This is a genomic window from Cryobacterium glaciale, assembly GCF_004402535.1.
In the GTDB taxonomy this organism is placed as follows: Bacteria; Actinomycetota; Actinomycetes; order Actinomycetales; family Microbacteriaceae; genus Cryobacterium; species Cryobacterium glaciale.
Genome location: NZ_SOEY01000026.1, coordinates 1 through 57,671, shown reverse-complemented (window position 1 = coordinate 57,671; position 57,671 = coordinate 1). Strand labels below are relative to the sequence as shown.

Below are 57,671 nucleotides of genomic sequence, written 5' to 3'. Positions count from 1 at the left end.
GCCACACCAGCAGCGGCACGTCCAGCAGAGTCGAGGGGACTTCGAGGGCCGGCGCGAAGACGGGTACGTCCGAGAGGGTGACCGGCCAGCAGAGAGTATACGTGTCTCGGATGCTTGCGAGCACAGCAAGGGCGAGCGCTTCACCATTCCAAGAAATGAGCCACAAGTCGCCCACCTCCGGCGTCCCTGCGGTCTCCCCGTGCCAGCGTTCGCGTGAGACACCGTTGGGCGGTGTTTCAAGCTCGTACATGCGGCGGTGCCTTCATTCTTGTATTGGGAGAGTCGTTCAACGTATCAGGCTTTCGGCTATTTCCGCGACATGTAGTGGGCCATGACAGTGGAGAGCAATGGGTTGGTGAGCGTACTTTTGTAGGCACACAAGCTTGGATCTCCTGTCCACCGCTTCTTCACCGACCGGAGATATCGGTACGACCACCAACCGTCCTTCGTCAGTCCGAGCGAAGCATCTGCGGCACTGAAAAGGTCCACGCTGGTACCGGCCGTCGTTGTTCGGGACATTGCGCGCCAGGCGAGCTGGTCGTTCGGTTGTTCAGCGACGCACAGCATCGGCCGCGGCGTCTGGTGGGCGTCGCCCGGGCTGGCTGCGGACGGATGAACGTTGTAGATGTCGCCACGTTTTGCATTGGCGCCAGGCATTCCCACAGCCTATCGAGTGGCTGGCGTGTCCGGCCCATTTTCCCTGCCGACCGATGCTCGATCCACTGCATAGGTGAATCGTACTCACGAAGCTAGCCGCGCGCTGAAGGGTGTCCCGACGCCTTCGACCTGGTTTCTGCAATTGCCGAGACGCCCGTCCGTGGAGTCGTTGGTTCTCAACATTGGGTAGCATTCAGGAGTCGGTGGCGATTCACTAAACGTGCGGCGAGTAACGGAAGTCCAGGTGGCTCTGCCCCCGGAGTTGGATCTCCGTGGTGCACTTTCCTCGCAGAAGCGATCGCCGATGATCGAGGCGCGGCGTCTTGGCAACAGGGTTCTCAGTAGCGATTGAGTTGGAGCGCCGTTCTCCCGTGGAATCCCGCAACGGGCCCACGGGAGAACCTCCCGGTCAGCGGTAAAGCGGGGAGTCTTCCACCGGCTGCCGCACGCTGCGGCTCACCCGCAGACCGTTGGCCCGCAGGTCGGCGGCGAACGACCTGAGCTGTACTCGCGACGAGACAGATTCGCCTATCGAGAACGTAAACTTGCGACCCGAGCGATCCTGAAGACGCAGAGTCGTGCCCGAATTCGTCCTCACCCGCCACCCCTGTGCAAGAGCTGCGGAGCAGATGCGCTCGATCTCAGCGTCCAACGGCCGCCGCACACCACTCTGATCCCGGGGCCTCGCGCCGACACTGGACACGCGCTTGCCGAGCGCCCTGATCTGACTTGTCGCGCCAACGACGGCCTCGTTCACGGCCGCGCCAACATTGCCGTCCGGGCGATTTGTGTACGGCAGCCACGTTAGGCCGGCCAGATCGGATGGCAGTTGCAGATCCTCGGTGCGGTCGGCCACGATGAAAGTTCTCTCAAGCCCTAGAGCGCCGATGAATAGGCCGAGCTCGAAAACGACATTGTCCCGCGCCACGTTCTGCGACTCGCCTCGGGTCGTGACCGTATCGTCGGCAGTGGCGATGAGGATCGCGAAATCTGCCTTTCGCGCGGCCTCTTCGAGACGGTGGATCGTGTACGTCGACGCTTGAAACACACCCTGGTCCCAGCGGGTAACCATGCAGGTGCCAGTGCGTTCGAGATCGAGCTGGAGATGGCGTCCGATCTCTAGGCCCTCGGTTGACGAGCCAATGAAGACATGTGGCAGGCCGGCCTGATTTGTCGATCGCGCTGCGCTCATTCCCCCATCGTACGGCGGCGACGACGTGCCGACTCTAACCACCGTGCGGTCGGCGATGACTGGTTGGACGACGACTTAGAGACCAGTGGATGCCGTTTTCAACGCGGTGGCGGTGCGGACTAAAGATGATGGCGGGACAGTGACGGTCTCAACGACCGGCCAGGGCTTCTGCGGAGAACCTTGGGGGCCGGAGTGCCCCGTAATTCATGGGTTATGAGGCACTTAGGTTACGAGACACTGCGCGCACGATTTGTGCCGGTCAGGGTTGGCTACGAAGAGCCCGGAGCTTCTGGATATGTCGTGCTTTGGCGTGGAATTCGCCTATTGGAGACTAGAGCCGACACCGAGCAAGAAGTTGACCCAGGCCACACCGGCGCCCGCGAGGGCCGCTGCGCCGCAGGCGACCCAGAGTCCGACCCGGGCTCGCGAGGCAGTCTGGAAATTGCCATTCGCCGACGCGAGTGCCCAGGTGACGCCGCTGATGATCATCATGAGCACCGACATGATCAACACGAAGGTCAGCATCGCGCCGACGACGTTGTGCAATTCCGCTGCGCCACCGACGGCTCCGAAGTCGGGGAATACGTCCATCTCAGTTCGCCTTTCCGCAGCCGGCCGCGGCGACCCCGGCACCGGCCAAGCCGGCGGCGCCGTGCTGGGTGAGCCAGTCCACGGCGTTGACGGCAGGTTGGCTCGCGCCGCCGGGGTGGATCTCGAGGTGGAGGTGCGGGCCGGTTGATTTGCCGGCGGAACCGACGTCGCCGATGTGTTGGCCGGCGGCCACAGTGTCGCCGGCCGCGACGTGGATGCCGTAGTCGTACAGGTGGGCGTAGTACGAGGTGACCCGCACGCCGCCGACCGTGTGCTCGATCGTGATCAGCCCGCCATAGCTGCCCCGTCGACCCGCGAAGCTGACGACCCCGTCGGCGACGGCGAGGATCGGAGTGCCCAGGGGCGCCGCGAGGTCGCTGCCCGCGTGGAACTTTCGGGCTCCACTGTAGGGGTCGGTGCGCCATCCGAAGCTGTCGGTGTTTGTGTACGTGCCTGTGGGAAGCGGAAACACCACACGCGAGGTCTCGGCGATGGTCAACCCGGAGCCAACTGCGCTCGCCAAGGGCGCCCGCGTCAGCGCGGCGAGGATCGACTCGGCGACGGGCTGGAAGTTCTGGTACCGATCGGGATAGGCGCTGACCTCGACTGCCTGTGCAACGGCACCCGGGTCGAGGGCTTGCCAGCCTGCGATGTCGAGCAGCCCGCGTGGCGAGCCGGCGTTGGGGCCCGAGGGTCCGCCGAAGAAGGCTTGTGCCTGGTACTCCGGGCGCATGAGTTCGGCGACTGTTCCCCAGCCCGAGACCGGCCGCATTTGGAAGAGGCCCAGGGAATCATGATCGGCGCTGACCCCGTCGTTCGGGTACGCCGCGGACTCCGGATATGCGCTGGGGTTGGCGAGCATGCGCAGCGTCGATTCGGTGAGCGCGGCCATCAACGCGATGAGCACTCCCGGTCGCCCGACGTCGGGGTATCGGTAGCCGACCGTCATGATCGTTGCGGCATGGGTCAGCTGGGCCCTATTCAGGGTGATCGATCCGCCGTCTCGCGTTCGAGCGGACAGCGAATCGGGGATGCTGCCGACGACGAGCGACCCCGATCCGCAAGAGCGCGCGGCCGGATTGGTGAGAGCGGCCACGCCCACCAGGCCGATGAGTGGGCCGGCGAGCATGAGCGCCGCGACGAGGCCAATGAGCTTCTGCATCGCTCGGCCTTACTCCAAAGGTTGGTCGGGCTGAGACAGCCGGAGCAGTGTGCACGTCTCCTTGGCCGGGCACACGACGAAAACCGTGAACGCCACCTGTCGCTCCGTGTTCAGTGCTTGCGTCTTCCAGGTGCCGGTGCGATGACGAGTTCCCGTTACGGTGAGTGCCGTGGCACCCTGCGGTATCTGCCCCGGCGCTGCCTGTTCGAGCGCGGTCGCCCAGGCCTCGGGCACAGCTACCGACTCGATTTCGATCCATTGCCGAGTGCCGTACGTGCTGAGTTGCTGCCACATCTGAGCGGCGGGGAGATAGTCCCGAACATCGGAGGCCACGGCGGGTGCTTCATCCGTGTCGGCGACGTCGACGATCACCTGCGCCCAGTCGGAGAGGCCAACGCGGTCACGCGTGTCCCAATTGAAGAGCGCACCCGCGACGCTGCGTGTGAAATTCTCGGGGTCTTTCGTCGTAAGAATTGGCGGCGGCTGATCGGGGCGGGCCGTGGGCACCGGTGAAGCGGATGCTGCGGGTGCCGGCCGTGCGTCCTCGCTCGGTTTTTCGGGCCCACGGAGAAGTCCGAACAAGCCGACCACGATGAGAACGATCAGGGCGATGCCGCTGCTGACGATTGCGATGACCCGACGGCGCCGGTGGGCGAAATGCATTGTGATCTCCTCAGGGTTAGGGCGGGCTGCCTCATCGAGAAAGCGATCGTGTCGATACCCGAGCAACTGCAGGGGAGTCGTCACGAAGGGAGCGCATCCGCTCGGCGAACGCGATGGTGCCGGCAAGTGTCGCTTCGAACTGCTCCCATTGGTCCTCGGTGAGCTCGGAAACGATCTCGGCGTCGTCGTAGCGGAGCCACCAGTCGTGGAGGTCGTTCCAGAGGAACACGAACGAACGCACGGGCAGATTGGAATCGTTGGAGGTGGCTGGGCGGGCGTTTTTGGCCTTCGTCGCTGTCTTGGCTCGGGAGAGCGCTTCTCGGGCCAGCTGTTCGAGCTCGATGTCGGTTTGGGTGGTCTCGGCGGCGTGCACGCGTGAAGTTCCTGCCGACGCGGCGTGGCGGATGAGCGCGGGTTGCGCGGCATCCGCTGCCAGCTGCTCGAGTTCGGCGAAAGCCAACTGAGTCTTCATGCGGCGGTGCGCGGCGGTGACCGAGCCGCCGTTGCTAATCAGGTCGAGCTCAGTGGTCGCGAGGCGGCGGAGTGCCTCGTCGAGATTCTCATCGGCGACGATGCGCTGCAGGTAGCCGATGCGTTCGAGCGTCGTGTATGAGCGTGTCCCGGTCACGAGTAGCGCGGCCCGTGCCCGGGCGTAGCCATCAAGGGAGGTCACCGGTGCTGCCACGGTGGCAGCACCGTCAGATACGGGGTTCCCCTGCTTCGCGCCGAATCGTGACGCGATTTGACGCCGACGTGCGTCCTCCGCCAGGAGCATCTTCACCTCGCGATACAGGGTGGCCGCTTCAGTCGGGCTGAGGGTCTTGTGGAGGGCGTTGTCGTCTTGTTCCGCGAGCAGTTGGGCCAGTCCGTCTGAGATGCCGGAGCGAACCCACACGTTGAGTTTGCGTACTCCGAGTTGTCGGAGAGCGGCCAGGCGGCGGGCGCCGCAGACGAGGGTGCCGTCGGGCGTGACGGTGATCGGCTGCAGGAGTCCCTGCTTCTCGATCGAGGCGGCGAGGGCGTCGATGTCGCCGAGGTCGGTGCGATGCCGCGATCCGATCCGGATGGAGTCGATCGACCGCTCGAGTTCGATGTGCCCCGGCGTGCTGGTCATACCCGCGCCCCGGGAGCGTTGTTGACGATGTCGGCGACCAGGTCGTCGTCGTGGAACAAGGCGCGAAGTGGTTCGCCGAGGAGCAAACGAAGCAGGATGCCGTGGCCGGCTTTGGTGTGCGCCTGCAGGGGGTTGCCGCTGCCCAGGAGTGCTCGGAGCATTGCCATCCACGCTCGCTGCGGAACGTCGAGGAGCGCACGGGCGGGGTAGTCGCGGCGCAGAGACTCGTACGCGGAGGCACGCGATGGTGCGTCTGCGAGTCGGCCGCAGACGTACTCGACGCCGTTTCGGGCGCGGTCGGCTGGCCAATCGAGCAGGGTGAACATCATGATGGCGTCTTCGACCGCTGCCGCGACCTCGACCCGTGGTGGTTCGTCGGGCTGCGCGTCGGCCGGACTGGTTCTGAACGCGGGGTGGTAGTCCGTGAGGGCGTGCTCGCGATCGCTGAAGCGTTCGGCGTCGTGGAAGGCCGAGACCTTGGGCCGGCGCGCCTGGTGCACGGAGCACAGGAGGCCTTGGGCGCGTTCCTCCGCGATGCAGGTCACCTGCACTGCTCGGGTGACCATTGCCCAGGGGTCGTCGGCGCGGAGTGTCGACGATGCACGCATTGCGTCGTATGCAGCCGCGGCGGCCTCCCAGGGATCCAGACCGTGCTTTCGTGCCAACCCGGCGTAGCGCCGGGCGGCGAACCGCATGAGTTCGGATGCTTCGGGGTCCGTCCGCCACGTGACGCCGCCATTCGCTTGAAGTCGGGCGAGCAAGATTCGGAGGCCTTCTGACTCGCGAAATGACTTCGATTCTTTGTCCCGCTGCGTCTGCCAGTCCATTCCGGTACCTCCTGTCAAATTGGTGTGTGTTGCCGTCCTCAACAGGATGCTCATGGTCAGCGCCGCCCGAGACCGTGCCGGGACATTGGTGGACGCTCGCCCGACTGTCCGAACTCGGAGAGGGGAGGGAGCCGGTCGGCTCGTTCGCGCATCGCCCGACGGACGGTGGAGGGTGCCCGCCGCAGTCGCCGAGCGAGCTCGGCCTGGAAATCAATCCCGCGACCGGCTACACGGGCGCCGCCGGTGCTGAGTAAATCCGAGGGTCGAACCCATTCGAGGCCGGGGCGGGCGGCGCGGTTCTCGGGCGTCGTTGCGCGGGTGCGCCGTGGATCGGCGATGCCGCCGTGAGTCAACGCGACGTGAGGCGAGGCCTCTCCGTCGATGGCGAGGCTCGGTGCGCGGTGTGACGCCTCGAAGTCGTCTTCGTCCATGGCTTGTGCTCTCCCTCACATCGTTGTTCTGTACAGCAGGAGTGTTGACGCTTCCCTACGCGGGTTCGACGGATGCTCCGTCACGCCAGGCATGGTCCGTCGCCTTGTCTGCTCCCTGGGGATGTTCGGTCGCGCCATTGGCTTTCTGGCCGACCGTGCGGGCCTTCGGCAGCCCGTCGGTTGGCGGACCTGATCGTGGCGGTGATCTCCGTCTCCGGGAGGCCGGCACTCTGGGCAGCCGGGGCGAGTGCTGCTTCGACAGCGGCGGGTGTGAAGCCGGCCTCGGTGAGGCGGCAGGCGGCCCAGAACAATCCGCTGTTCCGCTCGCCTTCCTGCAGTCTGCCCACCCACTGCGCGAGCCGGGTCGGCTCGGGCACGCCTGCTGTCTCCGGGCGTGATTTTGCTTGGGGCGCGTGTGGGTCGACGAGATTGCGCAGTGCCGCGGCATCCACTGGCTTGGAGCCTGAGGCGGACAGTGTCACGAGGCGGTAGCCGACTCGGCCGTTCTCCAGAAGTAGGGTCGAGGGCGGCACGACCACATACCCGCCGTTGCCACGAAAATCGATGTGCGCGGCCGCAGACTGCCAGCAGCGCTGCGGGTGGGCAGCGGATGCGGGGAAGTAGATGTGCATGCCTCCGGATGGAGTGCGCACCCGGGCCAGATCTCCGTCCACGAGCCCGGCGGCGCTGGCACGCGCGAAAGCGTCGAAGCCCGAAATGGTGTGTGCCACGTCAATATCGACGACGTCGACACCCGATACGCTGCCGGTGGGCATCCCGATGTTCGCGCCGGGCCAGCGAGCCCACCAGGCACCCACCTGATCGATGTCGCAGCTCGCGTCGTTGAATCCCGCCGGAGTGAGAGGGCGCTTACCGTCGCGTACACAGGGGAAGATTGGGATGCCCGCCCGGGCGAACACGAGCGCGGTGTCCCGTGTGGTGAGTCGGTTCGTGCTCATGAGCACCTCGGCGATATCCATCAGAGACTCCGGGCGCCGAGCCGCACACCCGAGGGCTCGCTGGAGGCCCTCGCGACGGCGAGATTCTGCGTGGGCTTCTCACGATCAAACACCAGGGGATCGCCGGCACCGATCTGATCGGTCTGGAGCTGGTCGAGGATCGCCACGGCCACGCGACGCACGCGCTCGCCCGTCTCTTGGGCGACCTCGGTAGCAGTCTTGCCTGGCACCGAACTCGCCCACGCGGACACGTACGGGATCGTGTAGTCGCTCGTATCCATGCCGTGGACCGCGCCGATCATCAGGGCGACCGACTCGGCTTCGACCTCACCGATTCCGCGGTGAGCTTGCGCATCGGCGTCGGGCTGGTGCATCCGGATGTGAGCCAGCTCGTGGGCGAGTGTCTTCACCTGAGCGGCGGCATCCATGTCGGCGCGCACCGAGACCGTTCGGCCGTGAAACTCGGTGCGCCCGTTCGCTCCGCCGAGCGACGCGGCATCCGCTGACCACAGCAGGGTGAACCCGGCGTCCCGGACCAACGCGGAGAGGCCATCCCAGAGACCGTTGGGCGCCTCGCCGCTGAGGAGTCTCGGCGCGGGACGTTCATGGATCGGCGCACCCGCGGTCTGCGAGACGTCCCAGACGCATGCCGGTCGGGTGCCGACCATCTGCTGGCGCACGAGCTCACCGGCTCGAGGTCGCTCGTTTTGCTTGAGCCTCCGCCATGAACGCACGTCGGCGGGGGAGGAAGATGCAAAGCGCGCGGTGACGGGCGCGAGGATCATGTAGCCCTTCTGGCCGGCGACCACGTGACGCCCGAGCGCATTCCACTGTCGGAAGCCGGCGACGTAGCCGGGGAGCTCCGCCGACACGAGTCCGCGTTCGTGCGCTGCGGAATGCTGCGCCCAGATCAGGAGAGTGTTGTTGAACGAGCGTGTGCGGAATCGGGCGGCGAACACGAGCGCCTGTTTCCACTCGTTGCCGGTGACTAGGGCCTCGACGGAGGCGACCAGACGTTCGTGAAGGTCGGTGAGCTTCTGCTCTCGCTCCTGTTGCGAGTGCGATTCCAAAGACACAATGACCACCTTCCCGAGTGGATGCCACGCCCACGTGGATGACAGAGAGGTGCACCTCGCCGTGCCAGTGCGTTCAGCGAGGGGCATCGTGTTTGAGCATGCTCAATTTTCGATTCAGGGAATGGTTTACCACCAGATTTGAGCATGCGCAACCCTTGCGTTGATCATGCTCAACGGGTATATTGGGCACTCTCAACGACCCGAGCATCCGTTCATCGCCAGAGGAGCCATGGTTCCGCACATGATCGAAGACGACAGCACGACAGCCGCGGATGATCTCGCAAAGCGCCTCCGGCTGCTGCTCGACGTCGCTGAAGCCGAGACGGGCACCGAGCCCACGTTTACGCAGATTGCCGCGTTCCTCGAAGAGCGCGGAACGAACCTCTCGCGGTCGAGGTGGACCTACGTGGTGAACGGCCACCGATACGTGCGAGACCGCTCTCTCTTCGAAGGGCTGGCGGCGTTCTTCGACGTTGATCCGGCGTTCCTCGCCGGCTCGGACGGCGCCGAGATCCCTGCCAAGGTGAGCGCTCAACTCGATCTCGTGCGGGCAATGCGCTCCGCGCGCGTCAAAACGTATGCGGCCCGTACCCTTGGCGACATTTCCCCGAACGCGCTTCAGGCGATCAGCAAATTCTTAGATGCGGAGATCTCGCAAGACTTGGCAGAAGCAAGCGAGCGCGCCAAGGCAGATTGAGCCATACACAGGTCCGGAGGGAAGTGACAAGGCAGTGAACAACGAAGTGAGCGTGCCGGCGCTGGCCGAACTCGCCCTAAGAGACACATTCACCTTCGACGAACTGGTCCGCGCGGTGCAGCGCAGTCGGCAGCGTGGCCTGCGCATCGTCGAACTCGCGGAACTGGGCGTTCACGACGGCCTATGCGCCGTTTCGCTCATGAGGGATGGCGAAGATTTGATTCTTCATGCGCACAGTGATTCGGCGCTGCATCGGCAGCAGTTCGTGCTGCACGAATTGGCGCACTTGATCCTGGGTCACGATGTCGACGACGATCATGACACGCGCGACTATCTGCTGCCGGACATCCCGCCGCAGACCCTGCGCCGACTGCTCAAGCGCCAAGATCTCAACACCGACAAAGAAGTCCAAGCTGAGACCCTCGCTGACCACCTTGCCGCGGCAATTAGGGGATCGACACTGCATTCCTCCCGGTACCTGGAGATCTTCGGATGATTGCCGTCCTGGTCTCCGCCCTCATGTGGCTGCTCGTCGCGAGCTTGCTTATCCTTCGGCGGGGTCGCGCAGAGCGCAACATCAGCTACGCCGCGCTGACGATCGCGATCGCGATGACGCTGAATACCGATCAGGCCTATTGGGCGCTCGACCCGCTCGCCGGCGGGTCCAACTTGGTAACCCTCGTGGCGGACGCTACGTTGATGGTCGGCGTCTTCTTCCTGGGTCGTGGAGTGATGAGGGCATCCGAGCATCACACGTGGGCCGTCCGGCTCGCCCTCGGCCGGTTCACACTCGTTGCCGCGCTCATTGGTGCGGTCGGCACGTTCCTGCTCATCAATCGTGGCGGTACCACCACCAGCTTCATGCTTGAGCTTGGCGAACAACCCGCTGCCGCCGCCTACTCGATGATCCAATTCATCTACTACGGGATCGTCCTCGCCGCGATGGCCGCGCTCGCTGCACGGCAGCTCCGAAGCAGCGAGGGTGCCCAGCGGCTACCGCCGGTGTCTCTGATTCTCGGAAGCAGCTTCGGCATCGCGCTGAGCGTCGTCGTCATCTTTATGGATCTCGCCCACGTGGTCGGGGATCTCTACCTGATGGCAGCAGTGGCCGTCGCGTATGAACCGCTTCACATCCTGACCTTCCTCCTCCTCTGCCTCGGGTTCGCCAGTCAGCCCGCAGCCCGCACCTTCCAGGCCAGATCTCGCGAACGGACGACCCGGAGGCTGGTCGGCGAACTCGAACCGATCTGGGCCAAAGCGACAACTGTACGGCCGGGAATCAGCCAGGACGAGCATGTTGCGTTCGATGCCGGCGGGCCCGAGACTCTGCTCCATCGCCAGGTCGTTGAGATCCGTGATGCGATGATCGATACGCGGGTGTCATTCGAGGTGAGCGACTATGACAAGGCGCTCGTCGAGCGCGCCGAACGCCACCTGCTCGGAGCCGGGCCGACCGGCTCGGTGCCGGTCGTGTCTCAGGCGACTACCGGGCAGCAGCGATGAGAGTTGGTTGGGCGTTCACTGGGGCGGTTGCCGCCACGGGTCTGGCGCTCGGAGGGCTCGGTCTCGTGATCGCAAGGCGCCTGACCGCCCCGGCAAGCGGGCGAAAATACGACCTGACAATTAGAGGGGTGGATCACACGCGGGAGCGACCCATCGTCGTCCTTGATCGTTCGCAGCGCACCGCCACGCCCGGCGACTACTGCCTCATAGTCGAGAACGGCGGCTGGGTTCGGCTTTCCCCGGAAGTCGAAGATCGCGGGCCGCAACTCGTCGGTCGCGAGGTCGTGGGGGAGTTGTGGCCTGGCGTGGCCGCCGGCCAACGAGCATCCTGGAGTGGCATCTACTTTCAGACTCCAGCAGATGCCGGCCTGCAGTCCACGGATGTCGAAATACAAACGGATGTGGGCCCCGCGCCCGCATGGCTCGTCACGTCCCGAGACGCTCCGTCGCCCACCTGGGCCATTCATATTCACGGGCTCGGAAGCACGCGTGCCGGAACGTTGCGTGGTGTGCAGGTCGCCTCGGAAGCTGGGTTGACGTCGCTCGTCGTGACATATCGAAACGACGGTGAAGGCCCCAGCGTGGGGACAGGTAGGTCCGATCTCGGCGCCGCGGAGGTCGATGACGTGCGTGCGGCCGTGCGTTTCGCCCGCGAAAACGGCGCACGCAGCGTCATCCTGTTCGGGTGGTCAATGGGTGGTGCCATTGCGCTTCAGCTCGCCGCCGATCCCAAGCTTCGCGGCATCGTCGCCGGCGTCGTGCTCGAGTCGCCCGTGCTCGACTGGGTCTCGACAATCAAGGCGAACTGCGCGAGGTCGGGCCTGCCTGCACAGACCGGCGTGCTCGCCATGCCGTGGCTCAACTTCCGGCCTTTGGCTCGAATGACCGGTCTCATCAACCCCGTCGTTCTCCGCCGCTTCGACTGGATCGCGCGAGTCGACGAGTTGACTGTGCCGACGCTCATCCTTCACGGCACGCTCGACACGTCTTCACCCTTCGAGTCCTCGACTCGCCTCAGGGAGCTACGTCCCGACATCGTCGACTTGGAGGCATTCGACGCAGATCACACGATGAGCTGGAACTCGGATTGCGAGCGCTGGCGGGCAGGCCTCTCGGCGTGGCTGGCCTCGCTGGCTGCTGCACGTTAATCACAATCCGGACGAGCGTAGGAGTTTGCCCAGGCTGTCTCGGCGTGGCAGGGCGCGACATTCTGGCCGCCCAGGGCAGCAGCACAGATACTTCACGTCTCCGTCTCACCTAGACCAGCGAAATACACCTGGCGGCGCCCCTACATCCCCTGCCAAACCGGGTTCTCTCCGGTATCATCGGGAGTGTTGGCCCAGTCGAGGTCTGCAAAAATGGGGGGCGTTGTGATCGAGCCGTGGCTGTCCGCAGACGACATCGCCGCCCACCTTGGTGTCACCAAAGACACCGTCTACACGTGGATCGCCGAGAAAAACATGCCCGCCCACAAAATCAGCCGTCTGTGGAAGTTCCAGGCCAGCGAGGTAGATAGATGGGTCCGCCGCGGCGGGGCAGCAGCGTTAGGAAGCACTGAACCTGACTGAACCGCTTCGCTGAAAACTGCCACCGACTTGGATGTCGGTGGTCCGCCATAGCCTGATCGACTGACCTTAAAACCGAAGGAGGTACCCGTTGGCGAAAACTACCGACGCGCAGGACCGATACGCGCTGTCCTTCACCAGCGGGGGCCTCCTACTTCGCGAGGCGGATGTGGTCGCGTCAGTGTACTTGCGTGAGCGCAACTGGGGGACGGTCCGGCAGATCGCCATCGAGGGGAATCTCCTCCAGGCGCGCACGACCTCATCGAGCTTGCGCGTGATTCGTGAGACGATCCAGCGGCTCAGCGTCTTGGACGACCCTGAGCTGGAGCTCCTCGTTGATTCGAGTCTCACGGAGCGTTGCCACCTGATGTGGGTGGCAGCGTGCCGCCGGTACGAATTGATCGGCGAGTTCGCCGAGGAGGTTCTTCGGGAGCGATTCCTCTTGCTTACGCCAACACTCGACACCGGAGACTTTGAGCGGTTCTTTGCGGGCAAGAGCCTCTGGCATTCCGAACTCGACGAAATCAGGCCTTCTACCCGACGTGAACTACGCAGAAGCCTCTTCCGTATGCTCCACGAGGCCGGACTGTGCAGTGAAGGCGGCGACATCCTTCCGGCCGTACTGTCTGAGCGTGTTCACGACGCGTTGGCTGCTCGTACACCGAGTGATGTTCGTTTTCTCCCGACCAACCTGCCGACCGAGGTGAGTCCGCGATGAAGACCACAGCTGAGCGAAATCTCAACACCGAGGAGAACCATGTTTATGAGGTGCTGCGAAGCAAGCGGTTCCTCAACATGGAGGGCCTATCAAAAGAAGTGCCCTTCTTTATCTACCACTTTCCGCCCGTATGGGCGCTGGACGTGGAGGCTGCTCGCGACCGCGTGATGACCAAGCTCCGCAGCGATGACGGTCTCACGGTCATCGATATCAACCTGTACGACCTCGCCATCAAACTATTAACTGACCGCGGAGTATGGGAACGAATCTTGGAGCTTGAGCCGACGCAGGACAAGTACGAGTTTCGCGAGACGCTCCAGGGGATGCTCGATCCGCATGACCACCTCGCGCCCGCGATCCGCCAGCAGTTGGCGGAGAACCCGAGCGACATGGTCTTCCTTACCGGCATCGGCGAGGTCTTTCCCTTCATTCGCACCCACACCGTGCTGGAGAACTTACAAAGCGTCGTGGTCGGCAAACCGATGCTCGCCTGGTTCCCGGGAACGTACGAATTCACGCAGGCAAGCGGTCACCAGCTCCGCGCCCTCAATTTCAGCGCCCGCGACAGCTACTACCGCGCCAAGGACATTCTGGAACAGGAAGCATGACGATGACCCAAATCAACGAGATCTTCGCCAAGAACATCCAGCGCCCAATCGAAGGTGTCATCAAGGCCGATGACACTTCTCAGCTCAGCGTTGAGGTTGAGGAGTATGTCCTCACCAATGAGGCCGCTAAAGGTGTTGTGGAGACGCTGGAGGCTTACACGAACTACACCAACGCAAACGGCGTGTGGATCTCGGGCTTCTTCGGCTCCGGTAAGTCCCACCTCCTCAAGATGCTCGCCCACCTGCTGGGGGACATCGACGGACATGACTACCCGCGCGGCAAGGTGTCCGAGCATTTCCGCGCAAAGGCCGACGACGCGTTCCTCCCGGCGCTGATCGCTAAGTCCGACAGCATTGCGGCCAAGAGCCTGCTGTTCAATATCGATCAGAAGGCCACCCTGATCAGCAAAGATCAGAACGACGCGCTGTTGAAGGTCTTCGTCAAGATCTTCGACGAGTCCCGCGGATACTACGGAAACCAGGGCCACATCGCTCGCTTCGAGCGAGACCTCGATGGTCGCGGGCAGTACGAAGCGTTCAAGGACGCATTCGAACGCATCTCAGGCATCGCGTGGTCGCAGGGCCGTGAGCAGAGCGCTCTGGAAGCGGGAAACATCGACAAAGCGTTTGCTGAAGTCAACGGAAGCGCAAGCCCCGGGATCATCCGTCAGTACAGCATGTCGTACTCAGTGTCGATCGAGGATTTCGCTGATGAGGTTGCGGGCTGGCTCGCGCAGCAGCCCGACGGGTTCCGCCTCAATTTCTTCGTCGACGAGGTCGGCCAGTTCATCGGCACCAACACACAGCTGATGCTGAATCTCCAGACCATCGCTGAGTCACTGGCCACCAAGTGCAAGGGCCGTTCCTGGATCTTCGTGACCTCTCAGGAAGACATGGAAAAGGTCGGCGGCGACCGCACCAAGAGCCAGGCGAATGACTTCTCCAAGATTCAGGCCCGCTTCGCGAACCGTCTCAAGCTCACGAGCCAGGACGTTGAGGAAGTCATCCGCAAGCGTCTCCTCGCCAAGAACGATGCAGGTGGGGCGCAGGTCGCCGAGATTTACGCGGCGGAGCACGCAAACTTCAAGACTCTGTTTGACTTCGTCGATGGCGGGCGCTACCCGAACTACCGCGACGAAGAGCACTTTGTCGGCGCGTACCCATTCGTGAGCTACCAGTTTCCTCTGTTTCAGGCCGCGATCGAGGGAATTTCGGATCACAACATCTTCGAGGGCCGCAATAGCTCAGTGGGTGAGCGGTCTATGCTCGGCGTCGTGCAGGAGGTCGCGAGTGCGCTTGCCGACAAGCCGTTGGGGCAGCTTGCCTCGTTTGACCAGATGTTCGCAGGCATCCGGGCATCGCTGAAGTCAGCAAACCAACGCGCGATCTTGAATGCCGAAAGCAGCGGCAAACTTAGCGAGCTGGCGATCCGGCTGCTCAAGGCGCTCTTCCTCGTCAAGTACGTTGACGGTTTTAAGGCGTCGCCTCGCAACCTCACCGTGCTGGTCTACGACCACTTCGGCACCGATTTGACGTCGCTGTCGAAGGACGTGATCGAGGCGCTCGCGGCGCTGGAGGTTCAGACCTACATTCAGCGCAACGGTGATGTTTACGACTACCTCACCAATGAAGAGCAGAAGATCGAGCAGGAGATCAAGAACGTCGACATCGACTCTTCTGAGGTGTCAAAGAAGCTCTCGGATCTACTCACTCAGTCCGTCGTGAAAATGACGAAGGTTGTCTATTCGAAGAACGGTCAGAACTTCCCGATCGGTTACAAGCTCGATGGTCAGTCGATGAGTAAGCAGTACGAGCTGGCATTGCACTTCACGAGTCCCGATACGGAGTTCAGCTTGGAGCAGATTAAGGCGCACAGCGCCGGGCTCGACGAGCTGCGGGTCGTGCTTCCGGGCGACAGCGAGCGGATCCTCGCAGACCTGCGCCTGCAGCTGAAGACCGAGAAGTACATTAAGCGCGCGCACGGGAGCAGCCGCACGGCTATCGAGCAGACCATTCTGCAGGCGAAGGGCACCCAGAACGCTGAGCGCGAGAAGGAAATCGTCGAACGCCTCCGCGCCGCCGTCGGACGCACAACCCTTGTCCACAACGCAGGGGTTCTCGACGTGTCAGCAACCGAGCCGGTGGGTCGGATCAGCGACGGGTTCCAGCGGGTGATCGCCGCCACGTACACGAACCTTGCCCTGCTGGGCGGCAAGACGTTTAGCGAGCAACAACTCTCAACACTGGTCAATCCGCCCGACGGCGGGCTCATCGACGATGTGGCGAGCCTGCTCACAGTGCCCGGCGAAGATGTGCTCGGCCACTTGGAGATGCGCGGTAAGCGCCATGAGCAGGTCACGATGAAGCACCTGCTTGAGAAGTACACGATCAAGCCCTACGGCTGGGATCAGTGGTCGGTCGCAGCGGCCGTCGCCTACCTCGCGGGCGGGTCCAAAATTGAGATCACGCTCAACGGCAAGCTACTCAAGCGCACCGAGATCACGGGCGCGCTGCGCAATACGCAGAGCTACCCGAACATGGTCATCGCGCCACAGCGGGTGTTTGACCAGAAGATTGTCACCACGTTCCGCAAGTTCGTCGTCGACTTCACCGATGAGGGGGCGATTCCGAAGGACCCGCTGGAGCTTGCTCGCACCGGCAAGGAACTCCTCGACAAAAAGCTCGTCGAACTCCAGGCGCTCACCACGCGGTCGCGCTATCCCTTCATCGACCAACTCGACGAACCGGTCAGGGTGCTCACCGATCTGTGCGACCACGCGGTCGAATGGTTCATCACCGAGTTCCCTGGGGCGGACGAGCTACTCGATGCCAAGGACAGCGTGATTGATCCGATCAAGCAATTCCTCAACGGTGCCCAGCGAGGAATCTACGACAACGCCACAGAGTTCATGCAGGCTAACCAGTCGAATATCGGCTACCTGACCGTAGGGACGACGGATCCTGTCGCGCTGCTGCTCGAAGATCCCAAGGTCTTCCGTGGCGCCAGGATCAGCGAACTCGGCACCGCCGTCTCCGCGCTCGAAGGTCAGATCGCCGCCATCGTTGACGACCAGCGAGCAGAAGCGACAGGGGAGATCAACGCACGCTGGGAACAGGTGCCCGCTAGCAAGGCGTTCTTGGACGCATCCGACGCCGCGCAGCGATCGGTCACAAGTAAGGCGCTCGCCGTACTTGCCCGGGTGCAACGTGAGACACAGATCCCGGTCATTCGGAATGTTGCAGCAACGTTCGCGGACACGACCTATCCGGAGATCCTGGACGAACTCGTCGCCGCAGCACCGGCGCAGGAACTGCCAGAAACACCCGGCGCGGGCGCGGGTACCCACCCCGCACCGGCGCCAGCCCCATCGAAGCAAACCATCGCAATCAAGCGCCTTGCACTGCCGGGAGCCGGCCGGGTGTTGGAGAACGCGGACGACGTCGATCGCTATCTCGACCAGCTCCGCGAGACATTGCTCTCCACGATCAACGACAACAAGCGCATCGCGCTCTAGGAGAGATACATGGACACCAAACCCTTAGAGCGCTTCGCCACCTGGGCCCGTCGCGAACTCATCAACGCGGTCGACGCACAAACAACCGCCGTGCTCGCCGTCGGATCGATCGCGCGTAGCGAGCGAGCCGAAATCGTCAAGAAGCTCGAAGCCGAGATCGGACGCCACGGCCGCCAGAATATTGTCGACAAGGTCGCCTACACCTGGTTCAACCGCATCATTGCGCTGCGCTTCATGGATGCCCGCGGCTATACCGACGCTGGGGTCGTCTCACCCGCTCAGGGGCAAGCGCACGGGCAGCCTGAGATCCTCTCCGATGCCAAGCGCGGCAACCTTGACACTGATGTTGTGACGACCAGCCGCACGGCCAACGCGATCATCGGCCTCCTCGACGGCACACGTCGCAGTACCGACGCTGAGGGTGAGGCCTACGCGCTGCTCCTCACCGAGTACTGCCGCCACTGGCACAAGCCGATGCCGTTCATGTTCGAGCGCGAGGGCGACTACACCGAGCTGCTCGTGCCCGCGAACTTGCTCGCCGACGGCGCGATACTTGCGCGCGCACGCGAGGTCCTCACCGAAGATGTATGCAACGACGTCGAGGTGATCGGTTGGCTTTACCAGTTCTATGTTTCCGAGCGGAAACACGAAGTCTTTGACGGCTTCAAGGCAAAGGGCAAGGCGCGCAAGCTCGCAGGGTCAGAGGAGATCCCCGCGGCCACCCAACTTTTCACCCCGCACTGGATCGTCCGCTATCTCGTCGAAAATTCCGTCGGTCGCTTGTGGATGTTGAACCGACCGTCCTCACGTCTCGTCGACCAGATGGAGTACTACATCGCTCCAGCCGACGACGATCCCGAATTTCTCAAGATCAGCAAGCCCGAAGAACTAACGGTGATCGACCCGGCCTGTGGCTCGGGCCACATGCTTACTTACGCCTTCGACCTGCTCTACGCAATATATGAGGAAGAGGGTTATGCGCCCTCCGAAATTCCCGGCCTAATTCTCACTCACAATCTCCACGGCACCGAGATCGACCCGCGCGCGGGTTCGCTCGCCGCGTTCGCGCTCACAATGAAGGCGCGCGCCAAACAACGGGCTTTCTTCAACAAGCAAGTTGAGCCGAGAATCTGCGTGATCGAGCCCATGTCGTTCGGCCCTGAGGCGCTGGAATTCCTCGCAAGACGGGGAGGTAACCGTCAAGAGGAAGAAGCCTTCTGGAATCAGTTCGATGAGGCTGACACGTTCGGGTCGCTCCTGCAGCCTGACCCTGCTTTGACCTTCAGCCTCGCGACGCATCTGAAGTCACTCAACGATAACGGTGACATTCTCAAGTCCGATGCAATCCAATGGGCGAATCGAGTCCTTGCTCAAGCTGAGTACCTCACGGCGAGGTATTCCGTCGCCGTTGCTAACCCTCCGTACATGGGCTCTAAGAATATGGCTGCGATGCTCGTAGCGTTCGCGCAGGATCGCTACCCCGATTCGAAGGCTGACCTCTTCGCCATGTTCATCGAGCGGTGCCAGAACTTGGTGAGCTCCCATGGGGGGCTGGTCGCAATGATCACCATGCACTCATGGATGTTCCTGGCGTCTTTCGAGAAGCTCCGAGCGAAGCTTCTCCGGGACGCGCCCCCGACCACGATGGCACATCTTGGTGAGCGCGCGTTCGACTCGATTGGCGGTTCGGTAGTCTCGACAACGGCCTTCGTGCTCCAGATGGGGCGAGGGCAGGCGAATGAAGGTGTATATCTCCGCCTGATCGATGGCAGGAACGAAGCAGAGAAGGCGGCTTCCGCTCGCATTGCGATCAAGGGTCTAGCGGACCAGGAACTCTACCGGGTTCAACCGCGGTCGTTCATCGCGTTGCCCGGGGCGCCACTGGCCTACTGGTTTCCTGCCACTCTGCTGGAAGCCTTCAGAACCGCACCTTCGCTAGACACAACCGCTCGCGCGGCAAAGGGTCTCGTCACCGCAGACAATGCGACGTTCGTTCGGCAGTGGTGGGAGACGTCCCGTTCAAGGATTGGCTTCGGGTATGCCGACAGAGCAAGTGCCAAGACGTCGGGAATGCGCTGGTTCCCATACGCGAAAGGTGGCGATTTTCGGAGGTGGGCAGGAAATCTGGAGGCAGTAGTCAATTGGGAAAAGGACGGGCATCTCATCCAGACAACTTTGACGGACGACGGTTCCCGTGTGCGCGCGACCAACTTCAATCTCGACCGGATCTTCAAGCCAAGCATCGCCTGGACAGTCGTGACGACGAATGATCCGTCATTTCGGAAAGTCGAGGCTGGATACCTTTTCGACGCTGCCGCAGGACTTTGTCAGTCGACGGACGACGACTACACGCTCGCGCTCTTGAACTCGTCGTCTGTGAAGCAGGTTCTCGCGGGCCTCAACCCGACGATGAACCTTCATCCTGGTTACCTCAGTGCGGTTCCCGCGCCAGCGGACAATGCGCGCAACACTGTGCGGACAGCCGCTACTCGTGCGGTTGAACTTTCCCAAAAGGACTGGACCGCTCAGGAGCGCTCATGGGACTTCGAATCGAGTCCGCTTGTCGGACGAGGGCCTTCGCTTCCTGCGGCTATCGATGATGCGCAGAACACGTGGTCAGCATGGGTCACAGAGTTGCATTTGATCGAACAGCAGAATGACCTCCACTTCGCAAAGCTGTTTGGTTTCGATGGTGAGGTTGAGGCGGCGCCGATGAATCGTGTCTCGCTGGCCGTGAACCCGAGCTTTACCTACCTTGGACTTCCCTCTGAGCAGGCGCGCAACGTGCAGCGTGACGACGCAGTCCGTGACCTCGTTTCTTTCGCAGTTGGCTGCATGTTCGGGCGTTACAGCCTTGACGCGCCGGGTTTGATCCTCGCTGACCAGGGTACGACGTTGAAGGACTACCTCACTAAGGTTCCCGCCCCGTCATTCATGCCAGACGCGGACAACGTGATCCCCTTCGTTGACGATGGATGGTTCGAGGACGACATTGTGGAGCGGTTCCGCCAGTTCCTCCGAGCAGCGTTTGGTTCCGAGCGTTTCGAGGAGAACCTGCGTTTCGTTGAGGAGTCACTGGGGGTGAAGACCCTGCGTGAATATTTCATCACGAAGGCGGGCAAATCCAAGTTCTACGACGATCACGTACAGCGGTACAAGAAGCGTCCTATCTACTGGATGTTTTCAAGCCCGAAGGGTTCTTTCAATGCGCTGATTTATATGCACCGTTACACCCCGTCTACGGTGTCGACGGTTCTCAATGAGTACCTGCGTGAGTATCGCGCCAAGCTAGAGGTTGCGCTTGCCAACGCTGAACACGGCGCGGCTCGCGATGGTGCTCCGAAGGATCAGAAGGACGCCGACCAGCTCCGCAAAGTACTCGCGGAGCTGCGTGACTACGAGCACGACGTGCTCTATCCGTTGGCCACCCAGCAGCCCGCGATCGACCTCGACGATGGTGTGAAGGCGAACTACCCGAAGTTCTACCCGGCGTTGAAGAAGATCACTGGGCTGGAGGCTGCAGAGTGAGCAAAGTGGCTTCAATCAAAGAGCACCTTGCCGCACGGTTCGACCGGCACAGGCTGGTGATCTGGCGCGACCCTGATGGCAGCTACGCCGACGATCTCGACGCGCAGACTCCGCCCGACGTGACAGCGCTGCGCGTCGCGAACGATGAGTTTGCGATCAAGTACCGGGTGCTGCGGGAAGAGCCATCAGCGAAGTTCTTGCTGTATCGCCCTGGTTTCGTGGCCGAGGGGGCAGACAACTGGTTGCTCGACTTGGAGTTGGCATACGGCGCCTTTAGTGCCGACCGAGGTGCGCTGATGCGGACAGATCTCGGTATCGCCGCACCCGGTGCCGACGAGCTGATCGCTGCGCACAAAACGTTCTTCGGCAATGCCAAGTCGGTAGCCAAGCTCAAAGCCCTGCTCCGCGACGGAGAAGACCTTGTTACGGTGCAGGCCAAGATGTGCGCCGTCGTGCTTGGGCAGAAGGAACACAGCTTCTCGGAACTCACTCGCACACTCTTGATCCAGCACGCAAGCGATGAGGCTTCCGGCTACGACGCACTCGTCGAGCAGGATCTGGCCAACTTTCATTGGGGTGGAGCGGAGAAGATCTACGGCTACGAATCTGATTCGCCGAGCATGGCCGGTTGTGTCCTCTGGATGTTCAAGCAAGCCCAGGGTGGTTTCGCCGCGTCGACGTCGAACGCGGCACGCAACCTCGAGATCGACTTCCGCAGTTTCCGCGACAACCGACAGAGCACCAGCGCGTTGAAGACGCTTGCCAAGCAGGCTGAGAAGGACCTTGACTACGCCGACGAAGCATCCTCGGCGTCGCTGATTGATCTTGTCGCCACGGACACTTTCGATGCGGGCGAGAAGGAGATCATCCGTCGATTGATCGGCGGAATCTCTGCCCAGACGATGTCAGCTCGCGACCTCGCCGAGACGATCCGAACTCGACGCCGTGACAGCGTGTGGTTCGAAGATTACGCAACACTGTATGCCGCGCTCAGCGCTGCTGCGGAGCTGATCCCGGCGATCAGGTCCACCCGGCTCGACGTGTCCAGCTTCGATGAGGGAATCACTCGATACCGCGATGACCTCTATCGGATTGACCAGCTGTACCGCCAGTACACGTACGCGGTGCAGACGGCGGAGTTCAAGCAGCCGCTCGAGATGCTGACCGAGCAGGTCGAGAACGCCTACGTCACCGACTTCCTGTTCAAGCTAGGCACGAGTTGGCAGAGCCAGGTAGATGTGGTGGAGCGGTGGAGGACGCCCTCGGTAATCTCGCAGAGTTCGTTCTACAGCCAGTACGTCGCGCCGATTGTGCGCGGCGGACGGAAGAAGGCCGTCGTGGTGATCTCGGATGCCATGCGGTACGAGGTCGCCCACGAGCTGCACTCACGCATTCGTGGTGAGAACAAGTTCGAAGCCGAGATCGAGGCGATGATCGGGGTGCTCCCGAGCTATACCCAGCTTGGGATGGCATCGCTGCTACCGCACAAGACGCTCGCGCACTCAGAAAACGGTGACCCGGTACTGGTCGATGGCCAGCGCTCGGACGGCACGAACAACCGGAGCAAGATCCTCGCTGCCGTTGGTGGAACCGCCATCCAGGCCAAGGACTTCTTGAAGATGAAGCCCGCTGAACGGCGTGACCTCTACGGGGCGAACCAGGTGCTCTACGTTTACCACGACACCATCGATGCGACTGGTGACAAGGCGGTCTCCGAGCACCGTACGTTCAAGGCCGCCGCCGATGCGATTGAGGAACTCGTCGGGATCGTGAAAGCGCTCGCCAGCGCGAACGCGACGAACATCTTCGTCACGGCCGACCATGGGTTCCTCTACCAAGAGAGCAAACTGCCACCGCAGTTCAACCTCACCGTCAAGCCGCAGGGCGACGCAATCATGGTCGAGAACCGTCGCTACGTGCTTGGGCGTGGCCTCAAGGATGACCCGGCGTTCCGAAAGTTCCTACCCGAGCAGCTTGGACTCATTAGCGATCTTGAAGTCCAGATCCCAAACTCGATCTGTCGCATCGTTAAGCCTGGCGCCGGGTTCCAATTCGTGCATGGTGGTGCGTCCTTGCAGGAAATCGTGATTCCGGTGATCACGATCAACAAGGGACGCTCTGATACGGTCGAGCCGGTCAACGTGGACATCCACCCAGAGACTAACAAGGTAACCACCGGCCAGGTCGTGATCAAGTTGTACCAGTCGATGCCAGTGACAGACCAGCGCACGGCTCGGAATCTGCGGGCGGGCCTGTACTTCGGCGACATGTTGATCTCGAACCAACCCGAGCTGCTGTTCGATACCGAGAGCAAGGAAGGGCGCGACCGGTTCCAGACTGTGCGACTGCTGCTCAGTAAGGACGCGGAAGAGGCCAACAACCAGGCAATCGAGTTCCGTCTCGAACAGCCAATCCCGGGTACTGGCTCCTGGAAGAAGTACAAGAGCGCGCCGTACACGATCAAGCGTTCCTTCACCTCGGACTTCGACTTCTAAGGACTGCTGATGAGCGACGACATTGAACTTTCTCCGGCAGCGCCTGCAGAGGAGCCTTTCGCACCGGCGGTCCCTGGGGGTGGCGCGCAGCCGAGCGAGCTGGACCGCAAGATCAACGAGCACTTCGCAGGGGCGGTGGTTCGCAAGGACCTCGTCAAGGCGGTCAAGGGCAACGCGATCGTTCCGTCATACGTTTTGGAGTACCTTCTCGGCCAATACGCGGCATCCGACGACGAGGCGACGATTCAAGCGGGCATCGACCGCGTCCGCGACATCCTCGCCCAGCACTATGTGCATCGCAACGAGTCAGAGTTGGTCAAGTCAAAGATCAAGGAGCGCGGGCGCTACCGAATCATCGACAAGGTCAGCGTCACGCTGAACGAGAAGGATGACGTCTATCAGGCCTCGTTCGCGAACCTCGGGATCAGCAGTGTCGTCGTCGATTCAGCTACCGTCAACGCGCACCAGAAGATGCTCGTCGGCGGGGTCTGGTGCCTGTGCGATGTTGAGTATTTCCACTCCGATGATGCGCGGGTCTCGCCATGGATCCTCGGATCGCTCAAGCCGATTCAGATGTCGAACTTCGACTACGCTGGCTACCTCGCGTCACGGGCCGAGTTCACCACTGACGAGTGGATCGACCTGCTAATCCAGTCGATCGGGTTCAACCCCGAAATGTTTGGTCGACGCGCGAAGCTGCTGCAACTGGTGCGTTTGATTCCATTCGTCGAACGCAACTACAATCTCGTCGAGCTAGGTCCCAAGGGCACGGGCAAGTCGCACATTTACTCGGAGTTCTCGCCGCACGGGATGTTGATCTCAGGCGGTGAGGTGAGCGTCCCAAAGTTGTTCGTGAACAACGCGAACGGTCGCCTCGGCCTCGTCGGGTACTGGGACGTTGTCGCGTTTGACGAGTTCGCGGGCAAAAAGAAGCGCACCGACAAAGCGCTGGTAGACATCATGAAGAACTACATGGCGAACAAGTCATTCTCCCGCGGTGTGGAGACCCTTGGGGCGGAGGCGTCGATGGTGTTCGTCGGTAACACGTCGCACACTGTGCCGTACATGCTCAAGCACTCCGATCTCTTCGACGAACTGCCCGAGAGCTACCACGACCCGGCATACCTCGACCGTCTTCACTTCTATATCCCCGGGTGGGAGATCGACACGATCCGCAGTGAGATGTTCTCGGACGGGTATGGGTTTGTCGTTGACTACATTGCAGAAGTGCTGAAGTCCATGCGCAACCTCGACTATTCGGACCGCTACCAGCACCACTTCACGCTGGGGTCGGACATCTCGACTCGCGACCGTGACGCCATCCACAAGACTTTCTCTGGACTCATGAAGCTCATATACCCTCACGGTGATGCCACCGCTGAGCAGATCGAGGAGCTGCTGCGCTTCGCGATTGAAGGCCGCAAGCGTGTCAAGGATCAGATCCTGCGGATGGACTCGACCATGGCGCCGGTCAACTTCGGCTACAACAGCATGGCCGGGGAATGGTCCAACGTCACCACGCTCGAGGAGGAAGAGTATCCGGGAAATTACCACCGGCGCGCATCCGGGGAACTGGCAACGGACGCGGCTCACGAAGGTGTTCCATTCGTAGCGGGTGTCGGTCCCTCCACTGTCGCTACTGTGGCGCAAGTGGAACCTGGGAAGGAGGAGCTTTTCCAAGGTCAGCGAGACTTCCAAGAGAATCAGCGCGGTGTTTCCTACGACACGCTGCTCATGCCGTACCTGGCCGGCGCCATCGAGATTGAGCTTCATGACCCTTACATCCGCATGGCGCACCAGGGACGTAACCTCGTCGAGCTGCTCGCCGCGATCGCGGCGGCGAAGGACCCGGCCGATGAGGTGACCTTCCGACTCTTTACGGTTCTTGACGCTGACCCCGAAAACCAGCCGAAACAGCTTCGGATGCTCAGCGACATCGTGCAGGGCGCGGCGCAGCAGGGCATCAAGGTTGATATGGCGAAGGATCCTGGCGGCCACGACCGCTGGATCCGTACGGACAGAGGCTGGCGGATCAACCTTGGGCGTGGTCTCGACATCTTCCAGAAGGCCGATGGCGGCTGGTTCGACTTCGGCACGAGTCGCCAAGAGTTCCGTCAGGTGCGCGCGTTCGGCGTTACTTACATTCTGGACGCACTGACTCCCGCTGCAGAAGGGAACTGAGGTCAAGCGTGGCTCGATTCGGGAATGACCAGACTGACAACGGTCGCCTCGACGTCCGGACCGCAGCGACGACTGGCCGGGTCGAGGCATACTTCATCCCGGCGGTGACGCCTGATGAAGAGTCAGCAGCGAGTCAACGCCTGTCTGAGGGAGTGAAGCTGGTGGACTTCGATCCCAAGTCGGGAGTCGTGAAGATTCATCCCATCAATACGCTCGCGACTCACAGTGGGTACCTCGGGCCGAAGTATGAGCAGGTTTGCACGCTCACCTTGGAGACATCGCTCCTCGAGGACTACTACGAAGACTCCGAATTGGAGTCGATCCTTGAGACGCTGGCCCCGGGGTTTGTAAAGGACTTCGCTTACGGCTTGGGCTTGCTCCAGGACTGCAATCGACTCATCCGATTGATCGAAGCCAACACTCCGTGCGACGAGATCGTCTTTGCCGACGGGAACAGCGCCACGATCGACGGCACGAAGTTCATCCTCGGCCTGTCGCGGTTCGCCGCCATCTGGTCCGAGATAGGCCGGATCAATGACCGCGGCAATCGAGCCGCAGGCCGAGTGAAGGATGTCCTCGTTCACAACGACCTCGCTGCGACGCTTGGTCTCTCGGCAATGGAGTTCTCTCTCGGGCGACATCCAGACTCGCGTGTAATTGCTCTGGCAGCTGACGGAATCGAGGAGCTGAGTGAAGTCGAGCGTGACGCTCTGATTGGTGCAGTTGCTTCCGAGTCGGCAGCGATCGCAGCGAGTTCACCTCAGAAGTTCCAGCAGCTCAAGCGTGACATCGAGCTTGTCAGTCTTGATCGTCTTATCGAGGCGTACGCGGATTCATTGGGAGAACGCAAGACCGAGCGCTACTGGCAAACTTTCTTCGACGACAACGCGTTTGCGCTGCAGCAGGTCTTTGGCGTGCCGATGGTCAGCGTTCGCTCCGGGGCAAGCGTCGGTGGTCGTGGGCTGTCGGGAAGCGGCGACAAGATCGCCGACTACTTGTTCAAGAACTCGCTCACGAACAACGTCGCTTTGGTGGAGATCAAGAAGCCAACTACGCAACTGCTTGATGCTCGCGAGTATCGACAGGGCGTGTACGGCCCATCGAAGGAGTTGAACGGTGCGGTCACTCAGGTGCTCGACCAGGCGTACAACCTGACCAAGAGCCTTCTTGGGTTGAAGGAAAGCTCCCGGCAGTGGGACCTGGAGTCCTACGCAGTTTCCTGCTTCGTCGTTGCTGGACGCACCCCCTCGGCCGACGATCCGGCAAGGCAGAAGTCGTTCGAACTCTACCGTGCGAACTCTCGCAGCGTGACCATCGTCACTTATGACGAGATTCTCGAGCGGCTCAGGCTTCTGCGCAACTTCCTCTCACCGGTCAAACCTTTGACCGAGGAAGACTGACCGAGATGGCGCGTCCGCCCGCATGGAGGCACACACTGGATGAGGCTCGACGACAGGCTCTCGTCGCGATCGACTTCTACAACAGGCCAGGAGACCGGCGGAGTTTTTCCGACTTCATCGTCCACATCCACCTTGCCTGGCAGAACCTCATGCATGCCGACCGTATGCGGCGTAAGGCCGAGATCTATTACCGCGAGAACGACAATCGCCGTACCTTCAAGCGCAACCCTGACGGCTCAAAGAAGTCTTGGGACCTTGCGCAGTGCTTGAAGTTCGAGGTCAAGGAGAGTGATCCAATCCGAGCTAACATCGAGTTCTTCATTGGGCTCCGCAACCATGTCGAGCACCGGTTCCAAGACTCCGTCCTCGTCGCAACCGCAGCGGAAGCGCATGCTTGCATCATCAATTTCGAGGCCGAGCTTGTTCGTCGCTTTGGTGAAGCCGAGACGCTCGGCAGCGAATTGAAGTTCCCGGTCTTCGTGCAATCGCTCAGCCCCGCACGTTACGACGAGCAGCGCAACTTGCGCAGAGGGCTACCTCAATCGGTCTTAACCTTCATCTCGGAGTTCCAGGGCAGGCTGACAGAAGATGTCCGCAGTGACGAGCGATACGCCTACCGTCTGCTCCTCCTGCCCATGAAGGGGCCGAAGACCGAAGCGGACATGGCACTGAACTTTGTCAGGCAGGACGACCTCACAGAGGACGAGCTTCACGATCTCCTTGGCCAACAAGGCAGCGTGATCGTCGCGGAGAAGTACCGCGACGCTGCGCATGGGGATGAAGTCCTCCCGAGTGCTGCCGCTGCTGCTGTGAAAGCGGGCATCCCCTTCGAATTTGGAGTGAATGACTTCACCGCGGTGCGTAAGCGATGGGAGATTGGGCCAGTGAGGAGCGGCTCGATGGAGCAGCTGCCGAAGTCGGATGGGTTCTGTTTGTACTCGCCCGCGTTCGGCCAGTTCGTCTATCGTCCGAAGCTGGTTGATCGGATGGTCGCGGCTCTCGACACGGCCGAGGCGTACCGCGAATTGCTGCGCAAGGCGCCAGTCCTCAAGGCTCAGACTGAGCAGTTCTCGTAGAACTCCCCAGGCCACCACGCCTCTTGCAGATCGAGGCGGCGCACCTCCGTGATGAAAGCGGAGGTGGGCACGGTGACGGTGTCGATGCGGGTTATGAGTGCCGGCGACGGGTACAAATATCTGCTGCGCACCGTGGCCGCCGGCGACGGAAATCGCTCGCTATCGACGCCGCTGACCCGCTACTACACCGCACAGGGCACGCCGCCGGGCCGGTGGATGGGCAGCGGACTTCCGGGCCTCGGTGGTCTCGTTGTCGAGGGCGACGTGGTTACGGAGGAACAGTTGCAGTTGCTCATCGGGTTGGGTCGCGACCCAGTCACTGGCGAGGCCCTCGGGCGGGCGTACCCGGTCTATCGGACCGCCACAGCCCGAGCCGCCGCCGCTCGGGGTGAGGACGGTGTCGAGCACGACCACAGCGAGGGCGCATCCGCTGCGTCGCCATCCGCTAAGGAGGAGCCCGCCGAAAAGCGACGTCGCGCCGTCGCCGGCTACGACTTCACGTTCTCCATTCCGAAGTCGGCCAGTGTGCTCTGGGGTATTGCCGACGCACCCATGCAGGCGCGCATCGCGGAGGCACACCACGCGGCGGTTGCCGAAGTGATCGCGTTCATGGAGCGCGAGGTCGCGGCGACGCGGACCGGCACGACGGCGCAGGGCGGTGCCGTTGCGCAAGTGGATGTGACCGGCCTGATCGCGACGGCCTTCGATCACTTCGACAGTCGGGCCGGCGACCCTCATCTGCACACGCACGTCGTGATCAGCAACAAGGTGCAGACCGTGCTCGACGGCAAGTGGCGTTCGCTCGATGGCCGGCCGATGCACGAGGCCGTGGTGGCGCTCTCCGAACTGCACGAGACCCTGTTCGCTGACGCGCTCACGCGATCGCTTGGCGTGCAGTGGGAGAAGCGGGAGCGGGGCCGGGATCGTCATCCCACATGGGCGATCAGCGTCGTTCCAGAAGCGCTCGTTGCAGAATTCTCGTCGAGGTCCCGACACATCGATGTGGAGACCGACCGGTTGATCGAGGCATACGTGGCGAGCCGCGGGCGTCGTCCGAACCCTGTGACCATCATGAAGCTGCGCGCGCAGGCCACGCTTTCCACCCGGCCGGTCAAACAAGTGCACTCACTCGCGGAGCTTACGGCGGCGTGGCGAGAACGCGCCAGGCTCGTGCTTGGGCGCGACGCGGCGGCGTTGGCGAGTGCGGCATCCGCTCACCCGCCTGCGCGCATGCTGCGCGCAGAAGACGTGCCGCGCGAGGGGATTGATGCGTTGGCGTTGAGCGTGATGACGGCCGTCAGCGAGAAGCGCGCAACCTGGCGGCACTGGAACCTCACGGCCGAGGCTGCACGCCAAACGATGCCGGACCGATTCGCGTCGACATCCGATCGAGAAGCGGTCGTCGGGCTCATAACGGATGCCGCCGAGCGCGCGTCCTTGCGCATCACGCCTCCCGAGCTTGCCTTGAGCCCTGCCGCCTTCCGACGTGACGACGGCACGTCGATCTTCCGCCCGAAGCACTCCACGGTGTTTACCTCGACCGAGTTGCTCGACGCGGAGACGCGGCTGCTCGAGCGCGGAAACGATGCGACCGGGCCACGAGTCGCGGCGGCAATGCTGCGGTCGGCTGCCCGCACGAAGCTGCCGGGCGGGGGAGTGCTCGCAGACGACCAGCTCGCGGCGCTGTTGTCGATCGTCGGCTCGGGTCGAGTGATTGATGTGCTCGTGGGGCCGGCTGGCGCAGGCAAGACGACGGCCATGTGTGTGCTTCGGTTGGCATGGGAGGAGGCGCACGGTGCGGGGTCTGTGGTCGGCCTTGCACCCTCGGCGGCCGCCGCGACGGTGCTGGCGACGGACCTCGGAATCACGACTGAGAACCTGGCGAAATGGTGGCAGACCCATCTCGACCACGGAGAGTCGTTCCGGGCCGGGCAGCTCGTGATCATCGACGAGGCCTCGCTGGCGGGCACGCTGCCCTTGGATCGGATTACCGCGCTGGCCGCGAATGCCGGCGCGAAAGTTCTGCTGGTGGGCGACTACGCCCAGCTTCAGTCGGTCGATGCTGGCGGCGCGTTTTCGATGCTGGTGCACGATCGAGCGGACGCGCCCGAACTCATCGACGTGCACCGCTTCGTGCAGGAGTGGGAGAAGGCGGCATCCCTCGGGCTTCGCCAGGGCAGCCCCGAGGTGATTGACCTGTACGGCGCGCACGACCGACTGCGCGACGGCACCACCGAGGCGATGGCGGATGCCGCCTACGAGGCCTGGCGCGCAGATACCCGAGCGGGCAAGGAGACCGTGCTGATCAGCGACTCCAACGAGGCGGTTGCATCGCTGAACGTGCGTGCTCGAACGGAACTTATTTTGGAGGGTCAGGTCGATGCGCTGCGCGAAGTCGCGCTACATGACGGAACCCGGGCCGCTGTGGGTGACACGGTCATCACGCGCCGGAATGATCGGCGGCTCTATGCGTCGCGAACGTGGGTACGCAACGGCGACCGGTGGGCCGTGATCGAAGTGCATCGGAACGGGTCGGTTGAAGTGCGGCGGCACGGTCGGCGGTGGGGGAGCACGGTGCTGCTTCCCGCCGAGTATGTGCGCGATCACGTCGAGCTGGGCTACGCGGTCACCTCGCACCGGGCGCAGGGAATCACGACTGATACCGCGCACGTCGTCGTCGCGCCGACCATGCCGCGAGAAAACCTTTACGTCTCGATGACGCGGGGACGCGAAGCGAACACCGCCTACGTCGCTGTCGACCGGCCCGATGTCGCCCACGTGGGGCCGCGCCCCGGTGACGATGGCGACGTGACGGCGCGCAGCATCCTCTTCGGCATTCTGCAGCACGTCGGTGCCGAACTGTCCGCGCACGAGACCATCGCGGCGGAACAGGACGCGTGGGGATCGGTGGCGCAACTCGCGGCGGAGTACGAGACCATCGCGGCGGCCGCGCAGCACACCCGGTGGGTGTCGGTGGTGCGGGCGAGCGGGCTCTCGCCGGGCCAGGCCGACGCGGTCGTCCACTCGGATGCCTTCGGGCCATTCACCGCGGAGCTGCGGCGAGCCGAGGCGCACTTTGTTGACATTGTGACCCTGCTGTCGCGCGTGGTTGCGGCGCGCGGATTCGAGGATGCCCAGGACATCGCGGCGGTACTGCGATCCAGAGTGGCAGCGGTTGTGTCTCGGGACGGCAGTGCGGGGCGAGCGCGCCGCGCGCCGCGCCTTGTCGTCGGGCTGATCCCTCGTGCGATCGGGCCAATGGATGCCGCCATGCACCAGGCATTGGTTGAGCGCAGCGACCTGATCGAGTCGCGAGCGAGCGCAGTGCTCGACGAGGCGCTGCTCGCGGAGGAGCCATGGACGCGAGCGCTCGGCACCGCGCCGCGCGGGTCGGCAGCCGTTGCATGGCACCAAAACGGATGCACCGTCGCGGCCTACCGGGACCGCTACGGCATCGTTGGCGCCAGGCCGCTTGGTGCGGTACCGGAATCGACGGCACAGAAGCTCGATGCCGCTCGCGCTCATTCCGCGCTCGCCGCAGCGCAACAGCGCGCCGCAGCGCAACGGCTCGCCGCAGAAGGCCGAGTCTACGGGGCACCCAGGCCGACTCTCACGACCCAGTCGACGGGGTGGGTAACCAGATCGTGAGTTTGGTTGAATATACGGTGTCGAGAATTTCCACCACGACGGGGGACGTGACAGCTGCAACGAGCCCCTCATCACCACTCGGCGTCAGTTTCCTCATCGGATGTGTGCAAGGTCGTGGCTTATAACGGGAAGGGTGAATACTGTGAATGTGACCGATCGCTTTTACGTCTACGTGTACATTGATCCGCGCAACTTCGAAGAGTTCTACTACGGCAAAGGAACAGGGTCTCGGAGCCACGCGCACCTTCAAGATGTCGGTGATTCTGTAAAGGTTGCCCGTATCAAGGCGATCCAGAAAGAAGGGCTGGAGCCCATTATTCGGATTATCGCCAAAGGGCTCACTTCTGAGGAAGCGCTGATGGTTGAGACCACGCTTATTTGGAAGTTGGGCCGGACACTTACCAATGTTGCGTCTGGTCGATATGTCGGCCGATTTCGACCACCGGATACGTTCCACAAGAGACTCGCACGTTTCGACTTCGAAAACGGTATTTACTACATCAATGTTGGCGAGGGTGAGACCCGCAACTGGGATGATTGCCGACAGTTCGGATTTCTTGCCGCCGGTGGCGATCCAAAGTGGAGTGATCCAATTCGCGGGCTCGAAGTAGGTGACGTGGTCGTCGCCTATCTCAAAGGTGCGGGTTACGTGGGTGTGGGCGTCGTGCGGTCACCGGCAGTTCCATACGTCGATTATCGGAGCAAAGGCATCCTGCTTGCCGAATGTGAACTCGCTGAGCCGAATATTGCACACGACGCCAGTGACTTCGCGATTTGTGAGTACCTAGTTGCAGTGGATTGGGTAGCAACAGTCGACAGGCAGGGCGCCAAATGGCTACCACGAAGCGGGCTTTTCACATCGCAGCTCGTACGGGCATCACTTGATGCCCAGCCCAAGTCCATCGCGTTTGTCGAGGAGACACTTGGCGTCAATCTGGGTGCGCTGGCTGATGGTCGGTCCGGTTGAGAGGCTGAGTCCCCGCATCCCCTCCGTCAGGGTTGGGTGAGGTCAGTAGCTAACAGCAAGTCCGCCGCATGACGAAGGGCGTGAACCAGGAAATCACCCACGATGTCCAGCCCGTCTTTGATCGCCGCGGGCGACGATAGCCATATGAGTAGTCCCGGACCCCGAGCCGGCGGTCTGACCTCGAGACGGTCATTCACCCCGGCACAGAAACTTGATCATCTGGCGGCCTACGAGGCCGCCATTCAGAACAGCGCGGGCGGCGCGTATCTGCGGGAACAGGGGATCTAGTCCTCGCAGATCACCGAATGGCGCAAGCTCCGCGACGCGGGTGTGCTGGCAGGGAGGAAGCCCGGTGACAACAGTGGTTGAGGCGCACGGGTTTGAGGATGCCCAGGACATCGCGGCGGTCCTGCGAGCCCGAGTAGCAGCGGTCGTGTCCCGGGACGGTGGCGTCGCGCGCCGTGCCTGGTCGCCGGGCTGATCCCGCGTGCGTTCGGGCCAATGGATGCCGCCATGCACCAGGCGTTGGTTGAGCGTAGCGACCTGATCGAGTCGCGAGCGAGCGCCGTGCTTGACGAGGCGCTGCTCGCGGGGGAGCCGTGGACTCGAGCCCTCGGCGTTGCGCCGCGGGGGTCGGCATCCGCGGTGTGGCGGCAGCACGCGTGCACGATCGCTGCCTACCGGGACCGGTACGGGATTATCGGCGCTCGGCCGTTCGGCGCTGCACCGGACTCGACGGCACAGAAGCTCGATGCCGCTCGCGTTCGCGCCGCGATCGAGGTAGCGCAGCGGCTGGCCGCTGAAGGCCGCGCCTATGGGGTACCCAGACCCAATCTCCCGACCCCGACGACGGAATGGGTAACCAGACGGTGAATTTAGTTGACTATCCGGTCTCGAGAAATTCCACAACTCGAAGGGACGCAACCCGCTGACCGCAGCGTGCCTGCACGATCTCGCAGAAGTTGCGCAATTGAACTTCGCGTCCTGCCATATTTCGGTGAGCTACCCGGTTGTGTCTATGCCGCGATGAGCCGAGAGCGGATGAGCCCAATCTCAAGAGCCAATCCGTCGCACAGACTCAAAATCACTCGACAGTTCACAGTCATGGTGGCCGGGTTCTTACGCTGGCCGGTGTGCTGATACCAATTAGGGGGCTCGATCATTTCGCTTGCATGCGTGGAAACAAGCCGCTCTGGAGCCGACGACGGATTGGGTGGAGATCTGCAAGGGGTCGCGGCAGATCACGCTTCTACTGCCTGATTCACGCGGCTGGTTGAGTCGAGAACCGGGCTATGTCCTGGATGCTGCCGCAAAACGGGGTTGCGACGTACGAATTATTACCACCGACAGAAACGAGCTCATGATGGAGTTCGGAGTATTGATGTTCGATACGTCCACGGCCGATTACGGTCCACTCTCTCCTCGACAGATAAGAAGATCAGTAGTTCGTGGACCGTCGGCGCGCGCTGAACTTGGCAGTCCCGACGTTTAGGGTTCCGAGCGGATCGCCGATCTACGCTCCCGAATTCGTGCCAGAAGCTGCTTCAATCCTCTTCTAGGTTTAGGTTCGGCTTCCTCGACACGTAGGAGGATTACGTGGCGAAGCGCAATATCTTTTGCCTCTCGAGCTGCGAACCGTTTGTACGCCGAGGAGGCAGCTAAGCCGTTAACTGTGATGTTGAGAAACCATTGATTCTGGCGCTCGCGGGGAAAGAGCAGGACTAAGACACAGCCTGCCCCGATAACAATGCTTCCCCAAGCGCCCCACTTGTCCAGCTCAGAAGACATTATGAAGGCGAACACCGCGCTCCAGAGCGCGTAGAGAAGTAGCGGAGGAGCCCACGTCATGTACCGGGTCTTAGACGCGTCGAGGTGCGTATTAGTGAGAACCAACCAAGCGAAGAGGAGAGAAGGAAAGCAAACGATGAAGCCCACAATCAGAATGGTGAGGAAAACGCTCCAGGTTGGTCCGGGAATCAGGATTACTGAAGAGATGGACGCCGCAAGAGCGATCGCGACCGAATTGGTGAGAATGGGCACCAGCCAGGACTGCAGGGGTTGTAAGAACCGCAAGTACCGCAATAGCCTTGAGGAGCGCAAAGACCGCGCTCTCAAGGTGTTCATCCGCTGTTTTCGGATGAGCATCCAATGATCCAAATCTTTGAGCTGCTCATGGTCGCTAAGGGCGACGTAACGCCCCATGAAGAGAGCAAGAAAACTAGTCAGAGCCAGCGTCGGTATCAGCACAATAAACAAGGCCCAATCTGCGGACTGTGCCGCGTAGACCCCCACATAAATCGAGACGAGAACACCCGCAGTGGCCAGCAGGAGGCCAATAGCTCCGAGGCTTCTCCGCATTTTGTCCGCCTCTACAGCGTCAAGGTTGCCGTTCCCGGCCAGCGACACAGCGATAAAACCGAGCAGCGCAGCGACAATGAGTGGAAGTATCCAACCGACGTGCCGAGACAGAGTCTCCCCGCCCTGAACAAGCGTGGCCCAGGCGTTTTGCTCATCAATAGCGAACTTAAAGAACATAGGCGCAACAAGCCCCATGACCATCAGTACGGCAGCCGGTGCGATGGCAAAGCGAGCGGCTTGTTGGTAGCTAAGAGGCTCAACGAGGAACCGTTTCGCTGGGGCAGCATATTTTTTAGGCATTTGACAATCAAATCACCCGCAGGCCTTGCCCGAACTGAGCGAGTGTTCACAGAGGGTTCTCCTCCACTATGCCCAAAGCATGGCATTCCGATGAAATCGGCGTCATAGGGCAGTTTGCTCGATCGGGGTCTTAGCCGCAGACTGGTCTTCGGGGCGATGCAACTGACCGCTCAAGCGACGACCTCGTGTCGAAGGTAGATCCTAAAATTGGGCTTGGATAGACTCCTTGGCCGACAAGGTGGAGTCTGTGCACGACTGCTGCGGATTCAAGTTCTCTCTACTGAACTCGCCGCGCAGCGTCAGGTCGTGATGTCCTCGGCGAACTCGAAGGGTGCTCCTATCTCGTTGTCAAGCGCCGAGGGCGTAATTCGCTCTCCTAGAGCGTGCCGTCGCGGAGCATGGCGAAGAGGACGTCACACCGGCACCCGGCGAGGGCGATGAGGGCTTGGCCGTGGCGTTTTCCTTTGAGCGATTTTCCGGTCGTAGTACCCGGTGAGACGGGGTCGCGGAGCGCGGCGAAGGCGGAGAGGAGCAGGGTGCATGTGAGGATCTTGGTACACCGCCGGGACGGGAGTTCGCCGCGGATCGAGGACCCGGATCATCTGGTGACGGGTTCGAGCCCGGAATACGCGGCGACGAGGCCGACGATATCGAAGTGGCGGCTGGACACTTCGGTGAGGAGTCTGGCGCAGATCCCGATCCCGAATCCGGGCATGCTGGGTCAGGACCGGATGAAGGGAGTGTGCGTTCACGAGGTTCTCGACCTCAACGTTGATGTCGGCACCTTGCCGCCGCAACGTAGCGAGTTGCTCCGCGAGGCGCGGGATAGGCATCCGCGCGGCACTGGTGCCTACGACGGCAACGGTCTCTTCCTTCATGGCCGCAGCCGTAGCACGTTCTAGGTCGCAAGGGTTATTAGATCAACTGCGGCGGCCGACCCGGCGCGTCGTCAAACACGTTGTTTCGACGCAGATCGGTCAGCGAGAAGAACGAGTTCTCGGGTCGGCCCAGCCTCTGTTGCGCGGACCGGGCGAGTGTTGAGAACCCGCGTTCTCCGACTACGGCGTCGGCGTAGCCGCTGGCTTGCACCATGTAGAAGATGTCGGTGAGGTCGTTCGGCTTCCACTTGGCTTGCGAGTTGGAGATTTTGAGGTAGGTCACTTCGCGCGCAAGACCAAAAGCGGGCATTCGGCGGATGTCCCTGCGTGCTGGACCGTTCAGCCATTTGCCGAACGTCTCCGGATCCATTGCGATGTCAACTGCCGCTTGCGCCAGTTCGTGCCGCGCGTCGGCGATGATGGCGCCGTGGACTGCCAGCTCGGTGAGATGGCGTGGCTTGTTGGTGGTGCCAACGTGACTTGCCAGTTGCGCCCAATGCTCCGCCCACCCCTTCGGATCTTGGCGTGGAATCGGGTCACCGTCGAGGATCGTCGCTACTGTTCCGGAGATCGCGATGATCGCTTGAAGATTCGTGATCGAGTCGGGATCAAGGCCTTCGTCCGGTCCGACGTCGTAGGGTCGGAGTCGTTGGCCATAAACGGCGTTGGCCGCGAGCGTCCATACCGAGGGGAGAGGGTGGCCCGTCGCGCCATTGTGTTGACTGAGGATCCAGCGCATCTCTGCCGCGCGGAGTTCGAGAGGATCGAGCATCTGCCATCCGTGGCTGAGCTCGCAGATCGTTACTGCTAGCTTGTAACGACGATCATCGTCGGACCAATGGCTCGTTTCGCTGAGGGTGCCGGCGGAGAAGGGCAAGATCACCTTCCAGCCACGAGCCAGATCGGCCAACCATATTGCTGCAGCGGCTTCATCCGGATTCAACTTCTCCGGTTCGTGGAGAGCGGTCGCGATCTTGGACCACGCGTTCTGATCGAGATAGATGACTGGGCGCGCCCGCAGCGGTGAGGGGTCCTTCACTGTAGGAAGTTCGAAGAGAAGATCCTCGCCCCGTATGGTGGTCATCGACAAAAAGGACTCACCGGGTACGAAGCGAGACTTCGCTATCGGAGTCTCAGAGATGACGTCGCCGTCGAAGGTGGCTACCTTGCCGTCCGTGCGCCAAAACGTGGACACTCCTGCTTGATGATCCATCTCTACGAGGACGATCTTCACGCGGCCTCCACTGCGGGACGACCGAGGCCTAGCTGATTTACGGTCTCCATCAGGGAAGCCATGAGCATCACCGCTATCAGACAGTTGTGCTCGTCCAAATGTGTATCGGTCACACGATGCGACACCATGTTGCGGGCTAGACCACGCGGTTGCGGCTTGCCTGACTTCGGGTGCCACTCCACGTAGAACGACACGAACGGTGCTCGTGTGGCGCGTTCGATCAATTCCTCCAATGTCGAGGGAGCCGCGAACCCGTGATTCTTCATCAGGCCTTGTGGGTTCGTTGACCATTCGAGGTTCTCGACGACTGAGTGGACGATCACGACGGCGGAGACCGCCGCGACGCGCCAATGACCTGCCTTGCAAGCCGAAACAGCCTCGCGTGCAAGCGGGATTTGCGGTGCCATAAAGTCATCTTCGAGATTCTCTATGATCTTCCCACAGTCCTCGAGTACCTCGTCACGATGCTCTCGCAGAATCTCCAGTCGTTCTTCTGCCGTGGTCGCAGTGACAAGCCGGAGGAAGACTTCGCGCCGCGGCACCCACGCCAGGGGAAGACCTTCGGCGTTTAGAGCCTCCTCGATCATCGGAAGATAATCCTCGAACTCTGTCGGCCAGTTCTCTGGCACCAACATTCGGCGACGCAGTTGATCCCAGTCAACTCCCGAGAGAACCCCGCTGATCTGCGCGTTGACAATCTCGCGCAAACCGTCAAACCACCAAGGTGCGACGAACGGGGCGAGAGAGGGTATCTCGATCTTCGGGAGTGCTGGCTGGATGGTTGCTAGCCATCGCATGTTCTGATCCGCAAGGCTTCGCGAGATCTCCGCCATACCGCTGAGAGCCGTGACGTCAATCTTCCGCATCAAAGCATGAATTGATGAGATCCACTTGGTATTCTCGGTCGCGAGGGCCGCCGAAATACTTGCCGCATTTGCAATCTCAGCCAAATTGAACTTCGGCATCATTGCCGCGATTGAGTCCGCGAGACCAGTCTGTGCGACAAAAATTGAGGTGAGAGACTCGCTCGGCAGCGCGGCTGGGAACCCGATACTGCGGGACGCCGGTCTGCGAAACCCCACCTCCTCTTGCTTGTCCGCCACTCTGACTCCTCTCTGTCCAGATGCCCGAGCAAAGACTGGCCGTCTCAAGCTAACAGGTCACATCTCCATAAGAGCATTGGCCTGTGACATCATCTGTGGTCGCCGATCCTTTCAGGGGAGTCGGCCTCTCTCAAAAAGCGGTCCAAATGCCCATCGTTTACCCATCAAATTCATTAATGAATGAACCCAAATTGACCGAGTAGAATTGGAGTCAGTTATCGGCACGGTTCCCTCTAAACACATGGGAATTCGCGAGTTTTCGGGCACATTCGGTAGCGACTAAATTAAGGCCAGGTTTGATTCCGCGCGCAATCGGGCCGATAGATGCCGCAATGCAGCAGGCGTTGGTCGAGCGCGACCATGTGATCGAATCGCGGACCAGTGCCGTGCTCGACCACGCGTTGCTCGTGGGAAAGCCGTGGACTCGAGGGCTTGGCACCGCACCCCTGGGTCGACTGCCGCCGCGTGGCACGAAAGCGGATGCACCGTTGCGGCCTACCTTGACCTGCGGCATCGTCGGCGTGAAGCCCCTCGGCGCGGTCCCGACCTCGCCCGCCGAAGAGCTCGACGCGGCACGCTCTCACATCGCGCTCGACGTGGCGCAGTGTCTGCCGGGCGGCGACGCCTACGATGCACGCCAGCTAGCTATGGGACTCCCGCCCGTAGGAATCCGCTTCTGGAATGTTCTTGGGTGACTCTGGCCGCACGACACACCGCGTGCAAATTACGCTCCGGTTCAAGTGCGGTGGGACGGTAATGCGAGAATCCGATGAGTATGGACTGCTTGGTCGCACCTCGACGGACCGACACTTGTCGCGCTTATGAAGTGCTGATCGTTCCCTGACGTTGATGCAGAAGGCGAGAGACTACCGGAAAGGGATCGAGCTGGCACTAATCTCTGTCGAACCGTAGCCCTGGCTGTCCAAAAACACCCGGAGGGCTCGAAGCGCTGATTCCGGATCTGGTGACGGACCTATCTTGACGTGGCCGATGGGGAGGAGCGTGGGCGCGTCTTTCGAAATGTAGTGGGTGTCAGCCGCACCGGCAGTCATTTCAATGTAGGGGATGAGCCCGAACCGTCCCTCCCGAAATTTTACAAATTTCCAGTCGGGGCTGAGTCCCACGATGATCCTCACTTCTCGCTCATCGATGAACCCGTCGTCCTTTTCGTGATTTATCGGGCCGTCCACATTAGGTCCGACATCAACCAAGAATGCGCCGCGCGCGATCGCGAACTTCCGTTCCGCGATGAAATCGCGGATCTGTGTTTCATGATCGGGTGTACCTGTCGTGGAAACATACTTGACGTCTTTCCATTCCCCACCGAAAACGAAAACCGAATCCGAATCGTATAGGCGTATAAGACGATCGTCGATCTCCTCAATCTCTCCGTCTCGATAGCCAGGGGGTGGACATGGGTGCTCATCACCCGGTATCTGCTCGCGCGGGACTAGCGTACGGGCGCGATCGAGTCCAACCGCGTATGCAACTTGCCCGGCCCCGTAACCCCGCCAGAGGGTTAAGAGATCAGGGAGCGCCGATGCGGAGACGAGAAACGAATCAAAAACGCTCGAGCCTCGCAGGAGGCTGCTCCTAGAGACCAAATCGCGATCCGTTTTCGATAGCGATCCCTCAATTCGCGCAAATGTTGACTTGAGGGCGTTTACTCCGGTCTTCATTTCATTTGCGTCGTTCATGAAGGCAGCGGAGGTTGCCCATATCGAATCACTCATCACGATGCCTCGGAGTCCAGCGGTCGACGTATAGTGCCAAACAAGGTCTTCACACACACTCTCACTTGGCAGGGTCATCCCGCGAGCATAGTTGTCTGGAACAACCTAATGCCAGCCAACGAAATATGTTGGCTCTCGCTGCCAGTGATATGGGCCACCCAGTTGACAGGAGTATGGGACGACCTGGAGCTGTCACCAAGCCTTGCCGCCACTTCGATCCGTGTCATAGGGCCATTCACCGCGGAGCTCCGGCGAGCCGAGGCGCACTTTGTCGACATTGTGAACCTGCTGCCGCGCGTGATTGCGGCGCGCGGGTTCGAGGATGCCCCGGACATTGCGGCGGTGCTGCGAGCCCGCGTGGCGGGATTCGTGTTGCGGGATACCGGAGCAAGTGGCTCGCGTCGTGCGCCGCGTCTCGTCGCTGGGCTGATCCCGCGAGCGATCGGGCCGATGGATGTTTCTATGCGTGCAGCGTTGGTCGAGCGTGCCGGCCTGATCGAATCGCGAGCGAGCGAGTGAGCGCCGTGCTTGACGAGGCGTTGCTCGCGGGGGAGCGTGGACTCGAGCTCTCGGCACGGCGCCGCGCGGGTCGGCAGCCGTCGCGTGGCACCAAAATGGATGCGCTGTCGCGGCTTACCGGGACCGCTACGGCATCGTTGGCGCTCGGGCGCTCGGGCGCTCGGTGCGGTACCGGAATCGACGGCGCAGAAACTCGACGCTGCCCGTGCGCGTGCGGCGCTCGAGGCTGCGCAGCGCCTCGCGGAAAAACGCTACACCCAAGATGCGCCCCGACCCGCCGTCAATTTAGTGCTTCCGCGGGCGGGCATCCGGTTCTAAAATGGTGTCAGGCAACCTCTATTCGCGCCATCGCTCGGTGTGATGGCATGGCTCCCGTTCGGCGGGCAGTCCTTTCAAGTTTCTTGTTGCTGAACTTCTGGAAGGCTGCATCATGTTCGGACTCATCTTGGGCGTCACTGCCCGCGTTCATTACGCGCTGCGCGGGTTGATGCCGACCAACATCCTGCTCGACGCGCTCCGCACTCGACGCGGTCTCAAATGGGGCGTACCGGCGATGCTTCTCGCGGTGCCGTATGCACTCGCCGCCGTGCTCTGCACCGGCCTGGCCGAAGACGGCGGCTCCGGCTGGTTTAACTTGCTAGCGCTGCTCTTCGCGTGGAACGCGCTGAAGTTTCTCGTCGCTGGACCCTTGACCTTGATGCGTCTGCTCTGGCTGCTTGGCGGCGAGGCCAACGCGCGGCGTCGGGCGGCGCGGGCGCTTCGCGGCGAAGGTGTCGGTCTGGAGCTATTCGAGGAGCCGGTGCTCACGTCGCGTCGAGCCTGAGCTGGCACAGAACTCGGTCAGGTTCGCACGGCGAGTGACCAGCGGCGTACCTCTTGTTCGGGCAGTATTGGCTCACGCACGTCGACCAGTAGGAGGCTTCATCATGACGATTCCCCAAGAGCAGTTCGATGATTTGCTCAGTCGTACCGCGCTCGCTTCGCTCTTCTACTATCCGGAGATCGCGGTGGACGATGGCGACTACAACCTGCAGAACGACATCGCGTATTGCCTGGAACCCGTCGCCGCGATCGCGGACGACGATGCTGACCGGCTCCGCGTAGCTGTCGGGCGTGTGATTACGAATCCGACGGCGCATCGCTCTGAACTCCTTGCCCTGGTCATCGAGCTGGCCCCGCAGCCTGCCGCGTAGGAGCGATCATGAACGACTCATCTCAGGAGAACACGGCGTCGCGGAAGTCACTGGCGGAGCATCCGTCTGACAGCAGTGCGGAGGCAGAGAAGAGGCGCCAGTATGTGGCGGCGAACCGGGACCGAATTCGCGAGATGAATCGTCTCTGGCGAGCGGAACACCTTGAGCGGGCCCGGCAGATCAATCGCGACTCGGAGCGTCGAGCCGCGGCACGCCGGCATCGCGAGGCGGAAGTGCGTGCCCGAGGGAGGGAGCGGGCGAAACGCTGGCGGGAAGTGCACCCCGATCGCCGGCGCGAGTATCAGCAGCAGTGGATGGAGGAGAATCGCGCGAAGGTCAGGGAGTATTACAACCGTTACTACGAGGCCCACCGCGACGAGGTGAATGCCCGGGCCGCAGTCAGGCGGGATGCCGATCCCGACCGCACGAAGCAGATCAGCAAGGAATGGGCCGACCGCAACAAGGAGCGCCGTGCTGAGTTGCAGCGCATCCGGCGTAGCGACCCGGAGACTTACCAGTCGGAACTGGAAGTCAACGCCGCGGCGAGACGACTCAAGCGCAGTCTGAGCCGGGCCGGCCTCCCGCCGAAGCGACTCCATCCGACGACGGCCGCCGAGCGGCGTGTAGACGAACGCGAGGCCGACGCCTATTTCCATGACCAGTCGCGTCCCGAGCATCTGCGGCAGTTCACGGTGTTCGCCGAATCGCTGACCGAGCACATGCTCAAGAACGGCGCCCGTATGCACGAGTTCGCCGAAGCCTACGTGGAGAACCGGGCACGCATGGGGCTCCCGCAGCTGCCGGTGGAGAACATCGTCTACGCCCGCGCTGTCGAGCTCGTCGTCGAACGGATGCACCGGGTCGACCTCCTGACGAGCCGCGACGTTGCTGCGGCCGTGCGGAGTACGAAGACCGAGGTCCGGCGCGCAGAGCGCCAACAGCAGTTCGATCGACTGGTGAAGACTGTCGTGGCGCAGGTGCAGCGCAACAGTGCACGGTACGCCGTCGATGCGGAGGTGGAGAACCGGGCGAGGACTCACCATGGTAAACCGCGGGTGTCAGTCGAGTCGTTGGTTGTCCAGCGTGCGATGGAGGAAGTCATCGAGCGCATGCCTACGAGCAGTTTGACGATCGAGGATGGTAGAAGCGCTACCCGCGCGGCAAAAATTCGAATTGCAGCATCCCGCCAGGCTCTTCCGGACACGGCCCATGATCGGATTCGCCGACGAGCAGTCGGATAGTCGCTTCTGGTAAGGCCAGTGGAGACCCCCATCATGGAGCGAATCAACGCCGGTGTGGTCCGAGCGCAACAAGGAGTACCGTGCCGATTTACAGCGCAATTGGCGCAGCGACCCGGACCTACCGATCGGAACTGGAGAGAGAAGCGCCCCGTCGACGCCGCACGCCAGCGCGCGGGAAAACACTGTGGTCAGGTTTCGCCGGCATGTTCGAGCACCTCTGCGGACGAGCTGCACACCGTCGCCGACGCGGACGCCGCAGAAGCGCAGATCGAATCTGTCACGACCGAGGCCGCCGAATGCGCCGCCGCCGCGACAGCACGAGCGAGCCGATCCGAGCAAGCTCGGCGCCAGGCCGAGGCCGAAAGGGTGGAAGCTGACGCCGCAGCCACGGAAGCATCCGAACTCGCCGAGCTGAAGCAGGCCACTATCGTCGCAGCCCAGCAAGAGGTGGGGGACTTGGCGCATGCTCTCGACCAGGTGACGGCCGAGCTGACCGCCGCTCCTTCCGTGGCCGAGGTCCAAAATACAGGCACAGGCTGAGCTGGCCTAGTTGCGCGAGCAGCTGGTCGCCCTACGACCGCGGCTGGGGGAGACCGAGCACAAACGCGACGGCGCCGCTGCCCGCGCCGAGGCTGCATCCGCCGCACGAGCCGAAGCCGGGGAACGTACTCGAGGCGCGGTCTCCCGAGCTGACGACGAAGCAGTTCGAGCGCAGCGCGCCGTGACAGACCTTGCCAAGATTCGGGACCAACTCGACCAAGCCCGAACGGCCCACGACTCCACTCGGGCGGTAGCCAGCTCGCCGCGTGAGCGCTTGGCGGCAGCGATCGTCGAGTCGACGCGGCACGGACGGATGGTGAACGTGAGCGTACCCACCCACGTCGCGATCGGCACCGCCGACTGAGTGCGCTGGTTCAACACCGAACGCATGCACGGCTCGCTCGACGACTTGAGGTCGAGCAGCTCGACTACGCTCTAACCAACCCCCTCAACCGAGCGGGCTGACACCAGCAACACGCTCTCCCGGCACGCCGCGGGAGTCAACCGGACGGGAAGACAAGGCTTATGGGAATCGCGGACATTCTACGAGCGCTGGCCAACGGTGCTTTTGATGGCGAACGTACGGATAGTGAAAAAAGCGGCGTTTCATCCGGCTTCTACATCGAAAACGGCACTCCTGTGCAGTACCGGGAGGGGAAAAGCACCCGGTTCTTCGATGGCAAGGAAAATGTCAGAACGCCAGGGAAGCGAACTGAGGACCGCTTCAAGACCGACGAAGAGAAGACCATCTTCTTCCAGAAGTACGGATTCAAGAGGGAGATGTTCGGCAAGCACCCCGAGGTCATTGACTACAGTCGCGCATACTACGAAGACAAGAAGAACGAGTAGGGCTCTCGTCCGGTCCACACCCTGTCTCGCACGATGCGGTCCGAATCCGCGAAGAACCATTTTGCGGCCTTCAAGCAGTCTGACGATCGAGGACGCGCGGAGCGCTGCCCGCTTCGCGCGGCCACGGATTGCCACGTCATTCCAGACTGGTCCGGGCGCGGCTGGCGATCGGATTCACCGGCTGCCCATCGTGACCTGATCCGTAGCTGGTGGTCGTCCGTCGTTGATCAGCCGTTGGGTCGCTATGACAGTTGGGAGCGCTTCGTCGGCGCCGGCTGAAGGGGCCTACGAACAGATCGATGAGGGCCACCGCCGCTGACAGCCGCCTCCGGCGCCCGAGCGGTCTTCACGAATTGACTATTTGCGCGTGGGACGTCGCTGCCGCGTGCGCTACGGGCCGCACCGCCCCCGCTCGCGGTGGAAGGTTCCGCCAATTGATCAGCGGCGAGTCATCGAGCCGGCGGGACGGCCTCAGATGCGACCGTCGATCGCGGGGCGGTGGGGCGCGGCTGCGGGGAACTCCGCCAAACGCACGAGGGTGTATTGGTGTTCCCCCAAAACGACCGTTCATAGAAAACTTCTACACATGAGTGCGCGATCCGCCAGGTCGTGCCTATGGGCTGATACCGGAGAACATACAACAGGCCACATCCGCTCGCACTGCTTTCGGGTAGGGCATTCAGTGCCCCGATGCCCCTGTCGGGGCACCGTGATCCCGTCCGGAGGCTGGCGTCTGTTGCTACGCTCGGGTCATGGCCGAGACGAACGATCTTAATAGTGACATCAGGGTAGTCGCTGACCACCTCGACGCCTTCACGCGTCCGCTGACGTACGACGAGTTCGTGCACGAGATTTCGGTGGTCGTGCCCGCCTCGAGTGACGTTCATTGGATGGCCGACAATCAGCTAGTCAATATCTTCTTTGCGCGCCGAACGGCAGACACCAGCCTCCTGACGGAAAGAATTCGACAGTGGATCCAATGACCGACCTGCCGACGTTGTGGACGCACGTGGGGCTCGAAGCGGCGGGGTTCGAAGGCTTCGTGCCCTTCACCGAGCTTCAGGTCACAAAGCCACCGAAACTGCCAGGAATCTATGTCGTGCTGCGTCCCTCGACGGCCCCGCCGTCCTATCTCGAGCGCAGCGTCGCTGGCTGGTTCAAAGGCAACGACCCAACCGCGGAGCAAGACTTGCTGGAGATGACGTGGGTCATGGGATCAACGATTCTGTACATCGGCAAGGCGAATTGGGGCACGCACGAAGATGGCTTACGCAGACGTCTCAGTCAGTACCGACGATTCGGGGCAGGCAAGGCCGTCGGCCACCGCGGCGGCGAGCACATTTGGCAGTTGGCCGATCACGCCGAGCTACTGGTCTGCTGGAAGGTAACAGACGACGAAGAGGTGAAGAACCTCGAGTCGCGCCTGATTGACGATTTCGAAGCGCGCCACGGACGGTGGCCATTTGCCAACCGAAAACCGGAACCGATTCACTGACCCACTCGAGTCGCGCCATTCACTCGTGATGCTTCGCCACAGCACGTGAAGCTCATCGAGCTCGGCCAGAGCGCGCGGGTTGCCGTCGGGCGTGAATAGCGGCGCGTGGAGGACGAGCACGGCTTCGGTCGCCCGGTCGCCCGGACGTCGGTTTCGGGGAGGCGTTGATCCATTCGACGATGTCGTCGTGGTCCTGCTTCTCGAAGCTGAAGTTGTACTTTTCGCCGTCGAGGCCGTCGAGGCCGTCGAGGCCAGCGAGCTGGCCAGTGGACGAGGCCCAAACACCGCCCCGAGGCTCCGAAAGAAGGTGCCATGGCCGCGTCCGCGAAGCTCGTTTCCGAGCATGCGCTTCTTTAGCGACGTGCCTTTGCCGACGTAATCAGACAGGCCCGGCGGACAGAGCGCAGCGTCGCGCACGGTTCGGGCAGGTCCAAGCCGCCGTAAGTCGAATGGCGTAAACACCGAACGCATCCGGCATATCACTGTCAATCTCGCCTGCAGGTCTGAACGAAGCGTCCTCGAGCAGCGCGTCGATCACCCTGGTGTTGCTTACGCCTCGACTGCTGCGCGCTCCTGCACGCATACCTCAGCGGTGTCGGCGCGTGACGATACAGTGAGTCAGAACTTGGCTATCACGCACCGAACGCCTTTATGGCGCAGAGGAGATATCAGCACATGGCATTTCTTAGCAGAAAACGAAACCAGGAGTGAGCGCGATCGACGTCTCTCGTGCGCCTCGCGGTGTACTTGCTGGGCAGCAGCTCATAGTTGCTGTTGCAAAGCACGGAGATCTAGCCGAGCGCCATTACCTCGAGCTGAAGAGCACCCTGGATCTCTCAACGAAGAGGGACAAGGAAAAGATCGCCAAATTCATCCTGGGTGCGGCGAACCGGGCGCCCGATGTCGCGGCAACGGCATTCGAGGGTTACGGGGTCCTGATCATCGGTGTTGCCACCGGATCCGTCCTAGGCATTCCGCCGATCGAAATGATGGAGATCTCGAAGGTCGTCCAACAATACGTTGGTGCGGCCGGCCCACGATGGGATGTTGTTTGGGTGCCCGTGGAGGGCTCCGCGAATCAGGTATTGATTATCCTGGTCGAACCGCCGCGAACGGGCCAAGGACCATTCCTGTGTCGTGCCAGCGGCGAGTCCCTCACCGACGGGCGCATTTACATCCGAGCGGATGGCGAGACGCGTGAAGCCAAGGCTGAGGAAGTCGACCTTCTACTCGTGAGGGGCATGACTCAAGTTCCGATCGAGGTCGATTTCGCAGTGGAAGTGATGGGCGAAGTCGCACTCGTCCAACTTGATGCCGCGACGACAATCAACGAATACGTCGCGTTGATTCGCGCGGACTTGGAGTCGGCGATACCGACGCCACCGCGAAGTCCTTCCTCGCTGGGTGAGCCGTATGAAGCTCGTGCGAACGAGTTGTTGGGCTTCCAGTCGGCCATCGCCCACGTTTCCATGCTGGCGGCTGCAATGACCGAGCCGGAGAAGCGCACGGAGGGGCAGTATCGCGAGTCCATCGACCGATGGGAGGTGGGCTTCCGCGCCGCGTGGGACGAGGCTGTTCCTCGCATCGTTGGGAGCGCGCTCCGGCCGGCCGTCGTGAAAATCACCAATCGGACGACTACGTTTTTTCACGATGTCGAAGTGCAGCTTCACCTCGCCGGAGACGTATCGGCACTCGATTATCGAAGCCCGGACTATACGAATGAGCGACGCGATCTTGACCTGCCTAGCCCGCCACGGAGGTGGGGGCCGAGCCAAAGGATGTTGAATACACCGGCATTCGGCAACATGGGCAACTATTACATCCCATCGCCACACCAATACATTCCGCCGTCGGTCAGCTACGAGAATGGAGGATCGGTCACGCTCGAACTTGATGTCGGCGAGCTCCGCCCCCGGGGAACTTATGAATCTGAGCACGACGAACTGGTGCTCGTGGTTTCGGATGAATCACTCGAGACCATCAAAGGGACTTGGCAGCTCACCGCTCGGGACCACAACGAGGTCTACTCTGGCGAAATCACCTTGGGGGTTGCTCCAGTCCACCACCTCACCGGTGCGGCCCGGCGCATTCTCGGCCTCGATGAAAAGAACGATGAAACGAGGGAATGAATTCATCGTTCGGGGATTGGATGAGCGTAGGCGGTGCGCCCCTCGTCTGATTTTAGGACCCCATCAATCAATCTCGGGAGCTACTTGGCCGGTGCCGGCGGCGTCATGTGTGGCGCCCTCGATAATATGACCATAAACTCACCAAGAACCCGCAATGTGACCAGAATCAGGCCGTACGTCTCCGTACCGGCGCGTAGACTGGGATGCATGAGAACCGCGGAATTCCGCGGGATTTTGCCCCTGTTACGGGTTGGCGGTACCACCGAGACGACTATCATTTGTTCTTGGTTCGAGTCCAGGTACCCCAGCTTTACGCTGATCAGCAGCTGTTTTCTTCTGGTGAGTTTGCGTACATCAACGTATAAGGGCCACTTTGGGTGTCATAAACCCGTCAGCTCTTGGGTCGCTACGTACAGGGCTTTCTCGCTTCGTTGAGACCCGCACGGTCGCTATCCGCTGTCTGACCTGGTGATTTATTGCCGTCTGTGGCCGCGAGCATCGCACGATCAGTTCGCCGTCGGGTACGAAAGTGCGGTCTCGGTACGCGTATGTTCTTGGTTCGAGTGATCGCTCGCAGTAGCGCTGCGATCGGCTCATACGGCCCGGGGATGGCAATGCGTTAGTTCCAATCTGGCGCTGTCAAAATCTACAGATTTTGATAAGGTTTTGACATGGCGGTGGTGACGAAGTTGGAAAGACTGCGCGAGTTCGCGTTGGATCAGCATGGGTTCGTCACCTCCGCGCAGGCGGCGGATGAGGGCGTGTCTCATGCGGAGCTGTCCACAATGGTTTCCCGCGACCGGCTGGAGCGTCCAGTTCGCGGCGTGTACCGAGTACCGCAGGTTGCTGAGACGGAGTACGACGAGTACCAGCTTGCCGTGCTCTGGACGGGTGTGCCCGAGGCGCATCTGAGTCACGACACCGCCTTGGCGGCATGGGAGGTCAGCGATATTAATCCGAGTCGCATCCACTTGACTGTTGCTCGCCATCGGCGTCTCCGTCGTGCCGGTGGCGAGCGATATGTCGTGCACTACGACGACTTGGATTCGGACCGAGTGACGTGGTGGCAGGGGATACCCATTGCGGACGTGACGGCTGCGATCGGTCAGTGCATTGCCTCCGGGGTGCCGAGCTATCTGATCCGGCAAGCTCTCGACCGGGCGGGACGCACCAGCCGCCTGCTTGTCCCCGACCGGGAGCGTTTGACTCAGGAACTAGAGGTGCGCGATGGGGGAGCATGAGGCGGCCAACTTGGCACAATCCCTCGACGGGCTTACGCCAAAGGGGAAGACGCCATCGTCCGCTCGGATCCTCAACGCGTGGATCGCTCAAGCCCAGGCCGCCCTCGGAACGGCCGGTCCGCGCCTGGGCTGGTTGGTTGCCGCGACCGTCGTCTCTGCCTCGCTGCAACGTGTGGTGGATGCGGCAGGCTCGCCGTTGTTCCTGCTCAAGGGCGGGACGATGCTGCAATATCGGCTCCCGGGTATGTCACGCACGACCCGGGATATCGACGGCCTCGTTCGCGGCGACTTGAACGTCTTTCTCGCCGAGCTGGACAAGTCGTTCGCTGAGCCGTGGGGTCCGCTGACGCTCGTGCGCGGCGAAGTGGAAACCATCGATGTGCGCCATCGGCTTGTGAAGCCGCGCCGCTTCGACGTGACTGTGCTGCTGAGCGGTGTGACCTGGCGACGAATACAGGTTGAACATTCAGCGGATGAAGGGCACGCGGGACAGGCTCCGGAGCAGATTCCGTCTCCGTCTCTGGCCGGCTTTGGGCTGCCGACCCCTGATCACCTCACAAGCTTGTCCATGCGCTACCAGATCGCACAAAAGGTGCACGCTTCCACCGACCCGCACGACCCACCCGAGCTCATCAACGTTCGCGCCCGTGACGCCGTGGATCTGCTGCTACTTCGCGACCTGACCGAGTCCACCGGGCAACCGGATTTGGCGGAGGTACGGGCTGCAATTGAGGATGTTTTCACGAGTCGCGCCGTCGAGGCCGAAGCGACCGGGGGCTTACCACGTACGTGGCCGGCTCGCTTGACGGTGCATGAGCATTGGGGAGCGAGTTTCGAAACGGCGGCGGAGTCCGCGGGGTTGCCTACGACGCTGGCCAACGCCATTGCTCAGGTCAACGAGTGGCTTGAACGGGTTGAACGAGCGTAAAGCGAATGTCGGAGCAGGCCTCTACGCTGGATCCATAATGAACATCGATGACTTCGACCGGCTGTGGGAGCGGCACCCCGCTTGGCGGCTGCTTCGCGCACGCAATGCACCGCTAATTCTGTCGTTCCTTGGCGACTACTTCCTCGACTCCAACCGGGGTGCGATTCCTGCGGGCGAATTGACGGCAGCTCTCGACGATCACCTCTACGTAATTCATTTGAGCGAACCAGAGCGATATCAGACATCTCCGGAGGGTTACCTCGACGATTGGTCGTCGCCAGAGTCAGCGTGGCTGCGGCGCTTCTATCCGATCGCGTCCGAAGAGACGCATTTCGAAGCGACGCCCGCTCTCGAAAAGGCATACCGCTGGGTAGAAAACCTGCAAGAACGCTCGTTTGTCGGTACAGAGTCTCGCTTGCACACGCTATTGGATCTGCTACGCCAGATTGTTCACGGTTCAGAAACCGACCCCGGGACGCGAATTATTGAGTTGGAGCGTCGTCGCGACGCGATCGAAGTTGAACTTGCTGAGGCGCACGAGGGCCGATTTACCGTGCTCGACGACACAGCTGTGAGGGAACGGCATCAACAGTTTTCGGCTACGGCACGCGAGCTGCTGTCGGATTTTCGAGAAGTTGAGGTGAACTTTCGTTCGCTCGATCGATCTGCCCGCGTCAAGATCGCCGGCTGGGAAGGGGGCAAGGGGGATTTGCTTGCCGATCTCGTCACGAGTCGCACCGACATCTCTACATCCGATCAAGGACGAAGCTTCCAGGCGTTCTATGACTTTCTACTTTCTGAGCAGCAGCAGGACGAACTGGCTGAGCTGCTGACAATTGTGCAGGGGATGCCTCAGGTAAGTACCGATCGGCGTTTGCACCGCATTCACCATGATTGGGCTGACGCAGCCGAGCGAACTCAACAAACCGTGCGCAATCTTTCCGAGCAATTTCGGCGTTTCTTAGAGGATCAGGTCTGGGTCGAAAACCGCCGCGTCATGGACCTCGTCCGCTCGATCGAGGTGTCCGCGTTGGGCGTACGTGACACACCGCCGCATAGCGACGACCTGGGCATCGTCGTCGAAGAGCCGGGAACACCGATCGCCCTACCCTTTGAGCGCCCCCTCTACGACACTCAGCCCGACGTGGTCGTCGATAGCTTGCTCACGCCTGAGAAGGCGGGTCAATCGGAACTTGACGGACTTTTCGCGCAGCGCTTCGTCGATACATCACGCCTGATCGAGAACATTAAGGCGATAGTCCCCCCACGAAGCGTCGCTGCTCTTGACGACATTCTGGCGCTGTATCCCGTGCAGGAAGGCATCGCTGAGATCCTTGGCTACCTGTCGCTCGCCGATGAAAGCATCGTCGTGGACGTCACCAATGACGCTGACAGAATGATGATCGACTACCTCGATGTTGAAGGCGAGCCACGACGAGTGAAAATGCCGAAGGTGACGATAACACGACGATGAGAAGCCCCGACGAGCAAGCTGTAGCGACAGCGATCATTTTTCTCATGCGTGAAGTGGTGTATCGCGAGGTATCGTCGCATGAACGTGTCTGGGAAACGTTGCAGCGACACTTCGGCGCGGTCGCAGATCACTTCGCAGCGATAGCCCTCGATGTTGTCATTGACGAATCAGAGGGTTATGCCTACTTGTCCACTCGAGAACCGGAGGACGGTGAGGAAGCTTTACCTCGCCTCGTTCGTCGGCGTAGCCTCACCTACAACGTCAGCCTCCTTCTGGTGCTGCTCCGGAAGCGCATGGTCGAGTTTGAGACGACCGGCGATAATGAAAACCTTGTCTTGACGCGCGAACAGCTGGTGGAGATGCTGCGAGTGTTTCAGACGACATCGAACAACGAGGCCCGCATTGTCGACCAAGCCGACCGCACTATTGCGCAGGTTTCTGAGCTTGGGTTCCTCCGCGAATTACGTGGTCAACCCGGGGCGTGGGAGGTGCGCCGGATTCTCAAGGCATATGTTGACGCACAGACGTTGTCGGACTTTTCCGGGCGCCTTGCGGACTACGCAGGTGCACGTGGTGCGAGTGCGAGCGGTGCCGCACCGTCGGGAAATCACGAATGAGCGACACATTGTTTTCCGCCCTTGATCTGACCTCGGCAGCGCATCAGCGCACGGGGTATCGTCTGCAACGCGTGGAGGTCTACAACTGGGGCACCTTCGACAAGAATGTCTGGTCGATCAGTCTAGATGGTCAGACTTCGTTGCTCACCGGAGACATCGGGAGCGGCAAGTCGACCCTCGTTGATGCGATTACCACACTTCTGCTACCCGCCAACCGGATTGCCTACAACAAGGCGGCCGGTGCGGATGTGAAAGAACGGACGCTGCGCAGCTATGTCGAAGGGCACTACAAGTCCGAGCGCAATGAAACTACCGGTGCCTCCAGGCCGGTGGGGCTTCGAGATCACGGCTCATACTCCGTCATCCTGGGGGTATTCGGCAACGAGGGCTACGAGGAAACCGTTAGCATCGCCCAGGTCTTCCACCAGAAGGACCGCACCGGGCAGCCGGACCGTTTCTTCGTGACGGCTTCGACGGCGCTCTCTGTCGACCCGGATTTCAGCGACTTCGGCTCAGATTTGAAAGCGTTGCGCGCGAAGTTGAGGAACAAGGGCGCAGATATCGAAACGTCTTTCCCGGATTACCACCGGCGGGTTCGCCGACTTCTCGGCATCCGCTCAGAGCAGGCGATGGACTTGTTCCATCAGACCGTGTCGATGAAGTCGGTCGGTAACCTCAACGACTTCGTGCGTGACCACATGCTCGAGCCGGTAACAGCCGATGACCGTGTGCGTGCTATCGTCGACCACTTTGAAAACCTGGTCAAAGCACACGAAGCCGTGCGCACCGCGACCGATCAGTTGTCACTTCTGACACCACTCATTGCGATGGCTGATCGCTATGACATAGCGGTGGCGCGGCACGAGGAACTCAGGTATGAGCGCTCCGCTGTCGTGGCCTATGTTTCCGAACACGTTCGCGAGATGCTCGCAATCGACATTTCCACGAGCCATGACAATTTTGCCGGTCTCGAACGGCAGAAGGAATCCCTTGCAGAGACCCGTGCCGGGCTGGTTCCAACACGTGACCGCTTGATCCTCGAACGGGCCGGAGTCGGCGGCGATCGACTTGGCACGCTTGACGTTGAAATCCCGCGAGCGCGGGAAGTTCGCGAGAATCGGGTCGAGCGCTACCGGGTCTACAGCGGACATGTCGAGGCGATCGGCCTGGAGCTCGTCGAAACCGCTGACGACTTTCTCGCTCGAGCAGAGGAGACGGTGCGGCAAAAGCGCCAACTCGATGAGTTGCGCCGCAGCATCTCGATGCGTAGGGACCCGATCTTCGGTCAGCGTGCCAGCACAGGTCACGCTCGCCAAGCGCTCGTTGACGAAATCAAAAGCCTGACGTCGCGCCGTAACAGTTTGCCGTTAGACCTGGACCGCGTTCGGCGGCAGTTGTGCGCGGATCTCACCTTGGCGGAGGACGACCTGCCGTTCGCTGGGGAGCTGCTCGATGTACGGGAAGAATACGCCCCTTGGCGCGGTGCGGCCGAACGAGTGCTTCGCGGTTTCGCGCTGTCCCTTCTGGTTCCTCAGCACCTGTACGCCCCCGTTTCAGACTGGGTCAATGAGAACAAACTCAACGCACGCTTGGTATACCTTCGGGTCGCTGAGCGGAGGGTACGAACTTTCACCGCGGCACGCGCAGGGGAACGACTCGTCGATGCCCTGGAGATCGAGCCCGGGCTGTTTGTGGATTACCTGACCGCCGAACTCGCGCAGCGCGCGGACCATGTGCTTGCGGAATCCGTCTCCCATCTGCAACGCGAAGAACGCTCGGTGACGCGTGAAGGGCTCGTGCGAGACCGCGACAGGCACGAGAAAGACGATCGGCGGAGAGCATCAGATCCGAGTATGTGGGTGCTCGGGCGCAAGAACGAAAAGAAGGTTGCCGCATTGGCGGCGGAGCGGGATGTCCACGATGCCGCCCTCCTGGAGATCGAAGCGGCGCTGACGGCGCTCGACGATGAGAGTAGGGCGCTGGAAGATCGCGGACAGGCGCTGGCTGCGATCGCTCAGTATCCGGACTGGACGGAGATAGATGTCGACCGCGCGACCGCTGCGCTACGCGCCCTTGAGTCGGAGCAGTCGTCGCTCGTCTCAGGGTCGTCGCAGCTCACTGCTATCGATGTAGAGCTTGAGACCGTCCGTATGGACGACGGTCGGTTGAGCGCAGAGATTGAAGTGGTTTTGGGTGCAATCGGTGGACTACAGGCGACCCTTAATGCCATGGAGGAACGCTATCGTCGCGAGGACGACGCGTTGACTGTGATGGGGGTCGAAGTGCTCGATCGGGCCCGCACCTTCTACCCGGCCCTTGAAAAACGGGTCACGCGGCAAGACGTACGCACTGTCGCAGATTACGACCACCTCCGGGAGTCGCTTAATGACTCTCTGACTAAGGCGATCGAATCGACACAGTCCGCCATGAACGGCAGCACCAGCGGCATCCAGACGCAGATGGGGGAGTTCTTGGGACTCTGGCCGGCCCTGAAATCCGAGATGGACGCGAATATTCGCTCGATCGGTGACTTCCGTACTCTGCACGAGCGCGTGACACGGGATGACCTGCCGCGTTTTGAATCGGAGTTTCGGCACCAACTGAACACAAACGCGGTGCGAGAGCTTGCTCAATTCAACGCTTGGCTGCGGAGACAGGCCGATGAGATTAGCGGGCGTGTGCGCGTAATCAACGACGCACTCGCGGCCATTGACTACAACCCCGGACGCATTATCGTCCTAATCGCGGAACCTACCGTGAACCAAGACGTTCGCCAATTTCGGGGCGACCTCAGAGAAGTAACCGCCGACGTCCTGGCGTCCGATGATGCCGACGTAACGGAGCGATTCGAGCAGATCCGTCGTCTCATCGAGAGGTTCAAAGGCAGGATCGGGCACGCTGACAGCGACCGCGCCTGGACTCGAAAAGTCACGGATGTGCGCACCTGGTTCACGTTCGCGGGCAGCGAGCAAGACCGGAGCACCGGGGAAGAGTTCGAGCATTACACTGACTCGGACGGCAAATCGGGTGGTCAGAAGGAAAAGCTCGCCTACACGATTCTCGCAGCATCCTTGGCATATCAATTTGGGCTCGAATGGGGCGTCGAGAAGTCGCGTGATTTCCGATTCGCTGTCATCGACGAGGCGTTCGGTCGGGGCTCTGACGCCTCGACAAGGTATGCACTCGAGTTATTCGCCAAACTCGGCCTGCAACTGCTCATTGTCACGCCCATGCAGAAAGTCCACGTTATCGAACCCTTTGTCAGCGCAATTGGATTTGTCGACAACCCGACTGGCGCAGCGTCGCGAGTGCATAATCTCACAATTGAAGAGTTTCGCGAACGGCGACGGCAGGTCGTCCCGTGAGTGATCCGACGCGCTGGACGGTCGCCTCGGACATCAAAGCGGTAGTGCAGCGCAGATGGGACGAAGGTCTACTTTTGCGCGCCTTCGCAGAAGGGCACCCATTTCCGCATATCGAGGTTCCCCTGCGTGCGCCTTCAGCAGTCGACCTAGGCGACCACTTCGACGCCGCAAGATCTTGGTCAGAACAGATTCGGCGTGGATCACGTGACGGTCGGGCGTACGACCTCATTGAAGGTACAACCGGAGGTCGCATCGCCGGGCGGACTCGCCTACCGCAGCGCGCAGTCGTCATGGGGTTTGAGCAAGCGTGGACTTTGCTCGGAACCGGGACTGATGCCGTCGCCTACAGGGAGATGATCGAGTCCGCATCATCACTGCCACTCGCGCAGGAGTGGGCGCTAGGGCACCCTATCGCCGCGATCGGTCTGCGCTCAGAATGGCAGCAAGTGCTGGCAGCCTACCGCTGGCTCGACGAGAACCGCGGCTCTGGTCAGTATGTGCGGCAGGTGAACGCGCCCGGCGTCGACACAAAGCTCATCGAGCGACGCCGCGTTGTTCTCGCGGGCATGCTCGGCGTGCCGGCGGGCGCAGCACCGTTCCTGCGCGCGCTGGGACTTGCAGAAAAGCCTGTGACGGTGCGCCTTCGATTTGACCCGGCAGTTTTCGGTTTGCCGCCTCACATTTCCGAGGCCATTTTCCGGGCCAATGAACTGCAGGAGTGGAAGGTAGTCCCACGTACTGCCCTCATCGTTGAAAACGAGATCAGCTTCCTTAGCGTTCCAATCCCGGATGGCGGTGTCGTGTTGTGGGGGAAGGGATTCGACGTGGAGGAGTCTGCATCACTGAGGTGGCTCGCGGGGGCGTCGGTGACCTATTGGGGCGACCTTGACACCCACGGCTTCGCAATCCTCGACCGCGTTCGAGCGCACCTGCCCGGTGTCCAATCGGTCTTGATGGACCGAGAGACCCTGCTCGCCCACGAAGGACTCTGGGGACTCGAAGTAAAACCGACGAATGCCCTACTATCCCGGCTCGATCAAGACGAAGTCTCGCTATACCGAGACTTAGTCGCAGACCGATATGGACGCACCGTGCGCTTGGAACAGGAGCGCATCGACTGGGACTGGGTACTCGAGAGGCTTTCCAAGACGGGCAAGCCAGATATCTCGTCGGTATCGGTATCGGTATCGGTATCGGCAGACGCGGTGAGCACTCACAGCTGGATCCCGCAGATTCCGTAACTGCGTTCGTTTCCTGCCAAAGAATGTGACGACCTTTATCAGCAGGCGTCAGTCGCGGCGATGCTTCTGTCGGCGTGGGACGACCGCAGCGACTCGTCTTTTGTACTCGTGCCACTTTGGATGCCATAAACCCTGCAAATTGCCCGAATCAATCCGTTACGACGCGGGCTGACAGGTATGCTAAAGTCACCAACTTCCGCATAATGACGCGGAACTTGGGGGATGGGTGCCACAGATACCGGCAGCCCGGCTCGCATCATTTGTTCTTGGTTCGAGTCCAGGTACCCCAGCTTTTAGCTGATCAGCAGCTATTTTATTCTGGTGAGTTTGCGTCCATCAACGTACAAGGGCCACTTGGGTGTCATAAACCCGTCAACTCTCGGTTCGTTACGTGCAGGGTTTTCTCGCTTCGTTGAGACCCGCACGGTCGCTATCCGCCGTCTGACCTGGGGATTCATTGCCGTCCGTGGCCGTGAGCATCGCACGATCAGTTCGCCGTCGGGTGCGAAAGTACGGTCTCGGTACGCGTATGTTCTTGGTTCGAGTGATCGTGAGTATTTGAGTGTTTAGGGGCCACTGAGTATTGCCTGCGGGGGCCACCGGTATTGCCTTCGAGTGCCGGGCTGTCGCGTGGCCGGGGGCCATCGGCACCCGACCACG

49 protein-coding genes and 3 pseudogenes (1 of these 52 running past the window's edge) are annotated in these 57,671 nt (G+C 61.6%); 35 read left to right on the top strand and 17 right to left on the bottom strand.

Features of this window, described 5'->3' with window-relative positions:
* The 11 genes from E3O06_RS11970 to E3O06_RS11920 form a co-directional block, all read right to left on the bottom strand.
* Nucleotides 1–250, bottom strand: partial view of a hypothetical protein gene (locus E3O06_RS11970; protein ID WP_134503621.1) — the 5' portion only. Its footprint begins 614 nt before the window's first position; the window shows 250 of its 864 coding nt (coding positions 1–250); it begins with the start codon at nt 248–250; its stop codon lies beyond the left edge, outside the window.
* Nucleotides 251–306: 56 nt separating this feature from the next.
* The gene (locus tag E3O06_RS11965; RefSeq protein WP_134503620.1) at nt 307–657 is read right to left on the bottom strand and encodes a hypothetical protein; all 351 of its coding nucleotides are present in this window, start codon (nt 655–657) and stop codon (nt 307–309) included.
* Between the two features lie 409 nt (nt 658–1,066).
* Complete coding sequence (locus E3O06_RS11960; RefSeq protein WP_134503619.1) at nt 1,067–1,849, bottom strand: TIR domain-containing protein; 783 nt, start codon at nt 1,847–1,849, stop codon at nt 1,067–1,069.
* A 321-nt stretch (nt 1,850–2,170) separates the two neighbouring features.
* Nucleotides 2,171–2,440 carry a DUF6112 family protein gene (locus E3O06_RS11955; RefSeq protein ID WP_134503618.1) on the bottom strand — a complete coding sequence of 90 codons (270 nt, stop codon included), beginning with the start codon at nt 2,438–2,440 and terminating at the stop codon, nt 2,171–2,173.
* A gap of 1 nt (nt 2,441) precedes the next feature.
* On the bottom strand, nt 2,442–3,602 hold the full coding sequence (locus E3O06_RS11950; protein ID WP_134503617.1) for a M23 family metallopeptidase: 1,161 nt from the start codon (nt 3,600–3,602) through the stop codon (nt 2,442–2,444).
* A gap of 9 nt (nt 3,603–3,611) precedes the next feature.
* Nucleotides 3,612–4,265 (bottom strand): hypothetical protein, encoded by a 654-nt coding sequence (locus E3O06_RS11945; RefSeq protein ID WP_134503616.1) that lies wholly within the window; start codon nt 4,263–4,265, stop codon nt 3,612–3,614.
* 31 nt (nt 4,266–4,296) lie between these two features.
* Nucleotides 4,297–5,379, bottom strand: coding sequence for a ParB N-terminal domain-containing protein (locus E3O06_RS11940; protein WP_134503615.1), 1,083 nt, complete (start codon nt 5,377–5,379; stop codon nt 4,297–4,299).
* Nucleotides 5,376–6,206 carry a hypothetical protein gene (locus E3O06_RS11935; protein WP_134503614.1) on the bottom strand — a complete coding sequence of 277 codons (831 nt, stop codon included), beginning with the start codon at nt 6,204–6,206 and terminating at the stop codon, nt 5,376–5,378. Before E3O06_RS11935 ends, E3O06_RS11940 begins: the two co-directional genes overlap by 4 nt.
* Nucleotides 6,207–6,262: 56 nt before the next feature.
* Nucleotides 6,263–6,637 (bottom strand): hypothetical protein, encoded by a 375-nt coding sequence (locus E3O06_RS11930; protein WP_134503613.1) that lies wholly within the window; start codon nt 6,635–6,637, stop codon nt 6,263–6,265.
* 80 nt (nt 6,638–6,717) lie between these two features.
* The gene (locus E3O06_RS11925) at nt 6,718–7,617 is read right to left on the bottom strand and encodes a bifunctional DNA primase/polymerase (RefSeq protein WP_134503612.1); all 900 of its coding nucleotides are present in this window, start codon (nt 7,615–7,617) and stop codon (nt 6,718–6,720) included.
* Nucleotides 7,617–8,672 carry an ArdC family protein gene (locus E3O06_RS11920; protein WP_134503611.1) on the bottom strand — a complete coding sequence of 352 codons (1,056 nt, stop codon included), beginning with the start codon at nt 8,670–8,672 and terminating at the stop codon, nt 7,617–7,619. Before E3O06_RS11920 ends, E3O06_RS11925 begins: the two co-directional genes overlap by 1 nt.
* Before the next feature lie 241 nt (nt 8,673–8,913).
* Here E3O06_RS11920 and E3O06_RS11915 point away from each other — a divergent pair, with 241 nt between their 5' ends.
* From E3O06_RS11915 to E3O06_RS11840, 18 genes and pseudogenes are all read left to right on the top strand, one after another.
* Nucleotides 8,914–9,369: a hypothetical protein gene (locus E3O06_RS11915; RefSeq protein WP_134503610.1), complete on the top strand. Its 456-nt coding sequence runs from the start codon at nt 8,914–8,916 to the stop codon at nt 9,367–9,369.
* Nucleotides 9,370–9,403: 34 nt separating this feature from the next.
* Nucleotides 9,404–9,865 (top strand): ImmA/IrrE family metallo-endopeptidase, encoded by a 462-nt coding sequence (locus tag E3O06_RS11910; RefSeq protein WP_241980124.1) that lies wholly within the window; start codon nt 9,404–9,406, stop codon nt 9,863–9,865.
* The gene (locus tag E3O06_RS11905; protein WP_134503608.1) at nt 9,862–10,872 is read left to right on the top strand and encodes a DUF6545 domain-containing protein; all 1,011 of its coding nucleotides are present in this window, start codon (nt 9,862–9,864) and stop codon (nt 10,870–10,872) included. The genes E3O06_RS11910 and E3O06_RS11905 overlap by 4 nt, the downstream gene beginning before the upstream one ends.
* A 128-nt stretch (nt 10,873–11,000) precedes the next feature.
* A complete protein-coding gene (locus E3O06_RS11900) occupies nt 11,001–12,020 on the top strand; it encodes an alpha/beta hydrolase family protein (protein ID WP_241980123.1) in 1,020 nt (339 codons plus the stop codon).
* A 222-nt stretch (nt 12,021–12,242) separates the two neighbouring features.
* On the top strand, nt 12,243–12,440 hold the full coding sequence (locus E3O06_RS11895) for a helix-turn-helix domain-containing protein (protein ID WP_134503606.1): 198 nt from the start codon (nt 12,243–12,245) through the stop codon (nt 12,438–12,440).
* 88 nt (nt 12,441–12,528) lie between these two features.
* Nucleotides 12,529–13,155, top strand: coding sequence for a DUF1819 family protein (locus E3O06_RS11890; protein ID WP_134503605.1), 627 nt, complete (start codon nt 12,529–12,531; stop codon nt 13,153–13,155).
* Nucleotides 13,152–13,763, top strand: coding sequence for a DUF1788 domain-containing protein (locus E3O06_RS11885; protein ID WP_134503604.1), 612 nt, complete (start codon nt 13,152–13,154; stop codon nt 13,761–13,763). The genes E3O06_RS11890 and E3O06_RS11885 overlap by 4 nt, the downstream gene beginning before the upstream one ends.
* On the top strand, nt 13,760–17,278 hold the full coding sequence (brxC, locus tag E3O06_RS11880) for a BREX system P-loop protein BrxC (RefSeq protein ID WP_241980122.1): 3,519 nt from the start codon (nt 13,760–13,762) through the stop codon (nt 17,276–17,278). Before E3O06_RS11885 ends, brxC begins: the two co-directional genes overlap by 4 nt.
* A 9-nt stretch (nt 17,279–17,287) precedes the next feature.
* Nucleotides 17,288–20,806, top strand: a complete 3,519-nt coding sequence (pglX, locus tag E3O06_RS11875; RefSeq protein ID WP_134503603.1) for a BREX-1 system adenine-specific DNA-methyltransferase PglX — start codon at nt 17,288–17,290, stop codon at nt 20,804–20,806.
* Between the two features lie 5 nt (nt 20,807–20,811).
* Entirely contained in the window at nt 20,812–23,301 is a 2,490-nt protein-coding gene (gene pglZ / locus E3O06_RS11870) for a BREX-1 system phosphatase PglZ type A (RefSeq protein WP_241980121.1), read from the top strand.
* Between the two features lie 9 nt (nt 23,302–23,310).
* Complete coding sequence (gene brxL, locus E3O06_RS11865) at nt 23,311–25,482, top strand: BREX system Lon protease-like protein BrxL (protein ID WP_134503601.1); 2,172 nt, start codon at nt 23,311–23,313, stop codon at nt 25,480–25,482.
* Nucleotides 25,483–25,490: 8 nt separating this feature from the next.
* Entirely contained in the window at nt 25,491–26,882 is a 1,392-nt protein-coding gene (locus E3O06_RS11860; RefSeq protein ID WP_134503600.1) for a Shedu immune nuclease family protein, read from the top strand.
* 5 nt (nt 26,883–26,887) lie between these two features.
* Nucleotides 26,888–27,958: a DUF3644 domain-containing protein gene (locus E3O06_RS11855; RefSeq protein ID WP_134503599.1), complete on the top strand. Its 1,071-nt coding sequence runs from the start codon at nt 26,888–26,890 to the stop codon at nt 27,956–27,958.
* A 51-nt stretch (nt 27,959–28,009) separates the two neighbouring features.
* Nucleotides 28,010–31,606, top strand: coding sequence for a MobF family relaxase (gene mobF, locus E3O06_RS11850; protein ID WP_241980128.1), 3,597 nt, complete (start codon nt 28,010–28,012; stop codon nt 31,604–31,606).
* Nucleotides 31,607–31,754: 148 nt separating this feature from the next.
* Nucleotides 31,755–32,573: a GIY-YIG nuclease family protein gene (locus E3O06_RS11845; RefSeq protein WP_134503598.1), complete on the top strand. Its 819-nt coding sequence runs from the start codon at nt 31,755–31,757 to the stop codon at nt 32,571–32,573.
* Nucleotides 32,574–32,717: 144 nt separating this feature from the next.
* Nucleotides 32,718–32,939 (top strand): annotated as a pseudogene (locus E3O06_RS18450) (IS3-like element ISAar46 family transposase); the annotation flags it as partial.
* Nucleotides 32,926–33,054: a hypothetical protein gene (locus tag E3O06_RS18195; RefSeq protein ID WP_255453625.1), complete on the top strand. Its 129-nt coding sequence runs from the start codon at nt 32,926–32,928 to the stop codon at nt 33,052–33,054. The pseudogene E3O06_RS18450 and the gene E3O06_RS18195, both read left to right, overlap by 14 nt.
* Before the next feature lie 32 nt (nt 33,055–33,086).
* Entirely contained in the window at nt 33,087–33,446 is a 360-nt protein-coding gene (locus E3O06_RS11840) for a hypothetical protein (RefSeq protein ID WP_134503597.1), read from the top strand.
* A gap of 615 nt (nt 33,447–34,061) precedes the next feature.
* Here the strand turns inward: E3O06_RS11840 and E3O06_RS11835 are convergent.
* The 4 genes and pseudogenes from E3O06_RS11835 to E3O06_RS11820 form a co-directional block, all read right to left on the bottom strand.
* Complete coding sequence (locus tag E3O06_RS11835; RefSeq protein WP_134503596.1) at nt 34,062–35,231, bottom strand: hypothetical protein; 1,170 nt, start codon at nt 35,229–35,231, stop codon at nt 34,062–34,064.
* A 376-nt stretch (nt 35,232–35,607) separates the two neighbouring features.
* Nucleotides 35,608–36,118: pseudogene (locus E3O06_RS18060) on the bottom strand (transposase); the annotation flags it as partial.
* A gap of 28 nt (nt 36,119–36,146) precedes the next feature.
* Complete coding sequence (locus tag E3O06_RS11825) at nt 36,147–37,343, bottom strand: hypothetical protein (protein ID WP_134503594.1); 1,197 nt, start codon at nt 37,341–37,343, stop codon at nt 36,147–36,149.
* Complete coding sequence (locus tag E3O06_RS11820) at nt 37,340–38,446, bottom strand: hypothetical protein (RefSeq protein WP_134503593.1); 1,107 nt, start codon at nt 38,444–38,446, stop codon at nt 37,340–37,342. The genes E3O06_RS11825 and E3O06_RS11820 overlap by 4 nt, the downstream gene beginning before the upstream one ends.
* A 332-nt stretch (nt 38,447–38,778) precedes the next feature.
* Here E3O06_RS11820 and E3O06_RS11815 point away from each other — a divergent pair, with 332 nt between their 5' ends.
* On the top strand, nt 38,779–39,141 hold the full coding sequence (locus tag E3O06_RS11815) for a hypothetical protein (RefSeq protein WP_134503592.1): 363 nt from the start codon (nt 38,779–38,781) through the stop codon (nt 39,139–39,141).
* 171 nt (nt 39,142–39,312) lie between these two features.
* On the opposite strand, the gene E3O06_RS11810 is transcribed toward E3O06_RS11815, so the two are convergent.
* A complete protein-coding gene (locus tag E3O06_RS11810) occupies nt 39,313–40,179 on the bottom strand; it encodes a hypothetical protein (RefSeq protein ID WP_206751373.1) in 867 nt (288 codons plus the stop codon).
* A 108-nt stretch (nt 40,180–40,287) separates the two neighbouring features.
* On the opposite strand from E3O06_RS11810, the gene E3O06_RS11805 reads away from it, so the two are divergent.
* The 9 genes from E3O06_RS11805 (at nt 40,288) to E3O06_RS11765 (ending at nt 46,016) form a co-directional block, all read left to right on the top strand.
* Nucleotides 40,288–40,698: a hypothetical protein gene (locus tag E3O06_RS11805; protein WP_134503590.1), complete on the top strand. Its 411-nt coding sequence runs from the start codon at nt 40,288–40,290 to the stop codon at nt 40,696–40,698.
* 430 nt (nt 40,699–41,128) lie between these two features.
* Nucleotides 41,129–41,521 (top strand): sulfate permease, encoded by a 393-nt coding sequence (locus tag E3O06_RS11800; protein ID WP_174843224.1) that lies wholly within the window; start codon nt 41,129–41,131, stop codon nt 41,519–41,521.
* 103 nt (nt 41,522–41,624) lie between these two features.
* A complete protein-coding gene (locus E3O06_RS11795) occupies nt 41,625–41,891 on the top strand; it encodes a hypothetical protein (protein ID WP_134503589.1) in 267 nt (88 codons plus the stop codon).
* 8 nt (nt 41,892–41,899) lie between these two features.
* The gene (locus E3O06_RS11790; RefSeq protein ID WP_134503588.1) at nt 41,900–43,132 is read left to right on the top strand and encodes a hypothetical protein; all 1,233 of its coding nucleotides are present in this window, start codon (nt 41,900–41,902) and stop codon (nt 43,130–43,132) included.
* 33 nt (nt 43,133–43,165) lie between these two features.
* A complete protein-coding gene (locus E3O06_RS11785) occupies nt 43,166–43,672 on the top strand; it encodes a hypothetical protein (RefSeq protein WP_134503587.1) in 507 nt (168 codons plus the stop codon).
* A gap of 10 nt (nt 43,673–43,682) precedes the next feature.
* Nucleotides 43,683–44,036: a hypothetical protein gene (locus tag E3O06_RS11780; RefSeq protein ID WP_134503586.1), complete on the top strand. Its 354-nt coding sequence runs from the start codon at nt 43,683–43,685 to the stop codon at nt 44,034–44,036.
* Between the two features lie 161 nt (nt 44,037–44,197).
* Nucleotides 44,198–44,521, top strand: coding sequence for a hypothetical protein (locus E3O06_RS11775; RefSeq protein WP_134503585.1), 324 nt, complete (start codon nt 44,198–44,200; stop codon nt 44,519–44,521).
* A gap of 752 nt (nt 44,522–45,273) precedes the next feature.
* Nucleotides 45,274–45,504 carry a hypothetical protein gene (locus E3O06_RS11770; RefSeq protein ID WP_134503584.1) on the top strand — a complete coding sequence of 77 codons (231 nt, stop codon included), beginning with the start codon at nt 45,274–45,276 and terminating at the stop codon, nt 45,502–45,504.
* Entirely contained in the window at nt 45,501–46,016 is a 516-nt protein-coding gene (locus tag E3O06_RS11765) for a GIY-YIG nuclease family protein (RefSeq protein WP_134503583.1), read from the top strand. The genes E3O06_RS11770 and E3O06_RS11765 overlap by 4 nt, the downstream gene beginning before the upstream one ends.
* Before the next feature lie 297 nt (nt 46,017–46,313).
* On the opposite strand, the pseudogene E3O06_RS18445 reads toward E3O06_RS11765, so the two are convergent.
* Nucleotides 46,314–46,361 (bottom strand): annotated as a pseudogene (locus E3O06_RS18445) (hypothetical protein); the annotation flags it as partial.
* A 362-nt stretch (nt 46,362–46,723) separates the two neighbouring features.
* Here E3O06_RS18445 and E3O06_RS11760 point away from each other — a divergent pair.
* The 7 genes from E3O06_RS11760 (at nt 46,724) to E3O06_RS11730 (ending at nt 57,011) form a co-directional block, all read left to right on the top strand.
* Nucleotides 46,724–48,145 (top strand): RNA-binding domain-containing protein, encoded by a 1,422-nt coding sequence (locus tag E3O06_RS11760; protein ID WP_134503582.1) that lies wholly within the window; start codon nt 46,724–46,726, stop codon nt 48,143–48,145.
* 671 nt (nt 48,146–48,816) lie between these two features.
* A complete protein-coding gene (locus tag E3O06_RS11755; RefSeq protein WP_134503581.1) occupies nt 48,817–49,386 on the top strand; it encodes a type IV toxin-antitoxin system AbiEi family antitoxin domain-containing protein in 570 nt (189 codons plus the stop codon).
* A 10-nt stretch (nt 49,387–49,396) separates the two neighbouring features.
* The gene (locus tag E3O06_RS11750; protein ID WP_166788202.1) at nt 49,397–50,314 is read left to right on the top strand and encodes a nucleotidyl transferase AbiEii/AbiGii toxin family protein; all 918 of its coding nucleotides are present in this window, start codon (nt 49,397–49,399) and stop codon (nt 50,312–50,314) included.
* A gap of 37 nt (nt 50,315–50,351) precedes the next feature.
* Complete coding sequence (locus E3O06_RS11745) at nt 50,352–51,788, top strand: DUF3375 domain-containing protein (RefSeq protein ID WP_134503579.1); 1,437 nt, start codon at nt 50,352–50,354, stop codon at nt 51,786–51,788.
* A complete protein-coding gene (locus tag E3O06_RS11740; RefSeq protein ID WP_134503578.1) occupies nt 51,785–52,405 on the top strand; it encodes a DUF4194 domain-containing protein in 621 nt (206 codons plus the stop codon). Before E3O06_RS11745 ends, E3O06_RS11740 begins: the two co-directional genes overlap by 4 nt.
* The gene (locus E3O06_RS11735) at nt 52,402–55,770 is read left to right on the top strand and encodes an ATP-binding protein (protein ID WP_134503577.1); all 3,369 of its coding nucleotides are present in this window, start codon (nt 52,402–52,404) and stop codon (nt 55,768–55,770) included. Before E3O06_RS11740 ends, E3O06_RS11735 begins: the two co-directional genes overlap by 4 nt.
* Nucleotides 55,767–57,011, top strand: a complete 1,245-nt coding sequence (locus tag E3O06_RS11730) for a Wadjet anti-phage system protein JetD domain-containing protein (RefSeq protein WP_134503576.1) — start codon at nt 55,767–55,769, stop codon at nt 57,009–57,011. Before E3O06_RS11735 ends, E3O06_RS11730 begins: the two co-directional genes overlap by 4 nt.
* The last annotated feature ends 660 nt before the right edge of the window (nt 57,012–57,671 follow it).

Bases quoted from the DNA above. Each gene is read 5' to 3' on its own strand.
- E3O06_RS11965 (WP_134503620.1), bottom strand. From the start codon at position 657: ATGCCTGGCGCCAATGCAAAACGTGGCGACATCTACAACGTTCATCCG.
- E3O06_RS11960 (WP_134503619.1), bottom strand. From the start codon at position 1,849: ATGAGCGCAGCGCGATCGACAAATCAGGCCGGCCTGCCACATGTCTTC.
- E3O06_RS11955 (WP_134503618.1), bottom strand. From the start codon at position 2,440: ATGGACGTATTCCCCGACTTCGGAGCCGTCGGTGGCGCAGCGGAATTG.
- E3O06_RS11950 (WP_134503617.1), bottom strand. From the start codon at position 3,602: ATGCAGAAGCTCATTGGCCTCGTCGCGGCGCTCATGCTCGCCGGCCCA.
- E3O06_RS11945 (WP_134503616.1), bottom strand. From the start codon at position 4,265: ATGCATTTCGCCCACCGGCGCCGTCGGGTCATCGCAATCGTCAGCAGC.
- E3O06_RS11940 (WP_134503615.1), bottom strand. From the start codon at position 5,379: ATGACCAGCACGCCGGGGCACATCGAACTCGAGCGGTCGATCGACTCC.
- E3O06_RS11935 (WP_134503614.1), bottom strand. From the start codon at position 6,206: ATGGACTGGCAGACGCAGCGGGACAAAGAATCGAAGTCATTTCGCGAG.
- E3O06_RS11930 (WP_134503613.1), bottom strand. From the start codon at position 6,637: ATGGACGAAGACGACTTCGAGGCGTCACACCGCGCACCGAGCCTCGCC.
- E3O06_RS11925 (WP_134503612.1), bottom strand. From the start codon at position 7,617: ATGGATATCGCCGAGGTGCTCATGAGCACGAACCGACTCACCACACGG.
- E3O06_RS11915 (WP_134503610.1), top strand. From the start codon at position 8,914: ATGATCGAAGACGACAGCACGACAGCCGCGGATGATCTCGCAAAGCGC.
- E3O06_RS11905 (WP_134503608.1), top strand. From the start codon at position 9,862: ATGATTGCCGTCCTGGTCTCCGCCCTCATGTGGCTGCTCGTCGCGAGC.
- E3O06_RS11885 (WP_134503604.1), top strand. From the start codon at position 13,152: ATGAAGACCACAGCTGAGCGAAATCTCAACACCGAGGAGAACCATGTT.
- brxC (WP_241980122.1), top strand. From the start codon at position 13,760: ATGACGATGACCCAAATCAACGAGATCTTCGCCAAGAACATCCAGCGC.
- pglX (WP_134503603.1), top strand. From the start codon at position 17,288: ATGGACACCAAACCCTTAGAGCGCTTCGCCACCTGGGCCCGTCGCGAA.
- brxL (WP_134503601.1), top strand. From the start codon at position 23,311: ATGAGCGACGACATTGAACTTTCTCCGGCAGCGCCTGCAGAGGAGCCT.
- E3O06_RS11855 (WP_134503599.1), top strand. From the start codon at position 26,888: ATGGCGCGTCCGCCCGCATGGAGGCACACACTGGATGAGGCTCGACGA.
- mobF (WP_241980128.1), top strand. From the start codon at position 28,010: ATGAAAGCGGAGGTGGGCACGGTGACGGTGTCGATGCGGGTTATGAGT.
- E3O06_RS11840 (WP_134503597.1), top strand. From the start codon at position 33,087: ATGCACCAGGCGTTGGTTGAGCGTAGCGACCTGATCGAGTCGCGAGCG.
- E3O06_RS11835 (WP_134503596.1), bottom strand. From the start codon at position 35,231: ATGCCTAAAAAATATGCTGCCCCAGCGAAACGGTTCCTCGTTGAGCCT.
- E3O06_RS11815 (WP_134503592.1), top strand. From the start codon at position 38,779: ATGCAGCAGGCGTTGGTCGAGCGCGACCATGTGATCGAATCGCGGACC.
- E3O06_RS11810 (WP_206751373.1), bottom strand. From the start codon at position 40,179: ATGAGTGATTCGATATGGGCAACCTCCGCTGCCTTCATGAACGACGCA.
- E3O06_RS11805 (WP_134503590.1), top strand. From the start codon at position 40,288: ATGCCAGCCAACGAAATATGTTGGCTCTCGCTGCCAGTGATATGGGCC.
- E3O06_RS11800 (WP_174843224.1), top strand. From the start codon at position 41,129: ATGTTCGGACTCATCTTGGGCGTCACTGCCCGCGTTCATTACGCGCTG.
- E3O06_RS11795 (WP_134503589.1), top strand. From the start codon at position 41,625: ATGACGATTCCCCAAGAGCAGTTCGATGATTTGCTCAGTCGTACCGCG.
- E3O06_RS11790 (WP_134503588.1), top strand. From the start codon at position 41,900: ATGAACGACTCATCTCAGGAGAACACGGCGTCGCGGAAGTCACTGGCG.
- E3O06_RS11785 (WP_134503587.1), top strand. From the start codon at position 43,166: ATGGAGCGAATCAACGCCGGTGTGGTCCGAGCGCAACAAGGAGTACCG.
- E3O06_RS11775 (WP_134503585.1), top strand. From the start codon at position 44,198: ATGGGAATCGCGGACATTCTACGAGCGCTGGCCAACGGTGCTTTTGAT.
- E3O06_RS11770 (WP_134503584.1), top strand. From the start codon at position 45,274: ATGGCCGAGACGAACGATCTTAATAGTGACATCAGGGTAGTCGCTGAC.
- E3O06_RS11765 (WP_134503583.1), top strand. From the start codon at position 45,501: ATGACCGACCTGCCGACGTTGTGGACGCACGTGGGGCTCGAAGCGGCG.
- E3O06_RS11755 (WP_134503581.1), top strand. From the start codon at position 48,817: ATGGCGGTGGTGACGAAGTTGGAAAGACTGCGCGAGTTCGCGTTGGAT.
- E3O06_RS11745 (WP_134503579.1), top strand. From the start codon at position 50,352: ATGAACATCGATGACTTCGACCGGCTGTGGGAGCGGCACCCCGCTTGG.
- E3O06_RS11740 (WP_134503578.1), top strand. From the start codon at position 51,785: ATGAGAAGCCCCGACGAGCAAGCTGTAGCGACAGCGATCATTTTTCTC.
- E3O06_RS11735 (WP_134503577.1), top strand. From the start codon at position 52,402: ATGAGCGACACATTGTTTTCCGCCCTTGATCTGACCTCGGCAGCGCAT.